Here is a 57671-nt window from a genome sequence, read left to right on the forward strand (position 1 = left end):
ATATTGGGCAAATCAAAGCGCCTCGACCAGAGCGTTCAAAAATCGCCTCGCAAACTCCTCTGATGAGCGAGACTTCCTCAACACCGGTGATCTTGGCTTTTTATACCAGGGCAATATCTATATCACAGGCCGCTCAAAAGATCTGCTGATCTTCAATGGGCGGAATATCTACCCTCAGGATATAGAAGCGTGTAGTGAGCTTGCCCATGCTGCGTTAAAGCCTGGTCGCTGTGCCGCTACATCTCTCTATAAAGATGACAAAGAGCGACTGGTCTTAGTCCATGAGCTCAACCGTTTGCATGCCAGAGAAAGCGACTATAACGAAGTGTTTGAAGCAATTCGGATTGCCGTCTACAAAGAATTTGCGATCCCGGTCCATGCAATTGCGCTGGTATCTCCCTCATCCGTTCCAATGACTTCCAGTGGCAAAATACGCCGCCAAAGCTGTAAATCTCAGTTTATTGAGCAGCAATTGGACCTCGTTGCGAGCTGGACTGAATATTAATAGAAACAACCATATATCAAGTCATTGACTTAACTAAAGGACATACTATGACATTACAACAAATCCGTACACTGATCATCAGTTGGGGTAAAGAGAACGTCAAAGGTGACTTCTCTGAGCAGGATCTTGAAAACGATATCGCGTTACTGGGCTTAGACTCCATTGACGTGGTTGAGTTTTGTGAATATCTGGAAGAGCAGTTAGACATAAGTGTTGAGCTGGACTGGGTGATGGAATTCGAAACCCTGGCAGCACTCGGTGAAGAACTGACAACAACCGAAAGCGCAGTGTAGTCTGCGCACACTGCCACTTAACAATATCGCATACCTAATGATGTAAAGTGGTATAGGGAAAGAATGGACGTCACTACATTCTTTCCCCCCTGCCAACAGCTCAGCTCTCAACACAGGAGCGCAATTTAACTGAGCATTGCTCAGCAGCTAAACAATGATTGCGACGAATTGTATAGAGTTTCCGCTATCTTTTCGGGCGATTCATCCCGAATAGTACAGAGTTGTTCAAACACCTCGACCACCCGTTTTGGCACATTGGGCTGTCCCTGATAACCCGCTAACGGCATCGATGGTGCATCTGTCTCCAACACCAATGCTTGCAACGGAACTTGCGCCAGGGTTGTACGGGTTTTCGCCGCTCGCGGATAACTGATGGTGCCACCCACACCGAGTTTAAACCCGAGCTTCAGATAACTCTGCGCATCTTGCAATGAGCCAGAGAAGGCATGAATAACACCTCCGTTTTGAGGGGGGCACTGTTTAAAAGCCTTGGTCAGCAGGTGATGACTTTTGCGATGATGGACAATCAGCGGCAGACGGAGGTCATTGGCCAGCACTATGTGCTCAATAAACAGGTGCTGCTGCGCAGTAACATCATCGACCATGCCATCAATACCACACTCACCAATCGCCACCAGCTGCGAACGATGCAAATGGGCAAGCGCCGCTAAGTCAGGCATATCCGTGGCGCTGTGTTGTGCCATAAAGTAAGGATGAAGGCCAAAGGCGATGTGCACGCCCGGGTGCAGCTGGGCGAAAGCAGGCAAAGTGCGGCACTGCTTCAACGTTACCCCGGGCACCACCCACTGCCCAACACCCAGTGCCTGCGCCTCTGTCAGATGGTGTGACAAACGGTCTCTGAATTCTTCAAAATCGAGATGGCAATGGGTATCAATGAAGCGCATGGGATATGGCACTAAGGGTTAAGGCGTTCAACCTGCCACTGCCCATTGGCATCTTTACGATACATAAAGCGGTCATGCAAACGATGCTCTCCCCCTTGCCAGAATTCAATCTGATGAGGTTTAACACAGTACCCGCCCCAGAAGTCCGGCAACGGAATATCGCCTTTCGCGAACTTGCTTTTCATGCTGTTGAAGGTCTGCATCAGGGTCTGACGAGAGGAGACCGGACGCGACTGGGCTGAAGCCCAGGCAGCAAGCTGGCTTTCTTTTGGACGGGAGAGGAAGTACTTAGCCACCGCAGCTGTCGGTAGCGGTTCGGCTTCACCATACACTATCACCTGACGCTCCAGATTGTGCCAGGGAAAATGCAATGAAATCTTGTTATTACCTTTGAGCTCTTGTGCCTTACGCGACCCGGTGTTGGTGAAAAAGACAAAACCGTTGTCGTCTACCTGTTTAAGCAACACAATCCGCTGTGACGGCTGACCCTGCTCATCCACCGTGGCCACCACCATGGCGGTCGGGTCGCTGAGGTTTGCATCCACGGCCTGTTGCAGCCAGTGTTCAAACTGCACTATGGGATTGTCATCGAGCTTCTCGCGGGAGAGGCCATCTTTAGTATATTCGCGACGAATATCATCAAGTTTCATGGTGGTCATTCCTTACATAACACAAAAGGCCGCATTAGTGCGGCCTCAGTCTAACATAACGTGATGCATGCATTACATGATCTCACGCAGGACTTACATCTGCTCCATCACCTCGATGCCCAGCAGTTCCAGACCTGTGTGAAGTGTTCTGGCAACCAGATTACACAACAACAGACGGCTTTCACGTACTTCAGCAGACACATCGTCTTTAAGGATTGGACAAGCTTCGTAGAAGGTCATGTACAGACTCGCCAGCTCGTACAGATATCCACATAGTACGTGTGGTGTAGCTTCGCCGATCATCAGATCCAATACTTCTTCAAGCTGCAGGAGTTTCAGCGCAAGCGCCTTTTCCTGTGGCTCTACAATGTTGATGCTGCCACTGAGCGCCGCGCTGTCTACTCCGGCTTTGCGGAAAATACTGCGCACACGGGTATACGCATACTGTAAGTAAGGTGCGGTTGCGCCTTCGAAGCTCAGCATAGTATCCCAGTTGAAGATGTAATCACTGGTACGGTGCTTCGACAGATCGGCATATTTCACCGCGCCAATACCCACTTTGCGGGCGATTTCAGCACGTGCTTCTGCACTCAGCTCAGACGCACGGTCGGCTAGTTTTTCGCTGGCACGGCTAACCGCTTCATCCAACAGTTCAGCCAGCTTGACTGTACCGCCTGTACGGGTCTTGAACGGCTTACCGTCGCTGCCCATCATAGTCCCAAACGGACAGAACTCATAGCTGGTTTCGTCGCGCAGCAGGCCCGCTTTGCGTGCAGTCAGCTCAACCTGGTTAAAGTGCAGGCTCTGGCGGGCATCCACAAAGATCAGGATGCGCTCAGCGCCCAGCTCGTTGGAGCGATAGTCACACGCAGCCAGATCGGTCGTGGCATACAAGAAACCACCACCCGATTTTTGCACGATAAACACCGATGGCTCACCATCTTTGTTGGCCAGCTCATCCAGGAACACCACCTGCGCGCCCTGATCTTCAACCGCAATGTTTTTCTCTTTCAACAGTGCGATGATCCCGGCCAGACGATCGTTATAGGCACTTTCAGCCATAATGTCATCGCGCGTGAGCGTTACATTGAGCTTTTTGTACACTTCTTCAGAGTGCTTCACTGAGGTGTCGATAAACAGCTGCCACAACTTCTGACAGTGCACATCGCCGCCTTGCAGCTTAACCACGTAATCACGTGCTTTGTCTGAAAACCCTTCTTCGTCGTCAAAACGCTTCTTGGCATCACGGTAGAAAGTTTCTAAGTCCGCCAGCGCCACGTTTTCCAGATCAATGCCTTGTGCCAGCATATCTTCCAGGTGTGCGATCAGCATACCAAACTGTGTGCCCCAGTCGCCCACGTGGTTCTGACGCGTGACTTTGTCACCACGGAACTCAAGCGCACGTACCACGGCATCACCAATGATGGTAGAACGCAGGTGACCCACGTGCATTTCTTTGGCCAGGTTAGGCGACGAGAAATCGACGACCACGTTTTGCGCCTGAGCATGCTCAGCCACGCCTAGCTTGGCATCCTGATTGGCCGCTTCCAGGCTCGCAGCCAGAAACTCCGGCTTAAGGTGAATATTGATAAAGCCCGGGCCGGCAATTTCAGTTTTTGCAGCCACATCGCTGACATCCAAATTATCAATGATCTTCTGAGCCAGCTCTCGCGGGTTAGTTTTTAGTGCTTTCGCAGCGCCCATTGCGCCATTAATTTGATAGTCACCAAACTGCGCACGGGTGCTTTGCGTTACCGCCGGATTGGTGCCTTCAGGGATCCCTGCCGCGGCCATCGCAGACAGAGCTTTTTCAATTAGAATACTTTTAATGTTCATTGTGTTTCCTTTGGGTCAGTGCCAGCCTGGGCACTGAGCAAACATCATCGGCGCCTTGGGGCGCCGGAATAAAACGCAGCTTTAAACAGTCAGCGAACAATCGGATCGAATACACTAGCTTATAGGACGCGCCAGAGCCAAATCAACCCGAAGCATGACTTTTGGGACCATCAGGCAAGCCGGATGGCCCACGTTAACTTAGTGTTCGCGCGTCTGATGGAACTGAACGTCCGGATAACGTTCCATCGACAGGTTTAGATTCACCCGGCTTGGCGCGATATACGTCAGGTTATCGCCTCCATCTAGTGCCAGGTTCTGCTCACACTTACGGCGGAATTCGGCCAGTTTTTTCTCGTCTTCACAATTAACCCAACGCGCCGTCTGAACGTTAACGCTTTCGTAGATCGCATCCACGTTGTACTCAGACTTCAGTCGTGCCACGACCACGTCAAACTGCAGCACACCGACCGCGCCTACGATTAGATCGTTGTTGATCAGCGGGCGGAACACCTGTACGGCACCTTCTTCTGATAACTGTACCAGACCTTTGAGCAGCTGCTTTTGCTTGAGTGGATCTTTAAGGCGGATACGGCGGAACAGCTCAGGGGCAAAGTTCGGAATACCACTGAACTTGAGTTTTTCACCCTGAGTGAAAGTATCACCAATCTGGATTGTACCGTGGTTGTGCAAACCGATGATGTCACCGGCAAAGGCTTCCTGTGCGCGTTCACGATCACCTGCCATAAAGGTCACGGCGTCAGAGATGCTCACTTGTTTACCCAAGCGAACATGGTTCATCTTCATGCCCTGAGTGTATTTACCTGACACAATACGCATAAAGGCGATACGGTCACGGTGTTTCGGGTCCATGTTAGCCTGAATTTTAAATACGAATCCGGTGAATTTATCATCATCTGCACACACTTCGCGCTCATCTGTTTGACGCGGCAGCGGTGACGGCGCCCACTCAGTCAGGCCATCGAGCATGTGATCCACACCAAAGTTACCAAGGGCGGTACCAAAATACACCGGCGTCAGTTCGCCACTGAGGAATAGCTCTTTATCGAATTCATGTGAGGCACCAATGACCAGTTCCAGCTCTTCACGCAGCTGCTCTGCCAGGCTTTCACCGATGGCGGCATCCAAGTCGGCGTTATCTAACCCCTTAATGGTGCGCACTTCCTGAATGGTATGGCCCTGACCCGTTTGATACAAAATGGTCTCATCACGGTGAATGTGGTACACCCCTTTGAACTCTTTACCACAGCCAATCGGCCAGGTAACTGGCGCGCACATGATGTTCAGTTCAGTCTCAACTTCGTCCAGCAGCTCCATCGGATCGCGGATATCACGGTCCAGCTTGTTCATGAAGGTCACGATAGGCGTATCGCGTAAACGGGTGACTTCCATTAGCTTACGGGTTCGATCCTCAACACCTTTGGCCGCGTCGATGACCATCAGACAGGAATCCACGGCAGTGAGCGTACGATAAGTATCTTCCGAGAAGTCCTCGTGTCCCGGGGTATCCAGCAGATTAACCAGGCTGTCGTTGAACGGGAACTGCATCACAGACGTGGTTACTGAGATACCACGCTCTTTTTCCATGTCCATCCAGTCTGATTTTGCGTGCTGGTTAGAACCACGGCCTTTTACTGTACCAGCCTGTTGCAGGGCCTTACCGAACAAGAGTACTTTTTCTGTAATGGTGGTCTTACCCGCATCCGGGTGCGAGATGATAGCGAAGGTACGTCGCTTGTTTATTTCATTGAGGAAAGTCTGATCTGCCATTAGTCAATTCTTTAGGTTATACGCGGATCCACACATGCTACGCAAAGTGTGCGCATGACACTTTGCAGGGTCATCCGGCGGGTTCATTTTTAATCATGCACTATTTTCGCCGATCTTGGCGCTTTTAACAATCAGTGAAGGTCAGTTACGTCATGATTTCGTTCAATATCGGGTCAAATTCCCCATGCTTCACTCGATGCCAAAAATGGGATATGAATATTTCTTGAATAAAATGACTTGCTTGGAGGTCGTCTGATAGGATAGTTCCTAATTTCAGATAAAAGATATAACAACATGAACAGCAAGCTTTTTGTAATACCGAAACCAAACCCCAATGCCAAACTCAGACTGTTTTGTTTTCCTTATGCTGGCGGCTCACCCGCCATATATATGCCATGGAACAGTGCGCTTCACCCCGATGTAGAACTGGTGCTATTGCAATTTCCGGGTCGTGGTGCACGCATGGGAGAGTCTGCTCATGTGACCATGCAACAAAAAGTGGATGAGCTATTGGCATATCAGGCCTTTTTGACCGAAAAGCCCTATGTACTCATGGGGCACAGTTTGGGTAGCCGAGTGATTTTTGAAGTCACGAAACATCTGGTTCAACAAAACGCGCCGTTACCACGCCACCTAATCGCATCGGGCAGCCGCGCCCCACACACCAGCACAGACAAGAAGCGCATTTACAACTTGCCCCATGATGAGTTTGTTGAAGAGCTTTATAAACTTAATGGCACACCCAAAGAGCTGCTGGAACACAAAGAGCTGATGGAGTTACTGCTCCCCTTATTGAGAGCTGATTTTCAAATTGCCGAGTGTTATCAGGCCCAACCTGTCAACCTGCCCTGCCCTATCACTGTGTTTCATGGCTATGATGATATCGAAATCAGTGCCGAGCAACTGCACGGCTGGCAGGATTTGAGTGAACACAAAATTGACATTCATTACTTTAATGGTGGCCACTTCTTCATCAATCAATGCAGTGATGAAGTGATCAGTCAGGTCAATCAGGTACTACACAAAATACTGTAATTTGATTTGCCTAAGTGGGTAAGTTGGCCAAAGATAAACACATTCATGTGTATACAGGTAATAAGATGGAAGGCTTACTTCATGCGCTCATGCTGGACGGCCAGGGTGGCGCAACCCCGATATCAGATTTAACGCAGGCACTCAAAGACGAGGTGCCGCTTTGGCTGCACTTTGACTACACAAACAACGCAGTTCAACATTTCTTGAGCCAGCTGGACTTTCTGCAGGAATGGGAGTGGCAAGCTTTGCTTGCAGAGGAAACCCGACCTCGTGTGACCCGTGCAAGTCATGGGTTGCTGTTGTTTTTACGCGGCGTCAACCTTAACCCCAGGCAAAACCCGGAAGACATGGTCTCAGTGCGCTGCTTTATAAATAAAAACGTGCTGATCACTTGTCGTAAGCGCGTGTTGATTTCTATCGAAGAGCTACACAGCGCATTACTGGACGGTCAGGGGGCTCAGTCAATCAGCGACCTGATCTGCGCCCTGATTGATCGCCTGACACACCGTATGCAGGACACATTATGGCAGGTCGAAGAACAGCTGGATGAGTTTGAAGAGCAACTGGATAAAGAGGAATGCCAGCCTGACTACCATCAAATTACCTTGCTACGGCGTCAGGTTATCGCCTTAAAGCGCTATATCAAACCACAGCGTCAAGCTATCTATGATTTGATTGATACTAAGGTGAACTTTCTGAGTCTTGAGCAGCGCCGCTTACTCGGCGAGGCAAATAACACCCTCAGCCGCTATATTGAAGAGCTCGAAGCCAGCATTGAACGGGCACAGGTCCTGCAACAAAGCATTACCAATCAGCTTAATGAGCAGCTGAATCAGCGCATGTACATAATGTCTGTGGTCGCTGCCCTGTTTTTACCGTTGGGCTTTTTAACCGGTCTATTGGGGGTCAACATAGGAGGCATTCCAGGCACAGAGAATCCCTGGGCATTTACAATTTTCATACTTGCATTGGTGATATTAACCATTGCTGTAGGCGTTTTGTTTAAACGTCGGAAATGGATATAAAATGCGGAATTTAGAAGCATAGATGTGGCGTAAAATGGCGCTCTCGCTAGGGATCGAACCTAGAACTTGGCCTCCGGAGGGCCACGTGATATCCATTTCACCACGAGAGCAACATCTTAGTGGTGCCAATAATAATCATATCCAGCCGCAAATACTAGTCATTGTTGTCTATATGCTTAATTTATGGTCTAAAACTCGAAAAAAGACTTCACACAGAGCGAAATTCACGATATTTAACTATGCTTAGAACAATAACAATAATGACGACCTGTTAATACACGGAAAATTGGTCTCCTGTATTAACACGACATCATCCTGAGAGGACCGTATTATGACTCCAATGACCACTGAACAAGTTGCTGAATTTTTAGATGTTAAAGTGGAGCGCGTCAGGCGACTGGCACGCGAAAACCTGTTAGTTGCCAAACAACAGGATGAGCAGGGCGAACCCATTTTTGACAAAGATGACGTAGAAAAATACAAAGAACTGGCAAAACGACTAGGCGGCATTTAAGCGCAACAGAAGCGACGCCGCCTTCCCTATATTGCTTCGTGACCAGACTAATAAAACGCCCGACTGATGCTCGGGCCAAATGGTCTGTGCGAAGCGACTAACGACACCACGCCTTCAACAGGAGCAGTAAGGGGTCAACATACGAGACCAGCCCGCGTCGCTGATACCAGGCAAGACAGAGCAGCAGGTAAATTTCCACATAGCAATGTAGCTTATCCTCTGCATACTCTGGCAACGGGATCTCTGCCAGACTGAAATAGCGCTTCAGCATCTGATTACCTTCACGTACAGACAGCGAAAAAGAGACACATAAGGCCGCCAAATCAAAATATCGGTCGTTGTATTGCGCGTATTCAAAATCGATAAACACGGGTCCCTGTGCTGTTACCAGCATATTGTCTTTGACCAAATCATTGTGGCAAAAGCAGATATCAGGCTCAAACTGCGCCCGCCTTCGACCTAAAGCAGACACATCAAACTTCCCTTCGAGCACCAGAGCGGCCTCACAGAGCGCCGCACTCAGGTCAAGTTGCCCGCTCTGGGGTCGCACAAAACCATGTAACGTGTGCAGGTTTACTAACAAGCTATCGCTCAGGCAGAGCGGCTCATCTTGTTGTGGTAAAAATTCAAACAACGCCAGCCGGGTCTGAACATGGTAACCTGCCAAAGGCTGTGCCACGCCAAGGAGAGCCAGCTGTCCCTGCGCTTCCAGCGCCTGGACAGGCATTGTGCCTGAATAATGCTTAAGCAAATAACCTTGTTGCGCCTGCTCAAGATAGTAATTTTTATTACTTAACCCTTTGTTGAGTGGACGCAGTGCACTGATGCTAAGAGCGGGGAAAGCTTGCCTGATCAGTGCACTCAGCTCAGCATCAAAGCGCGGCAAGCGGTTTGCCCTCTTTTTGTTGATGTACTTCGTACCAACGCACATACCCCCAACAGACCACTATGGTGTAAAAACCAAACAACACCAGGGTGGGGTAATAGCCTTTGAGATAGTAAAGATACATAGACGCCGCATCGATCACTACCCAATACAGCCAGTTTTCCAACACTTTACGGGCAACCAGGTAAGTGGTTACCACAGCAAAGCAAGTCGTCAGGCTATCCAGATAAGCCAGCTCAGCATGAGTATACTTATCCATCACATAACCAATGCCCAACGCCACAAGTAATGTGCCCAAAATAATAACGCTATGTCGAGACAAGGACCAGGAAACGATTTCCAGGGATTTATCCTGTCTGCCACTGCGCCACATCCACCAGCCGACTACCGCCATGAACATATAGTAAAAGTTCAGCAAGGACTCCATCAGCAACGCACCATTCCAGTACATCACGGTATAGATAAAAGTACTGACAAACGCCGCAGGCCAGCACCATGAGTTTTCCCTTATCGCCAGCAACAGGTAAGCGGCTGATAAGATCACGGCCAGATACTCCCACACTGACATGGCAGTGAACCCAGCCAAGGTTTCAGCTAGCCACTGCATCATGATTGGGGCGACAGGTCGCCACTGATGAATTTACAGACAAACACGATTTTGCCAAACTGCTCAAACGAGCGCTTCATTTCTGCAGATAGAGTATCCATCAGCACATCATAGTCACCAAACACCTGAGTAGACATGGTATTAGTGAGTACTTTCAGCTCCGGGTGCTGATTCAGGCGCTCGATAAAGTCTTTGATAAAAGGGATATAGTCAGCATGCAATGGATATTTGCTGATCTCGACAGAGAGTTGCATCACAGTGTCCTCGTCAGAATTATAAAGGAGTTAGTTTGCAGGATAATTTAAATTGCTGCCACCGTCCGTTAACGAGCGAGGCCTGTAATTGATCCAATCCTGCTGATAGGCGATCTTATTGTCCGGGTTAAAGTGTAATACGGTCGTGAAACGCCAGGGGCCCATTTCCCGACCTTCATACTCAAAGCGCACATAGGTGCCACGAATAACGGCACGACGTTGCTGCTCGTCTAAGATCACCTCGCTGAGGGTATATGTCTGTTTCCCATCCAGAATTTTGACATTCCCGGCAGACCAATTAAAAAACTCGGCCAATGCCTGTTTATCCTTGACAGCAAAGCCATAAATCATGTCTTCCAGCTGAACATCGTCGGCATAAAAGGACAAAAATAAAGCAAAATCCTGACGTGCCTGATAGGTCGCTATGTAGTCATTGAGTACTTGTCTGAGCGCACTCGATTCGCGCGCTGACGCTCGGGTATTATCTGTCAGGCCACAGCCAGCAATCAGGAAGGTTACCAGCAACACAAGACATAGGGTGAGCTGTGTGGTGAATGTGCCGCGCAAATCTACCTCCGGGTATGAATATCAGTCTAAAGTGGCCCTCGAGTAAGAGCCCGGTGATTATATCATACCCGAATAGGATGATCTGTGCCGGCACACAACTAAGCGCCAACTATGCCTAATGGCTTGGCACTTTGCCAGGCACCACGGGTAAAATCAGGAATGGTTACAGACTCACAGCGGTTTGCCACAGACAATGCTGACAAAGGCGAAATCACCGACCAGGCAGCACCATCATAGACATCCTGATCTAACGGTTCGCCATTTCTCAGACAGTAAATCATCCGCCAGAACATCAAAAAGTCCATGCCTCCATGACCCCCATTGCGCTCGGCTTCTGCACCCATTTTCAGCCACAGAGGGTGATCATATTTGGCATACCAGGTACTCATATCTTCATCCCAGTTATGAAAAGACCCTGTGCCGCCATGTTCTAGCGCAATGCGATTCGGGAACCCGGCAAACACCCCGTTGGTGCCCTGGATCAAATTATGTCGGGAGTAGGGGCGCGGCGTTGTGGTATCGTGCTGGATCATAATAGAACGCCCTTTGACCGTTTTTACCAAAGTCGTATTCATGTCACCGGCAACATATCGCCATTGATTACGCTGATGATCCGATGCAAATTCGCGCTGAGCATAGGCAGCCCGGCCCAGTGCCGGTGAACTCATGGAAGTCAGAAAATCAAATCGATCACCCCGGTTAATATTCATATACTGAGATACCGGCCCTAAGCCGTGGGTGGGATAGAGGTTGCCATTACGCTTAGTATGCCACTCTGTGCGCCAGGAGCCGGTTTTATGTTCCAGCTCTTTCATCTGCCAGCGCAGCTCATGAATATACGCAGCTTCACCATGTAACAGTTCCCCAAACAGGCCCTGTCGTACCATGTTCAATACCATCAACTCATCACGACCGTAGTTGACGTTTTCCATCATCATACAGTTTTTCTGAGTCCGTTCTGCGGTATCAACCAATTGCCACATTTCTTCCACCGTCAGGGCCAGTGGCACTTCAACAAAGGCGTGTTTGCCGCTCTCCATGGTGTCGACTGCCATCGGCGCATGCCAACGCCAAGGTGTCGAAATAATAACGATGTCAATATCATCCCGGGCAAGCATTTCCCGATAAGCAAACTCTGACCCCTGATACAGGGCTGGGGCCTTCTCTCCCCGCTCTGTCAGATAATTCGCTGAACGCAGCAAAACTTCTTCATGCGTATCACATAAGGCAACGATTTCAGCGCCTTCAATATGGCTCATACGCTTCACATGGCCATAGCCACGTTGACCCACACCAATAAAACCAACACGAACAAGGTCCATCTTTGGTGCAATCAATCCAATGACTGATTTTCCCTGTCGCTCAGGCGTAGCCTGAACCGGATCGACTTTACTTTGTGCGCAGCCTGAAACGACTCCGGCAGCCGCGGCAACTCCCGCCGCCTTAAGAAAATCTCGGCGATTTAAATTTGTCATTATTATTGTCCTCGAAGATACTTCCTGTGCACGCTAACGGATTGTATCCTGGGTTGCAAAAGCGTTGCGATAAACAGAGATTTAATCGGTACAAATTTGTTCTCTGATACAAAAAAAGCGCCAAAAGGCGCTTTAACTTGTGAATCTAAAACGATTACAATTCTGCAATAATGGCATTCAGTTGAGCTTCTTTTGCAACAATGTCCTGATAGAGCGCAAACTGGTTTTGCGCTCGTTGCAAGTTATGCTCTGAATGCTTAATGGCAAAGTAATTGTCACCATCGAGATAATCGGTCAAAAATCGCAAACCTATCATAAATGGCATAACTTTCGCGCCAAGTATAAAGCTGTGCTTTTCGGTGCCTGTTAGACTGTCCGACAGCGGCCCCTTATATCCTTTCACCAACGCCGCAAAGATTTCTTCACGTACACGTACATTTGCCAGGTTAGTGGAATCTTCCGCCTCAGGAGAGCAGAACGTTCTGACCATGTCACCGAAGTCATACAACCAGTAGCCAGGCATACACGTATCCAGATCTATCACAGCACGAGCTTCATTTGACTCCGAGCAAAACAACATATTATTGATCTTGGTATCATTATGGCAGGCTCTCAACGGTAATTGTGCTTCAGCGTCTGCCACTTCCTGAGCAAGTGAAAATTGTGCCCGGCAAAATGCAATTTCTTCCTGGCACGAGGCTGCGCGACCCAGAGGATCCTGTTCGAGTGTTTCTTCAAACTTCTCAATACGCATAGCAAGGTTGTGGAAATTCGGGATCACATGGTGCAGCTGAGTCGCATCGAAATCATCCAGTGCCGCAGCAAACTGACCAAATGCATTGGCCGCAATTTTTGCTTTTGCTTCACTGTCGACCACGTCTTCACTATAACTGCCACCAATGAATTCCAATGCACGCCACACTTCATCTTCAACATGAACGAGATACTCTCCCTCTATCGTCGGTACATGGCGAATAATGGCGAGTTCATAGCCACCGTCATTGGCTTTGCTTGCTAAGTGCTGCTCGATTTTTCTGGCATTGGTGACTAATTGCTCAGGCTCTGGAAAAACACAGGTATTGAGTTTTTGCACAACCAAAGCACGCTGCTTATTTTTCAGCAACATCGTTGTATTAATATGTCCATTACCGATCGGACGTAACGTAACAGATTCTCCCTGCAAGCCAAATTGCTGCGATAAGACCTCTGCAATTGCACGATTTTTCATTGTTACCTCATTGCCGCTCTCAATACGATGGCAGGTGATAGGTTCATCCGTGACGTAATTCATATAATAATCCTGAGACACTCTTTAATTCTTCTTTGTAGGTGATACCAAACCAGCGATCAGATGCACTATGCACCCTGACCTGAAGCAGACCTTGTTGAATACAACTTTGAATACAATCAGGCAAATAATACTCGCTTTTGACATCGCTGTCATAATTTTCTAGAAACAGGGAAAAGCCAATCTCTAGTTGCGTTAAGAGCGTCTGTGTAATGCCCCAACACGTCATTGAGGCCAGCGCGGTTTCTGGTAAAGCAGCACGCTTGCCATCTGGTGCTACCCCGGATAACACCTCATTATTATGTTGAATATCCAGATATTCAACGACTTCGAGCAACCTGCCTTTATGAGTTTGGCATATTCCGCGATTTACGCCACCTTGTTGTGACAAAGTATGCCCAAGCGGATAGCCAACAATAGCCATATCTTCTTGCGCCGGCTCAGCGAAATGACCTACAAGCTGCTTATAAGCATCTGGGCCGTAATAGTCATCCGCAGTAATCACAATCGCATCACCTGGTATCGCGGACTTTGCACACAATAACGCATGCCCGGTTCCCCACGGTTTTTCTCGCAATAACGCATTCCCGGCAAAACGCGGGGGCACGTTATCGACGGCTTGCTCAATTAAGTCGACTTGTAATCCGTCAGGTAACCGCGGCAAGATCTGTTGCTCTATCAAAGGGCGAACCTGATGGTTAATCACCAGCACAACATGACGCACACCGGCTGCATATGCGTCCTGAATGCTCAGCTCCATAATGGTACAATTGAAGTCAGGCAGTATCGCTATCTGCTTGTTACCACCAAACCGGGTACCCAAGCCTGCTGCCAGGACGACCAAAGTCGGGCTTCTCCTTTGGTACATAGATAATGTCCAGCCACTCAAAAATTAAACGGCTAGTGTACATAGCTTCGACATAAATTAAAAGCCGTTGTAAAAAGTGAGATAACAGGTACTTGATGGCTGTGTTGATTTTAGCCAAAAGAGTGGACAATAAGAAATTGATATAAATGAATAAATTTAATTTATTTTACGAATAAAGCTGAAGCTCTATTCGCATCATACTCACATCAGCATGGTAACAGTTCCATATAACGGAACAATTAATCTTAAAATTTCTGGCACAGATATTTACTTTCCAGGAACTCCTGTAAACCGTCTTTGGCCCCCTCTCTTCCCAACCCGGATTGCTTCACGCCTCCGAATGGCGCAACAGGGTTTGAAATCGCCCCTTCGTTGATCCCAACCATGCCATATTCAAGTGCCATAGACACCCGATGGATTTGCGACACATCCTGAGAATAAAAGTAAGCAGCCAGCCCTTCATTGACGCTATTTGCCTGACGCACCACGGTGTGCTCATCCGAGAACGCTATGATACTCACAACCGGTGCAAAAATTTCCTGATGATAAATATCCATCTCCTCAGTGATCCCCTGTAGCACAGTTGGAGCCATAAAATGGCCAACACAAGGTGCCCCCTGATAGATCTGTTTAGCACCTCGAGCGAGCGCATCATCAACCAATTGCTGTGCTTTGTCTTTGGCCTTGCGATTGATCAACGGGCCAATATCGGTGTCCGGCGCTAAGCCGTCACCAACAACCAACTGAGCAACTTCATCAACCAAGGTTGCTGTAAACGCTTCTTGGACATCGCGATGGACGAAAACTCGATTAGCCGCTACGCAGGTTTGCCCGCCGTTTCTGAATTTAGCCACCATCAAGCCCGCAACGGCTTCTCGCACGTCAGCGCTGGGAAAAACAATGAAAGGCGCATTCCCGCCAAGCTCCATTGACGTGCGTTTAACCGTATCCGCACTGAGCGCCAGCAGCTTTTTACCTACCGCAGTCGACCCCGTAAAGGTCAGCTTTCGCACCTCTGGACTTGCCAACAAAGGAGCAACCAACGTCTCTGCATCGTCTGTCACCAGAACCTGAAATGCCGCGCTTTCAAATCCCGCCTCCAACGCCAGCTTTGCCAGAGCAATGGCACTCAACGGGGTTTCTTCAGAAGGTTTTAGAATAAATGGACAACCCGCAGCATAAGCCGGTGCCACCTTACGCGTGATCATAGCCAGGGGAAAGTTCCAGGGTGTGATCCCCAGTACGACACCGATCGGTTGTTTAATGGTTGCAAGTTGGTGATGAGGACTATGTGATGGGATCACCTCACCATAAGCGCGCCGAGCTTCCTCAGCAAACCACTGAACAAACCCTGCGGCATATCTGACTTCTGCGACGGCCTCTTTGAGCGGTTTACCCTGCTCTTTGCTCATCAGCTCTGCAAGCGCAGCTTCATTATCTAAAATAAGCTGATACCAGCGTTCCAGGACCGCTGCGCGCTGTTGTGACGTGCGCTGCTTAAGGGTGTCAAAACAGGCCTGCGCTGCATTCAGCGCTTGCTCGGCCGCTGACTGATCTGCTATTGAAACCGTAGCAATGGGCAATTCATTTGCGGGGTTAACAACCGTTAACTGCCACGGTGATTGCCAGGGACTGCCATTAATCCAGCTATGCGCTTGTTCGGTGTTATGCGTCATACCTGCACTCCTTACATAACTGAACAGGGCCGCATAATGCGGCCCTGTGATAACAACGATTAGTGTTCTTCGTTGACAATATTAAGGTTGTACTTGGGTATTTCCACAACCAGATCTTCGTCGGCAATCACTGCCTGACAGCCCAGTCGGGACTCCGCTTCCAGACCCCAGGCCTTATCCAGCATGTCATCTTCCAGTTCATCACTCTCTTCAAGCGAATCAAACCCTTCACGAATAACCACGTGACAGGTCGTACAGGCACATGATTTCTCACAGGCATGAGGAATACTGATGCCATTTTTCAGCGCCACATCCAGTACCGTTTTGCCAGATTCAGCTTCAATGGCTGCGCCCTCCGGACAAAGCTCTTCGTGTGGTAAAAAGATAATCTGTGGCATATTACACCTCGTCTACCGACTGACCTTGCAGTGCGTGTTTAATTGATACATCCATACGGCGTGATGCAAACTCGCCGCTTGCCTCATCCACCTGTTCGATTGCCGCTTTGATCGCTTGTGGATCGGTGGCAGTTAGTCGTGCTTTATCAAGCTCAGCCATCGCAGCGCGTAATGCGCTCAGCTCTTGCTCATTAAGTAGGTTACTGTCGGTCGCCAACGACGCTTCCAGTGCTTCGAGTACACGCAATGCTTCAACCTGCTGCTCTTTAAGCATACGCGCCTGCATGTCTTCTTTGGCATTACTCATTGAATCTTTCAACATTTGTGCAACCTGATCGTCGCTCAGGCCGAACGACGGCTTTACCTGGATCTCAGCCTGTACTTCTGTTGATTTTTCCATGGCTGAAACGCTCAGCAGGCCATCCGCATCCACTTTAAATGTGACACGAATATGCGCTGCACCCGCTGCCATAGGGGGAATGCCTTTGAGGCTAAATTTAGCCAAAGAGCGACAGTCATCAACCAGCTCACGCTCACCCTGCAACACATGCAAAGACATGGCTGTCTGACCATCCTTAAACGTCGTAAACTCCTGCGCACGGGCAACCGGGATAGTGGTATTACGCGGAATGATCTTCTCAACCAGACCGCCCATGGTCTCAAGGCCTAGCGACAATGGCAAAACATCCAGTAATAGCATATCTGAATCGGGCTTGTTGCCCACCAGAATATCCGCCTGGATTGCCGCACCTAAGGCCACTACCCGATCTGGGTCAATGGAAGTTAAAGGCGGCTTAGTAAAGAAGGTTTCAACGGCATCGCGGATCACCGGCATGCGAGTTGAACCACCAACCATCACCACTTCCAATACTTCTTCTTTTTCAACGCCGGCATCTTTCAAGGCACGACGACATGAACGCAGAGTTTTCTTAACCAGGGCATCTGCCAATTCGGCAAACTGATCACGAGTAATGGTTACGGTGAATTCCTGTTCGCGAACAGGGAGTTTCACATTCACCGTTTCATAGCTGGTCAACGCTTCTTTGCAGGCCTTCGCTTTATTGATAAACAAACGTAGTTCTTTAGCGGAAAGATCCGTTAACCCGGTTTGCTGTTGAAAAACAGCGACCAAAAGCGCATCAAAGTCATCACCACCCAGGCTTGAATCACCACCCGTTGCCAGTACTTCGAAGACCCCTTTGTTCAGACGCAGAATAGAAATATCAAAGGTACCACCACCCAAGTCATAAACCGCAATGATCCCTTCCTGACCTGAGTCCAGACCATACGCCACTGCCGCAGCAGTAGGCTCATTAAGCAAACGCAGTACTTTCAGACCTGCAATTTCAGCGGCATCTTTGGTGCTCTGGCGCTGCGCATCATCGAAGTAGGCAGGCACAGTGATCACTGCACCCATCACGTCTTCTCCAGCGAAACTCTCAACGGCGCGCTGATGAAGTGATTTTAGTATCTCGGCCGATGCCTGCACCGGGCTGATTGGCCCTGCACTAGTTTGAACCGCCAGGCTGCCCTGATGCTCAACAAAGGTGTAAGGCAACTGACCATAACTACTGGTTATGTCTTGCGCCGTTTTACCCAAAAAGCGTTTCACTGAAATCAGGGTGTTTTCCGGGTCCAGTGCAGCTTCCTGCTGTGCCGTCTTGCCGACGCTGATCTGCTCATCATGATAACGAACGACCGATGGCAACATCGCATCGCCATTGAAGTCACTAAGGGTCCTGGCCTCGCCACTTTGAACCGTAGCAACCAAAGAGTTGGTGGTGCCCAGGTCGATCCCGATGGCCAGTTTATGTTCATGAGGTGCCGCGCTCTGCCCCGGCTCAGCAATTTGCAATAATGCCATAATGCTCTTTCACTTTGGTGAAGCTGGTTGTCGCTGTACTATGCAGCAACAACGCATGAATCAGTCGAATAGGCTGTCTTCTATCCGAGATAGCTCGTCTTTCAACTTATAAACAAACTTGAGTTTGCGAATGTGATCCGCCGCGCGCTGCAAAGCCGCTTCGTCTTGACTAACCAACAGCTCACCCAGACCAGCACTGTATTGCCGCTCCAATTGTCTGGCCTGCGCTTCAAAGGATTCGATTTCTGCTTCTGGATCGGTACTGTGTGCTATGTCTTCCAGTGCCTCGCGCAGCTCCATTTGCTGCATCAAAAACGCCGGATCTTGCAAGGTTTGTTGCTCAGCACGTATATCAACACCACGCTCGCTCAACATGTACTCAGCGCGCTTTACTGGGTGTTTCAATACCGCCAGGGCATCATTGATCTCAGCCGTTTTTTGCACCGCCAACAGTTTTTCTCGCTCACCCAGATGGGCAAACTTATCGGGGTGAACGGCGCGTTGCAGATCCAAATAACGCTGGTTTAAAGCTGCCAGGTCAACCTGATAGCTGACCGGTAAATCGAATAAGTCAAAATATCGCATACGCATCCAATACAGCAAAGCCCTACCAAGGCAGGGCTTTAGAGTTGTTAGTCACAAAAGAGATTATACGGTGAAACTTTCGCCGCAGCCACACTCGTCCTTTTGATTCGGGTTAATGAACTTAAACCCTTCGTTCAAACCTTCTTTCGTGTAGTCCAGCTCAGTGCCGTCGATATAAACCAGACTCTTAGCATCGACGATGATTTTGACGCCCCTTTCTTCAAAAACTTCATCGCCTTCGTCCAGTTCATCCACAAACTCAAGTACATAGGCAAGACCTGAACAGCCGGTCGTTTTAATGCCGACTCTCAGCCCGATGCCTTTACCTCGGTTGGCCAAAAAAGTCTGTACTCGGCCTGCTGCCGACTCTGTCAGTGTCACTGCCATAGTTATCTCTTACTTCGCCTGTTTACTCTTGTAGTCTGCAATTGCAGCCTGAATTGCATCTTCTGCCAGAATTGAGCAGTGGATCTTCACTGGCGGCAACTCTAACTCAGCACTGATGTCGGTGTTCTTGATTTCACCTGCTTCATCAAGTGTCTTGCCTTTCACCCACTCAGTAACCAGCGATGATGATGCGATAGCACTACCACAGCCGTAGGTTTTGAACTTTGCATCTTCGATGATGCCTTCACCTGATACTTTGATCTGTAGCTTCATCACGTCGCCACATGCCGGCGCGCCAACCATACCCGTTGCGACACTCGGATCGTTCTTGTCTAATGAACCAACGTTACGTGGGTTTTCCACGTGATCAATTACTTTGTTACTGTACGCCATAATTCTTTCCTCACTACCTGCCTATAGTATTAACTTGCTATACACGGATTTGCTTAATGGTGTGCCCATTCAACTGCATCTAAGTCAACGCCATCTTTGAACATTTCCCACAGCGGTGACATCTCACGCAAACGACCAATCGAGTCTTTGATGAGCTTAACGGTATAATCGATTTCTTCTTCAGTGGTAAAACGGCCGATGCTGAAGCGGATTGAACTGTGTGCCAGTTCATCGTTGCGACCCAGTGCGCGCAACACGTAAGACGGCTCCAGGCTCGCTGATGTACATGCAGAACCCGATGATACGGCAATGTCTTTAACCGCCATCAGCAATGACTCACCTTCAACAAAGTTGAAGCTCAGGTTGACAATACCTGGCACTGATTGGTCAATAGCACCATTGAAATACACTTCTTCCATATCCATCACGCCGTCCAGCAAACGCTTACGCAGCGTACTGATGTGGGCATGATCTTTTTCGAAATCTTCTTTGGCAACACGGAAAGCCGAGCCCATGCCCACGATTTGGTGGGTTGCCAGTGTACCTGAGCGCATACCACGCTCATGACCACCACCGTGCATTTGCGCTTCTAAACGTGCACGCGGTTTACGACGTACATACAGTGCGCCAATCCCTTTAGGGCCATACACTTTGTGGCCAGAGAAAGACATAAAGTCGACTTTCAGCTGTTGCAGGTCGATCTGTACTTTACCGGCACTTTGCGCAGCATCAACATGGAACATAATTTTGCGCTCGCGGCACATCTCACCGATGGTGGCGATATCCTGAATCACACCCAGCTCGTTGTTAACATGCATAATGCTGATCAGAATGGTGTCTTCGCGAATTGCGGCTTCCAGCTTTTTCAGATCCAGTAAACCATTTTCTTCGACTTCCATATACGTGACTTCGAAGCCTTGACGCTCTAATTCACGACAAGTGTCCAGCACTGCTTTGTGCTCGGTTTTCACGGTAATTACGTGCTTACCTTTCTTTTGATAGAAGTTAGCCGCACCTTTGATTGCCAGGTTGTTTGATTCGGTGGCCCCTGAAGTGAAAACAATTTCACGCGGATCAGCGTTGATTAAATCAGCGATATCGTTACGCGCCTGGTCAATCAGCTCTTCTGCCTGCCACCCAAAACGGTGCGAACGTGAGGCTGGATTACCAAAATTACCATCCATAGTCAGGCACTGCATCATCTCGTCTGCAACACGCTGATCAACCGGAGTGGTCGCTGCATAATCTAAATATATCGGTAATTTCATTTCTTTCTCCGCTAGACGCCAGTTTACAGCTGGCAACTCACTTGAATATTCTCTAATTGCTTCATTGCACTGTTAACCCCATTATCCTGACGCGTTGCAACAGACTGCACGTCGGAATTAGCGACTAACTCGGCGAGGGAAATACTGTTTAAAAACTCTTCAATACGCATACTTAAGTCTGACCACAATGTATGAGTAAGACAGCGCATGCCGCTCTGGCAGCCGCCACCTTCTCCATGACATCGAGTCGCATCTACGGATTCATCGACCGCGGCGATCACATCGCCAACAGAAATAGTATGCGCGTCGCGGCCCAGCAAATAGCCGCCACCCGGTCCGCGAACAGAGCTCACTAAGCCATGTTTACGCAAACGGGCAAATAATTGTTCCAGGTATGACAGAGATATTTCCTGACGTTCGGAAATATCCGCCAGAGGCACGGGCCCAATATTTGCGTGTAGTGCGACGTCCAGCATCGCTGTCACTGCATATCTGCCTTTTGAAGTCAGTTTCATGCGTGCCCCCAGAAAAGTTATCAAGGCGCAAATTGTAATTACCTGACTAAGATAGTCAAGTATTAACCAACAACCAATCGCCCTGTGCTATGCGGATAACACGTAGGTAGGTACTTACCTAGTGTGTTCAATCTGCGCTCATCATAATACCCGACTAATTTCCTCAGGTATTATGGACATTGTAATTACCTGAGTATTTTAGTCAAGTATTTACGCATGAGATTATTGCAGCGCTTTGGTATATCTCATACCAAAACGCTAACCCCATCATTTTATTGATTTATTTATTGAGCTTAAAATACCGCGTAGGATGTTGAGCTCCTGATCTTCGGGACGAGCACGGTTAAACAGGCGTTTTAGCTTGGTCATGACCATGCCTGGGTGCTGCTTAATGATAAAACCGGTGTCGTTCAGAGTAGACTCTAGATGCTCATAGAACAGTTCCATTTGCTGAGAAGTGGGATACTGTAGGTCGTCCAGCTCAACAGGCTGCTCCTGGCGATCCAGATAAGTCATGCGGGTTTCATAAGCCAGTGTTTGCACCGCCATAGCCAGATTCAGTGAGCTGTACTCTGGGTTTGCCGGAATACACACGTGGTAATTACACAATTGCAACTCTTCGTTGGTAAGACCGCTGTTTTCACGACCAAACACCAATGCAACCGGGGTTTGCTCAGCACCATCTACCAGCTTTTGAGCACACTCACGCGGGCCAACCATAGGCCAGGATAAAGTACGAGAACGCGCACTGGTGCCTATGGTTAAGGCACAGTCAGCAATGGCGTCTTCGAGTTTCTCTACCTGAACCGCATTGCCCAGCACATCAGTTGCACCGGCCGCCAGCGCGCTGGCATGGCTGTCTACCTCGCACGCAGGATCCACCAAATAGAGTTTCGATAACCCCATGGTTTTCATTGCGCGTGCAACCGAGCCGATATTGCCTGAATGGGAGGTATTTACCAATACAATGCGAATGTCTTCTAATGCCATGTCTTATGCCTCAGGAAAAAATAATGGCGGAGTTTAGCACAAACGCGAATTCGCCAGATAGTAAAATCCGGACCAGACGCACCTGAATAGTAAAGAGCCAGCTCAAGTGAAAACCTCGGCACACCACCTACCTCACATAAACTGGCTGAATTTAAATCACTTTCTCAATTTGATTAAAAAAAGCACATCTTTTTTGACTAAGGGTTATTTACTTTGCAGCAAAAATCGCTAGAATACGCCGGCTCGAAATTTTTAGTTCTTTTACAATTCAAAGGTAATGCTATGCATCCAATGTTAAACATTGCGGTACGCGCTGCGCGTAACGCGGGTAAGGTGATTCTACGTGCTTGTGAAAACATGTCTCAGGTTGAGACTTCACAAAAAGGTTCAAACGACTTCGTAACAAACGTAGATAAAGAAGCGGAACTGGTTATCCGCGACACAATTTTGAAGGCCTACCCGGAGCATGCAATTGTCGGTGAAGAGCTTGGCCACACAGATGGCAAGCAAGCCGATTACCTTTGGGTTATTGACCCGCTTGATGGCACCACTAACTTCATCAAGGGCATTCCACACTTTGCTATTTCTATCGCGCTGAAAGTAAAAGGCCGCGTCGAACAAGCTGTTGTATACGATCCAATCCGTGATGAGCTGTTTACAGCGTCTCGCGGTCAGGGTGCACAATTGAACAGCAAACGTATTCGCGTTACTAAGAGTACTGAACTAGCAGGTTCTGTCCTGGCAACAGGCTTTCCGTTCAAACAAAAGCATCACCTGGACGCTTACACTGAAACCTTTAAAGCGCTGTTTATTCAAACCACTGATATCCGTCGCGCCGGTTCTGCGGCGTTGGACATGGCCTATGTTGCTGCGGGTCGTATCGACGGTTTCTACGAGATCGGTCTTAAGCCTTGGGATACAGCAGCGGGTGAACTACTGATTAAAGAAGCCGGTGGCATGCTGATGGACTTCGCTGGCGGTGCCAACTACAACAACAGCGGTAACATTGTGTGTGGTGCCCCTAAACTGTGCCAGGCAATTGTAAAAGAAATTCGTCCAGTACTGACTGAGTCACTACTTAAGTAAGCTGGACGCAAGAGTTATACCAATTTCACTTAATACCTGTTCAATTTGACGGAGCAAATATGACGCTAACTGTGTTAAAAATTTCTCATTTAGAACAACTAAATAGCAAAATTTTTGCCTAGTTATCGAACATATTTTCTCGCCTCAAAATAGAACACTTAATTAAGCAAATTGGTATTAAAAAACCCAAACATGTGTTTGGGTTTTTTTATATCTGACATTAAACCTGAGTTACTTAATTTCAACGCGGGCTGAGCGCATCACCACTTCATCATTCAGCTCAATGCCGATCCCTGGCGCTTCAGACACCTTAAACACGCCTTTTTCTGGCTGAGGATCCTGAAGACACAACTCACGGTTCCACTTCTTAATCGCATAAGTATGGTGCTCATGGATCAGGAAGTTAGGAATGGCCGTTTCCAGATGCAGTGAGGCAGCCGTTGCAACAGGTCCGCCACACACGTGCGCCTGAATGCGAATATCAAAAATATCGGCGTAATCACAGACCTTTTTGGTCTCGGTAAAGCCACCACATAAACCAATATCCGGCTGTAATACATCAATACTCTGATCTTCAAAATAAGGACGAACATCCCAGCGATTATACAAACGCTCACCACCGGCTATCGGTACCGCGGTTTTGTTGGCGACTTTAGCATGCAGTGAGTGGTTCAGATAATTGACCGGCTCTTCGTAATACATACAGTCAAATTCTTCTGCAATTTCTGCAATTTGAATTGCAGACGTGGCACCTGGCAAACTGTGGCATTCGAAAATGATATCCACTTCATCGCCCACGGCCTCGCGGATCGCCTGCATACGTGCCCGATACAGCTTCATTTCGCCGCGCGAGATCAATTTAGTGCGGTCGTAGTATGTATTGCCGTCTTTGTCGTACATGATAGGGTCGACTTTGACTGCATCATATCCTTCTGCCAGCGCTTTGTGTGCTGCCTCAGCATATTCGTGAGGCTGTACCAACGCTTTGAATTCACTGTCCCAGTCAAACTGCAATTGCGACGCGTAAGTACGCAGCTCATCATTCACTTTACCGCCCAGCAACTGATATACAGGTAGGTTCAATGCCTTACCTTTGATGTCCCACAAGGCAGTATCAATGGCACTCATGGCAGCATATACTACAGGTCCACCACCTAAGCCCCAGAAGCTCTCACGTAACATGCGAGCCCACAACATTTCGGTCTGAAATGGGTCATGGCCAATTAAAAACGCTTCTGCCATTTCTTTGATCATGGCTGCAGCGGCACTGTGTCCCAGGTCGTAGGCCAGGCCCGCTTCACCCACACCTGAAATACCTTCATCGGTGTGGATGCGAACAAAAACCGGGGTCCAGGCAGGTCTGTCCGGACAGTGAATATCAAACACTTCGACACGATTAACTTTCATTTTGACTCCTATTCGGCAAAGCCAGGATCCAGGCGGTATGCCTTTCTCAACATGGCGGGCCAGGCTAATTGGCCACCGGTGCTACCACTGTGCACCACTTTTGCCTGATTATAAATATTGTCCTGAATGGGCTGCGGCACTTCAATCGCCGAACGACCGGTCGCCTGGATCGCAACCTGGATCTCACAGGCACGTTGCAGATCATAGAAACGCATAAAGGCATCGCCGACCGTCGGCCCCACCGTTAAACCCCCATGGTTAACCAAGAGCATGTGGTTGGTAGTACCCAGATCATTCTGTAAGCGCGCTTTTTCAGCCTCATTCACGGCCAGGCCTTCATATTCGTGATAAGACAACGAAGGCAGCGAAAACATGCTGTGCTGACTAAGCGGCAACAGGCCCCCTTCCAGGCTCGCAACGGCAATGGTTTCTTTGGTATGCAGATGGATCACACAATGGGCATCTTCTCGTACTTCATGAATGGCACTGTGAATGGTAAAACCGGCCGGGTTTATTTCAAAAGGCGTGTCGTCCAGAATATTGCCTTGCAGGTCCACTTTCACCAGATTAGAAGCGGTAACCTCATCAAAACTCAGTCCAAATGCATTCACCAGATAGTGATCTGTGCCTGGTAAACGGGCAGACATGTGTGTATAGATCAGGTCGCCCCAACGAAAATGCTCAATAAGACGATAGCACGCCGCCAAATCAACACGCAGTCGCCACTCTTGCTCACTGACTTTGTCTTTAAGATTGAGTTTCGGCAATTCAAACATGGCTGTTCCTTTTGTTATAAAGCCCAATATAATTTGGATGTATAGAAGTCTAAAACACTCACCTCCGGGATGCAATGATTCAATCCGGGAGAAAGCATAATCGTCGATGTGGATCAAAAAACCACCGGCAAGCGGTGGTTTTTTTTAATGTTGCCAGCCTACTATAGTTTAGACAGGTAATCGGCAATGGCTTCCAGCTCTGCGTCAGACACGTTTGCAGTCATGGCTTTCATGGCTGCTGACATGCCATTGCTGCGCGCACCAGATTTGATGTCTTTCATCTGAGCCAGCAAATATTCTTTATTCTGGCCAGCCAGTTTAGGATATAAAGGCATGATAGGTGCTTTACCTTCTGCGCCATGACACGTCTGACACATCTTCGCCGTGTATAAAGCCTTACCATCGGCAGCACTGGCTGTACCGGCAGAAAGGGCAGCAACGGCCAGACCACTGGCTAACATTAATTGTTTCATCTTGCTCATATCTTTTCTCTTCTAATATAACGGATCAATTCAAGTGTAGTCTATGCCGCACTGTTATCCATACGCCAATGACGGTGAGCATATGGATGCAGCCAGGATACCTACCAAATCAGATCATCAGGCACTTCGAAGTCTGCATAAGGATCGTCTTCGTCCTTATCACTCTGATCATCTTCCACGTGGAAGACAATGTACTTTTCATCGACTTCCGCAATCTTACGAGCAGGTTCATCCTGTAACACGTAGAACTGGCCTTCAAGTACGCAAATTGCCAGTCGACCTTTCGCCAAGGCTTGCTGCGTCTGGGCATTCACGTCCAGCTCTTTCACTTTGCTGTCATAAGTAAAGTTGAAAGTCACATTGCCGCGAATCTCTTCCTGGTTATGGTGTTCCAGAATTTGCTTAACCCGGGCTACCTGTTCACGCTCTTTTAGCTCAGCCTGTTTAGCCTTATTCAGCTCTTCGGCTTTTTGCTGTTGTGCCTGTTTGGTTTGCTCAATGTGTTTTTGCAGATCACTGACGTCGCTGGTTGCACCTTTCTTTTTCTTTTTCTTCTGAGATTTGCGCTTTTCACTCTTCGCAATTTTCGCTTTGTGCTCGGTGGTCAGGCCCGCTTTCAAAAGTTGATCTTGTAGAGATCCCATAATGCCACTCCATAAATCTAGACTGACGCTATTTTAACGCAGTAGACGAATTTGACCACTGCTGCTGGCCGATACGGAAGAAAAATTTTATTAGCCAAAAATCTAGCAGAGTCTGAACTAAAAAATATGATTTACCGCAAGTTTTCTCTAATTGGCTTCGCAATTCCATTGTCTGACAGGCATAATTTGAGCGCTATTTGGTCATTGTGGATGCGTTATGTCTCTGCCGCACTTATTGTTGTGCTCCATCGCCATTTTTTGCGTTTTATACGCACCCCAGCCGTTGTTGTCGGTGTTTGCACACCAGTATCAGATAACACCAGCAAAATCTGGCATGCTCATGTCAGTAACTATGCTGCCACTGGCGATTGCCCCCATCTGCTACGGATTATTATTTACGAAACGTAATCCACTGAAGATCATTAAAGTGGTGATGCTACTGCTGGCACTGTGCTGCCTCGGGTTTGCGCTCAGCGGGCACTTTCAGTGGATGCTTGCAATACGCTTTGCTGAAGGGTTACTACTCCCGGCTGCGCTGACCGCCATGACGGGATACCTGGGACGCACCTACCAACACAGCCAGCTCAAACGCACGATGAGCTGGTACATTGGCAGCACCATAGTTGGCGGCTATCTGGGTCGTACACTGGCTGCCAACTTTGCCGTATGGTTCAATTGGCAAAGTTTTTATCTGCTTAATGCTGTGACGCTTGTGTTGTTGGCATGGTGGATCAAACCGGCGCGTGCTCAGGCGGTGAATAGTCAGGCAAATCATCCACTGGCTTATCTCAAGCCCTTAAAGCAGGAAAATCTGTTGAGCCTCTATGGCGCGGTATTTTGCATGTTTTTTTGCTTTGCGGCGCTGCTCAACTACCTGCCTTTCATTCTCAGCAATGACTATCAGGTAAGCGACCCTCGCCTGATTGGGTGGGTTTATACGGGATATCTGATCGGCGCGTGTTTGTCTCTGTCGACCCCACTACTGAGTAAGTTATCGACCTGTATGTGGCAGATCCTCAGTGGCCTGTTTGCTTTATACTGCCTGACCATTTTGGGCATGCTCTGGCATCACTTTTGGCTATTTCTAGTGCTGTTTACTGTGTTTTGCGCCTGCATGTTTATGATCCATGCCAATGCAGCCCCCCTGGCCAATCAACTCAGTAAAGCCGAAGCCACTGTAACCAATGGCGCCTACGTGTCTTTTTACTATTGTGGCGGCGCGCTGGGCTCTTATCTGCCAGGCATCATTTATCAGCGCTGGGGGCTGGTTTATTTCCTGCTAACGCTGCTGTTTGTGTGTAGCGGTGGTTTGCTGCTGGTGTGGCGGAATTATAGCCGAACACAGCCGAATAAAGCGGGCCTGGCACACAAATCGTCGTAGCCAGGGTCACACTGTCACGACCCGTTCTGGTACAGTCAGCCACACAGGTTGATGACCAGTATGCTGCCAGAAACGCGTTAGATCAGCTAAAGACAGCACCCAGGTCTTGTCATTTTCGAAAGGGTGGCATTGCCACAGTACCGCGTCACTCAGTGCCTCATCCAGCCATAACTGGACGTGTTGCTCTGGGTCATTGGCAACCGCCAGCGCAGAGACACAGCCTGGTTTTATCCCTAAATACTGCTGAAGCCGACTATCAGAAGCAAACCCAAGCCGGGATAAATCTTGTTGTTTGGACAAAGCCTTGAGGTCAATTTGTTTATCTGCTGTGGTGATCAACAAAATATGTTGTCGGCCATAATTGTCGCGTAAAAAGAGGTTTTTCAAGCGTGTGCCGGTGCGTTCAAGTGCCAACTTGTCAGCATCCTGACAGGTTGCCAAAGGGGGATGCCGATAAGCCTGATAAATGATGTCCAACTTATGAAGCAACGCCGCCAATTGAGAGACTGTCAGCGTACTCATTGACAAATACCACGTAACTGCACGCTGCGGTCGCGCCAAAACACCTGCTCTATCTTGTAGCCGGACTCACAGTAATGGGCATCACTGAGTGCTTTTTTAAGCCTGACAACGGCTTCGTCTTCCAATTTGAGTTTCATCTCAGACGAGTCTTCGACCCTTTGCTGATCCGCAAAGCGTTTTAAGTCGCGCCGGGATACCGGCTTACTGGTATCCAAATTCATTTGTGGAGTGGCTTTAACCGTGACGACAAACGCAAACTCGTCCTGCCCTTTCGCATTAACGCGTTGATGTAGTTGTTGACTTTCGACTTCCAGAAGTGGCACCTCCGGTTTACTGCTACAAGCACTGAGCAGCAATACGGCACCAAGCAGTAGACTCGCACGTATCATAAATTTCTCTGTATTTTTTGCCCAGTGTATCAAAGCAACGCAGTTATTTGGCAAGTTTTTTATGACCAAGACTTGACGCTGAGTAGCGAAATGTTTTAAATTCTCACCGTCAAATCGACACCGGAAGTGGGGCTATAGCTCAGCTGGGAGAGCGCCTGCCTTGCACGCAGGAGGTCAGCAGTTCGATCCTGCTTAGCTCCACCACTTTCCGCCTTTCTTTTATACCTCTTTATCCATAATCTGGTTGTTATCAGCGCATTAAACTATGTAGTGGGTCATCCTTGCCCCCATAAAAAATCAACTTCTGATCTGGCCGTCGCCATTCACCAGGTATTTTTCAGTCGTCAAAGATTCCAGCCCCATCGGACCGTAAGCATGCAACTTGGTTGTTGCGATACCAATTTCTGCGCCCAACCCAAGCTGACCACCATCACTGAACCGTGATGAAGCATTCACCATGACTACCGAAGCATCAACGCTGCGCTGAAACAAGTCCGCAGTCTGCATATCCTGCGTACAGATCACTTCGGTGTGATGACTGCCAAAACGATCAATGTGTGCCACAGCCGCCTTGAAATCAGCCACTTGTTTAATGGCAATCTCCAGGCTCAGGTACTCTTCACCAAACTCATCATCCGCTAACACTGTAGCATTGTCGAAGTAGCCGGCACTCGCCTGATCGGCATTGATCTTAACACCGCGCTGCTGCAAAGCCTCTGCGGCTTGTGGTAAAAACTGCTCAGCAATGTCCTGATGGACAATCAGCCCTTCAAGTGCGTTACATACGCCTGTGCGTTGGGTTTTACCGTTAAGTAGCAACTGCAGCGCCTTATCAAGATCCGCATCCTTATCGACATACAGATGACATACCCCTTTAAAATGCTGGATCACCGGCACGGTACTATTTTGGGTCACAAACTGGATCAGGCCTTCACCACCGCGCGGGATGATCAGATCAATGTAGTCTTTTTGCTGCATTAGCTCCATCATCAGGCTACGGTCCGGATCGGGGATCACGCTAATCAAAGCCTTAGGCAGATCATGGGCTTCCAGCACGGTATGTAGCACAGAGGCAATTTCAAGCGAGCTTTGCAGTGCCTCTTTACCGCCGCGCAGGATCACCCCATTACCCGATTTAAAGCATAACGCACCAGCATCTGCTGTCACATTTGGGCGAGCTTCATAAATCATACAGACGACCCCCAGAGGCACCCGCATTTTTCGGATCTCAATGCCATTGGGTCGTGAGCCTAGATCACGCACTGTACCAACCGGATCGGGTAATTCGATAATGGTTTCAATTCCCTGTGCCATATCTTCAATGCGCTCTGGCGTGAGTGTCAGGCGATCAACCATCGCAGCGGGCAACTGATTATCACGTGCCGCTGCCAGATCCCGTTGGTTAGCATCAATGATTGCATCCATATTGGCTCTGAGCGCGCCTGCCATACCACGCAATACCGCGTCTTTTTGGGTGCTGGATAAAAGCGCCAGAGTTTTTGCCGCCTGTGCGGCATTATGTGCAATGTCTGTAATTAAGCTCATGAATTTCTTTCCTCAAATACGGCAATATCATTTTGTGAGATAACAGGCCCGATACTATTTTGAACCTGTTCGGTCACTATATCTTTATCCTGCTGGGCAATAAAATTAAGCAAACAGCTACTATAATTACAGCTTGCTTTTGCCAACTTCTGTCCATCTTCGCTCCTGACCAGTACGGTTTCACCTGCTGAAAAATCACCATTGACGGCAACGATGTCATCACAGCTCAATGCGTCAAACTGGCCAGCTTCAACAATCAACTCCCCCTGCTCTGACGCGGTGTGTGTCATCCAGTGCAGCGCTTCATGCATAGGTGTGTCATAAGGCAGAAAACGTGTTCCTGGGTTAGCACCATTAAGCAATTCAGTGAAGGTATCTTCGTTAAACCCGTTCACGATATAAGTCACAATACCATGAGAGGTGGCTTTTTCCGCCGCTTGTAACTTAGTTTTCATGCCTCCGGTGCCAACACTGCTGGTCGGGCCGCCCGTCATTGCATAAATCTCTGGGGTGAGTTCACCCACCGTATCTAACAACCTGGCATCCGCGTTTTTATTCGGGTCTTTGTCATACAAGCCATTCACATCTGAACAGATGATCAGGCAATCTGCGTCCGCTGCTGCCGCAACCATCGCTGACAAGTTGTCGTTATCACCAACCTTTAGCGCATCCGTTGTCACCGCATCATTCTCGTTGATAATAGGCAGGATCCCTTGCTCCAGTAAAGTGAACAATGTTTCACGAATACTGTTGTATCGATCGCGGTCTCGTAAATCACCATGGGTTAGCAATAACTGAGCTGAAGGAAAGTCAAAAAAACGCTCCCAAGTCGAGATCATTTCGGTCTGCCCTGCCGCTGCCATGGCCTTTTTTACCGCTACCGAACTTTTATCTTTGTTCTTAAACAAGTGCGACCCTGCGGCCACGGCGCCGGATGACACCAGTAGCACCTCTTTGCCTTTGGCACGGCACTGTACAATGAACTGAGCAATGTTCAGCAGGTAGCGAGAACGACAGCCATCCTGCTCTGGCGCAATTAACGCACTGCCGATTTTTATCACGATGCGTTGAGATGTTTCGATTGACATGTTTTTTCCGTTTTACCTTTTATCCTCATGCGCGCAGCACCTTGATTGATACTACAACACGCCTTAGTCAGCTTACGCGACCACAAAAGATAAGATAACAACGGCTTCGAAATACCCGCTCACACGAATACAACACGTATTTCGAAACGACATACAACCAGACCCCTAACAAGCATGCACTGAATAATTCAGAACTGGCAAGCAACTGTGGCTGCGAAAACTAAGAAAGATTGATTGTGACCAAAGAGCCTTGCTCCGCTGGTCGAGCCGTTTTTTGCAGGCTCACCATGGTTTGGTGTGGCAAAAAAGGCCTGATCGCAATGAATAATTGCGCACATGAGTAGATTGATGATGGGCGCGTAGCCCGCTCGAATAAACGCTTATTACCTTAACGCAGATGACAGGGGCATTGCAACCCTTGCAGATATAGGTGCTTTATGGTCGCCATAAGTGTAATTGATAGTCTATAAATATCACCATATTATGACCAAAAATCAGCGTCACTTATTGGATGGACACACTGTAAAAAAAGTCATGCTTGTTGCTATTTCGAGCAGAACTAACACTTTATTTGTTGTTTGACTGTGCTATAACCAAGCAAACACTATAATTACATTTACCCCAACTTGTGGGAGCAGCTATGTCAGCTATTTATATTGCCGGGATTGCATTATTTTCTGTTTTAGCCCAATGGCTTGCCTGGATTTGCCGGGTACCGGCTATTTTGTTTTTACTGCTTACGGGTCTGTTGCTTGGCCCTATTTCTGGTCAGCTACAACCGGATCAACTGCTTGGCGATCTGCTGTTTCCTGTCGTCTCCCTGTCTGTTGCCATTATCTTATTTGAGGGGGCGTTGACGTTACACTTTCATGAGCTTAAAGGGATAGGGAAAGTCGTCAGAAACTTATGCTCCATAGGTATGCTCACCACATTTACTATTCTCACCGCCAGCGCTATTTGGCTGTTAGAACTGGACTGGCGAGTGGCAGCGGTATTGGGCGCAGTACTGGTGGTTACAGGCCCCACTGTGATAGCCCCCATGCTCAATGCCATGCGGCCACAAAAAGACATTGATCGGATCCTGCGCTGGGAAGGGATTGTCATTGACCCCATAGGTGCACTCTTTGCCGTCTTGGTATTTGAAGCCGTCAATCAGGTGGGTGAGGCCGCCGTATTTAGTCATACCATGCTGGCATTGTTTTCAACGCTGGGTGTAGGCACCTCAGTGGGCATTGTCGCAGGCTGGCTCACGACGACTATCATTCGGCGCGAGTGGCTCCCCTATGAGCTGCATAAGTTTGGTATCCTGGCATTGGTGCTGTTCAGCTTTACTCTGGCGAACCATCTGAGCCACGAATCTGGCCTGCTAGCCGTAACCATTTTTGGCATCTGGCTTGCCAATCAGGACGACCTGGAAATTGATTCGGTACTTGAGTTCAAAGAAGATTTATCTATGATCCTGATCTCCAGTCTGTTCATTCTGCTCGCTGCACGACTGCAACTGGAAGACCTCATGCTACTGGATAGCGACGTGTTCATCTTTCTGGCCATTGTGTTGTTTGTGGCCCGGCCCCTGAGTATCGCAGTATCCACTTTTGGTAGTGATCTACCACTGCGCTCCCGGCTGATACTTGCCTGGATCGCGCCGCGCGGCATAGTGGCAGCGGCAGTCGGCTCCGTATTCGCATTGAGTATGATGCAATCAGGTTATCCCGACGCCAACAAAATGGTGCCGCTGATCTTTATGGTGATCATCGTCACCGTCATCTTACAAAGCCTGACAGCAACCCCCCTGGCACGCCTGCTCAAAGTTCGCCAGCCCGCGCCCAACACCTTATTACTCATAGGGGCGAACCATGTATCACGCGCCATCGCCAAAGGACTCACAGAACAAAATGTCGATGTTTACCTGTCTGATCCAGCGTGGGAAAACTGTAAAATGGCACGGATGGACGGACTGCCCTGTTACTATGGTAACCCGCAATCCGAGCACGCGGAGCGTTACCTGCCCCTGACCAGCCTGAAATCAGTCATGGCACTGTCTCCCAACCGTCATCATAATGCGCTTGGTGTGCAGTATTTTTCGCATCTGCTGGGCGAACAGAATGTCTTTTCTCTCAAATCCTCAACCAACCATGCCAAAGCAAATAAAGACAGTGCCACTTTCTTATCTCGTCAGTTGCTGTTTGGCGATGAAGGTAACTATGCCAAACTAAGCAGCATGATGGCCAAGGGTGGCAAAGTTAGCGCAACCAGGCTGTCAGAGGAGTTCACCTGGTCGCAATATCAGGAAGTAAATAAAGAAGCCATTCCACTGTTTATCATTGGAGAAGCCGGTAAAAACGATGATGGTTTGCCCGTGCGCCCATTTACGCCGGATATGAAAAATGCGCCAAGCAGCGGGGAGCGCGTACTGGCACTGCAACCTCCCAAGCTGTCGGTACTCAGAGATCCGGCGCAAAAAGAAGCGCCTATAGGAGAAAAGCTCGGCGACTAAAGCGCTTTAGCTTTACATAGGTAGCCGGGCACGCTTTACGACGCTGTCCGGCATTTTCTGCGCCAGCAATGCGAGCGCGGTTTCGATGCGCTTATGCAACTTTTTATCAGCAACGGCCGCATGGAATAGCCAGCGATAGGCATCCTCATAATCCCGGGGGCTGCCATAGCCTTTATTAAACAGGTCGACCAGACGTAATTGAGCTTTTAAATTACCCAACACGGAAGCCTCACGCAAATAAGTGATCGCCATACGCTTATCCATCTGCACCAGTTTACCCAGGTCATAATAGCGACCAAGTTGTTCCAGCGCCGGCGCTAACCCCTGCTCAGCAGCCTTACGCATATAATATAAGCCAAGTTCCACATTGCGCTCTACACATACCGCGTAGGCCAGCATATCGCCATACAGAAACTGATAGGAGGGCAGCGCCATTATTTCGGCGCGGGCTTCAATATCCTGAACCAGCTGACATTCGTCGTCTTTCACGCGCTTCAGATGCGCATTACGGCTGATCAATTCCAGTAACTCTGCCTGACTGTATAAGGGGACAGCCTCTATCGCCTCTTCACTTTGAGAGTAAGGGCTAAAAAGTAAGCAAGTGCTTACAATTAGCGCAGATATCATACTTAGATGCTTGTTCATATTCGATACGTACCAATGACACACTGAGATTAATTATACAATAAATGTGCCACAGCGCAGGCTTGGAAGATATGACGCGGTGTTGCAGACATAAAAAAAGCTGCCGTAGCAGCTTTTTTTATTTTCAATGCTTATTCGCCGAATGGGTTGCGAACAATCATAGTTTCAACGCGGTCCGGGCCGGTTGAAATGATGTCGATTGGCACACCAGTCAGTTCTTCAAGACGCTTGATGTAGTTAACAGCGGCTTCTGGCAGCGCTTCAACCGTCGTTGCACCAAAGGTGTTTTCTGACCAGCCAGGCATCTCTTCGTAGACTGGCGTGACTTTCTCGTAGCCTTCAGCAGCCAGAGGTGTCACGTTCGTTACCGTGCCATCTTCCAACTGGTAACCAGTACAGATCTTGATAGTCTCAAGACCATCCAGTACATCCAGTTTAGTCAGACAGAAACCTGAAATGCTGTTGATTTGGATTGCACGACGCATTGCCACGGCATCAAACCAACCAGTACGACGCAAACGACCTGTGGTAGCACCAAACTCGTGGCCTTTCTCACCAAGGTGTTTACCAACTGGATCTTGCTTGTCCTGACCGTCGTAAAGCTCTGTCGGGAACGGGCCTGAACCAACACGCGTGGTGTAAGCTTTTACGATACCCAGTACATAGTCCAGGTGCAAAGGACCAAAACCAGCACCAGTCGCAACACCACCGGCTGTGGTATTAGACGAGGTGACATAAGGGTATGTACCATGGTCGATATCAAGCAGGGTGCCTTGAGCGCCTTCAAACAGGATATTGTCGCCCTTCAGACGCGTTTGATCCAACAGCTCGGTTACGTCGACAACCATAGACTTCAGGATTTGAGCAATTTCCATTGCTTCATCATAGGTCTTCTGGAAGTCAACTGGATCTACTTTGTAGTAGTTAACCAGGCTGAAGTTATGGTACTCAAGCACTTCTTTGAGCTTAGCTGCAAACTGTTCAGGGTTGAACAAATCGCCAACACGCAGGCCACGACGCGCTACTTTGTCTTCATAAGCAGGGCCGATACCACGTCCAGTTGTACCGATTGCTTTGTTACCACGTGCCAATTCACGCGCCTGATCCAAAGCAACATGGTAAGGCAAGATCAACGGACAAGCTTCACTGATCAACAAACGTTCACGAACTGGTACGCCACGCTCTTCCAGCATGCGTACTTCTTTCATTAGCGCGTCTGGTGCCAATACCACACCGTTACCGATAATACATTTTACGTTATCACGCAAAATGCCTGACGGGATAAGGTGCAGAACGGTTTTTTCACCGTTGATCACCAGTGTGTGGCCCGCATTATGTCCGCCCTGATAGCGAACAACCAAAGAAGCCTTATCTGTCAGCAGGTCTACAACCTTACCTTTACCTTCGTCACCCCACTGGGTGCCCAATACAACGACGTTTTTACCCATTGCAAAATCACTTAGAAAAAATTAGGCGCAGATTTTATCAGAAAAGCCCGTTCAAAACACCCCATTACGGCTATTTTTTCCGCACTCGCCGGGATCCTGATGAATTTAGACGGTTTTCTTTATCTCATCTGATCAGAGTGATGTCACCAACAACGGGAAATAGAAATCACTAAAATGTAAAAAACCCCGCTACTGCGAGGTTTTTTATACCACCTGACACCAGGTCAGTGATGTCAACCGAAGATGGGCTTATTCACCTTTTTTGTTCTTCATGTAATCAAAGAACTCACTGTCTGGTGACAATACCATGACATCACCTTTGCTGGTGAAGGTATTTTTATATGCTTCCAGCGAGCGAACAAATCCGAAGAACTCCGGATCTTTGTTGTAGGCGTCAGCATAAATTTTCGCAGCCTGCGCATCACCCTGACCACGTACGGCACGTGCATTACGTTCCGCATCTGCCAGCATAACCGTTACTCGGCGGTCAACTTCAGCACGAATGATTTCAGCCTTTTCCTGACCTTCTGAGCGGTGCTCTTTGGCAACAGCTGTACGTTCAGCACGCATCCGCTGGAAAATAGAGTTACTAACTTCATTCGGCAGGTTAATTTGCTTCACGCGCACGTCCAGTACTTCAATACCCAGTTCCTGGGCACTTTCAGATGCCTGTACCAGTGCTTCTTCCATCAGCTCACTACGCTCACCCGAAACGATTTCCTTAATGGTACGCGAACCGAAGTTGGTTCTCAGACCATTGTTCACTTTCTGCTTCAACAGAGTTTCAGCGTACTGTTTATCACCTCTGGCACGCAGATAGTAAGCGGAGAAATCGTTCACACGCCACTTTACGAATGAATCAACGATCAGGTCTTTTTTCTCGCTGGTCACGAACCGGTCTGGCGCACCATCGAGCGTCTGAATACGTGCATCAATACGACGTACCTGACTGAAGAATGGCACCTTCAGGTGCAGACCCGGCTCATAAACCACAGCGTTATCCTGGCTGTCTTTTTGTACTTTACTGAACAGTAAAACAATGGCGCGCTGCCCTTCTGTGACAACAAACACCGATGAGAAAGCCAAAAATGCGGCAATGATCAATCCTACGACAGTCATGTTTTTCATATCAGTTACCTCCCACCATTGTTAAAACGGTCACGTGAAAAACGATCATCACTGCTGTTAACTGTGCTGTTGCGTGACTGACCTAGTGATTGACGTAGCTGATTGATGTCATTCTGGCTCGGTAAGGTGACCTGAGAGCCCGGCTTACCTTGCTGCATAATTTTATCTAACGGCAGATACATCATGTTATTACCGCCTTTTACATCAACCAGTACTTTAGAGCTGTTACCCAGCACTTGTTCCATGGTTTCGATGTACAGACGCTCACGCGTAACCTGCTTGGCAGCCTGATACTCCGGCAGCAGTTTTTCAAAGCGCTCAACCTCACCCTGTGCTTCCAGTGTGATACGCTCTTTGTAACCTTCAGCCTCCTGAGTCATACGCGTTACCTGACCACGAGCACGAGGCTCAATTTCTCTTGCATAGGCTTCTGCTTCACGAATGAAACGTTCTTCATCTTCCTGTGCTGCGATAGCGTCATCGAACGCATCTTTAACTTCTGCAGGTGGACGTGAGTCTTTAAAGTTCACATCGGTAACGATAATGCCCAGATTATAAGGTTCGATGATTTTGGTTAGCTCATCCCAGGTGCGCTGACGCACTAACTCACGACCTGTGGTTAAGACCTGGTCCATGCGAGAGTGACCGACAACATAACGCAATGCACTATCAAGTGCTTGCTGCAAGCTGTGATCAGCATCGGTTACGCTGAAGCGATACAAAGTCGGATCAACCACTCGATACTGTACTTCAAACTCGACACTTACCACGTTTTCGTCTTCGGTCAGCATAAAGCCGGATGCTGACAGTGAGCGAACCGCTTCAATATCAATGGGGATAACACGCTCAATGAAAGTCATTTTCCAGCGCAGGCCCGGCTCGGCGATACGGTTAAATTCACCGAATTGCAGCACGATGCCACGTTCGGCTTCTTTCACTGTGTAAATACCGCTCAGTGCCCAAACAACAAAAGCAATCAGCAGCACAAATACCGTACCGGCACCGCCGATACCACCGCCTTTGCCTGGCTTACCGCCAAACATACCGCCAAACTTGTTGTTGAATTTGCGGAATACCTCGTCTAAGTCAGGTGGCCCCTGATCACGACCGCCGCGGTTCTTCCACGGGTCGTTATCATTGCCATTATTACCCGGTTCGTTCCAGGCCATAGCTATACTCCATTGTTATAAAATGAATTAATCTAAATCTAACAAAAAACACAGAGATCTAATAGAGAAATGCGTGCGATATGCGGCTTTTTCAATCCCCAACCACAAATTGCTCTATTTCTTGCCCCTGCTCTTTCTTTAACCTTTCCCAGTCAGCCTGCGGCAGTCTGATATCCAACAGCCAATTTCCGGCCTCATCATAAGACTCGCCATTGACCGCATTGAGGTTGAACAAAGCGCCACGTAACTTGCCAAATGCCGGCGGTACAATGAGCTTATGAGCAAAAATCTTCTTCGCCAACAACTCTGAAATTGCCTGTTCAAGCAACTCACTGCCTTCACCAGTGTGGGCCGATAACCAAACGCGCACCGGAACACCTTGCTCATCTCTGTCTATTTTAGGGTTGATCTCGTCAACCAGATCAATTTTGTTGTAAACCAACAGTTGAGGAATTTCATCGGCGTCAATTTCTTTGAGGACCGATTGTACCTCTTCTATATTTTCTTTTCTTCTCTGATCTGCCACATCCACAACATGCAGCTGCAAATCTGCTTCTCGTGTTTCTGTCAGAGTAGCTTTAAATGCGGCAACCAGGTCGTGAGGTAAATGACGTATAAATCCAACTGTATCGGCAAAGATCACCGGCCCAACATCCGCTATCTCTAGCTTTCTTAGTGTTGGATCCAAAGTCGCAAAGAGCTGATCAGCCGCATACACATCTGCATGTGTCACATGGTTAAATAAGGTCGACTTTCCCGCGTTGGTATAGCCAACCAGCGACACCGTCGGAATTTCATTACGACTGCGGGCACGACGCCCTTGCTCGCGCACTGTTGCTACCTTTTCGAGTCGTTTACGGATACTTTTAATCCGCTCTCTGAGTAACCGTCGGTCAGTTTCCAGCTGAGTTTCACCCGGCCCACGCAAGCCTATCCCGCCTTTTTGTCTTTCAAGGTGAGTCCAGCCGCGGATCAGGCGAGTTGAAATATGCCGTAGCTGCGCCAATTCAACCTGCAATTTACCTTCGTGGGTACGTGCACGTTGAGCAAAAATATCTAAAATTAAGGTCGTTCTATCTAATACACGACAACGGCAGACACGCTCTAAGTTGCGCTCTTGAGAGGGACTGAGTTGATGATTAAAGATGATGACATCTGCATTGTGAGTTCTGACAATCTCAGCGATTTCTTCTGCTTTCCCCGTCCCGACAAATAATTTCGGGTGAGGCGCCTGACGGCTGCCTTGCACAACCGTCAAACAACTAACACCAGCAGAAGACACTAGCATTTCCAGCTCGCGAAGATCTTCTCGATCTCCTTCATTCGGAAACTCTATATGTACTAAGACTGCCTGTTCGCCGGCTTCATAACGGTCAAACAAGCATTACGCTCCTACTATCGACTAAAAACGATTAAAAGTTACCATCTTCGCCATGATCTGCACTGTCATTACCTTGAGTGTTCTGGAAATTTACAGCACGAGCAGGCACCACAGTGGAAATGGCATGTTTGTAAACCATTTGATTTACAGTGTTTTCAAGCAAGATGACGAACTGATCAAAGGACTGGATCTTGCCTTGTAATTTGATACCGTTAACTAAAAAGATGGAAACGGGAATGCGCTCACGACGTAAGACATTCAAAAATGGGTCTTGTAACGATTGGCCTTTTGCCATGTTCTTATCCTTCGTTCTAGGTGTTATTATGTTGAGATAGTTGAAGTAATCTGAATAAAAAGATTGCCCCAACCTCTATTAGCTTAGCGAACTTAATACACGTTGCAAGTTTTCTTGCCCGTCGGTTTCAAGCCAGGTGACATCTGGCCAACTACGTAACCAGGTTAATTGGCGCTTCGCTAACTGCCTGGTTGCTGCGATCCCTTTGAAGAGCATTTCTTCATAATCGCACTCACCAGCCAAATGCTCCCACATCTGCCGATACCCCACACAACGAATGGAAGGCAAATCTGGATGCAAATCATCTCGCTGATATAAGGCCAAAACTTCGTTTTTAAAGCCCTGATCCAGCATTATTTTAAATCTTTTTTCTATCCTTTCGTGCAGTATCTTACGATCCTTCGGAGCAATTGCAAACTGGTGAAACTGATAAGGCAAAGGCGCTTGTTTGGCTTTTTGCAATTCCGTCATCGTTTTGCCTGTCAGACGATAGACTTCCAGCGCTCTATTAATCCGCTGTGAGTCGTTTTCACTGATTTTGCTCGCCGCTTGTGGGTCTATCTCCGTCAGCTGCGCGTGTAAAGCAGGCCAGCCCTGTGCGTTTGCCTCTTTTTCCAGTGTTTCGCGCACTTTTGGACAGGCTTCCGGTAAGGGTGACAACCCCTCGATCAGCCCTTTAAAGTACATCATAGTACCACCAACCAACACAGGCACTTTACCTTGCTGGTGCAAACGATCGATACAGGCAATGGCATCACGTCGAAAATCTGCAACAGAATAACTCTCAGCCGGATCCAGTATATCAATCAGGTGATGCGGCGCCATGGCCTGCTCAGCAGCATCAGGCTTCGCAGTACCTATGTCCATACCTTTATAGACCAGTGCAGAGTCCACACTGATAATCTCACTGTTTAATTGTTGACAGAGCTCAATGGCCAACGCGGTTTTACCGGCGGCGGTTGGCCCCATCAAGGTAATAACGGGTTTTGCTTGCACGCTGTTTCTCTACTGCTGTTGGTGCTGCAACCGTTCAGCGGTTGCAGACAGGACAAGAACTCACCGTTCTTGTTGGGACAAGCTTGATAACTTGCTTTGATCTATTGTAACCGCTTTTGCCTCAATTTGAGCACAGCTTCTGCCATTTTTTATGATTTTTTCTGCCACTGCCGCAAAGTGTTGCGAATAAAAATATCCTGCGGGGGTGGTTACTTGTAGCCAGTTTAACCAGGCATCCAGTGTCTGCTCCTTCATTGCGCAAACACTCAGTACCTTTTCAAGGCACTGTGGCACGTCCAGGCTGTATAAACTTAGCGGCAGCTTTTTAATCATCACATAACGCTCATGTGCCTGAATAGCAAAGCCCAATAATGTCAGCCAGGATTCCTGCGCTACCACGCTCGTAATTTCCTCCGCACTGAGGTTAACGCGCACCGGCAACAACAAGGCTTTGCCCTGTAAGGTACCATCTTGCTCAATTTGCGCCTGCCAGGCCTCAATCAGACCATCTCGACAGTGCCCCAGCCTGAGCTCACCTTCCTGAGTAAAAAGCACGGCTCCTTCAGCCAAGACAAGAAAACGGGTTACTTCTGTGCGCTGTGGTTTTATCTGCTCGTCTACCACAGGTGCCAGCTGCGGCATATCAGCAACCGTAGCCATCCCCTGATATAGCTCGTTTACATTAACTTGCCGGGACTTAGCAGAGCCTGAACTGTTGCTGCTTTTCGCACCACTACGATAACCTGGGTTGGCCGTAAACGCTGCGGAGCCAGCTCCTGAAACAGGAGCCCGAGCGCTATCTTGCACCGATCCATAGTCACTCTGTAACGGCGAGCGATATGCCTGGTGTTGACGTGTATCCTGTAAAGTAAACTGTTCAGACACCGACGGGCTGAGGGGTTCTTGAGCGTCATTTATAACATTGGTCGCCAGCTGAGGCTCGGCCACCGGTAAAGGTAATTCCGGGGACTCACTGAGCACCACCTGTTTCACAGCCTGTACGATAAAGTCATGGATCAGCCGGGCCTGATGAAAGCGCACTTCATGCTTAGCCGGATGTACATTGACATCAACCTGAGTGGGATCCAACTCCAGATAAATCACAAACCCGGGTGTATCAACGGCCCCAGCGGTTTCTTCAAACGCTTGTCGAATAGCATGCAAAATGAGCTTATCTCGCATCATGCGGCCATTCACGTAAGTGTACTGAGTTTGATTACTGCTGCCCACTGGCAGGACCCAGCCATACAACTTCAGGCCATCATGGCCAGACTCAACAAAACTTGCTTGTTGTGCAAAGATTTTACCGGCAACCTGAGCAACTCGCTCTACGCTGTATGGATCAGGCCGGGCACGAAACTGTCTGATCACTTTCTGGTTATGAGTGAGCGTCAAAGCCAGGTCAAAGCGACTCAATGCAATGCGTTTGATCAGCTCATCAATATGGCTGAATTCAGTTTTTTCAGTACGCAAAAACTTACGCCTCGCCGGCGTATTAAAGAACAGATCCTTCACTTCAATAGTGGTGCCATTGGGGTGTGCTGTTGGTTGGATCTGAACCGTCATATCACGACCCTCGGCAAATGCCTGCCAAGCCGTTTCCTGCTCTGCTGGCTTGGAGCTCAGAGTTAGCCGCGATACCGAGCTGATTGAAGCGAGGGCTTCACCACGAAACCCCAGTGAAGCAATACACTCCAGGTCGTCCAGAGTTTTCAGCTTACTGGTTGCGTGACGGGACAACGCCAAAGTCAATTCATCTTTGACGATTCCAGCACCATTATCCCGGATCCGGATCAGTTTATGGCCGCCACGCTCTATGTCTATCTGAATGCGTGTCGCACCGGCATCAATGCTGTTTTCAACCAGCTCTTTGACCACTGACGCGGGACGCTCAACCACCTCACCCGCAGCTATCTGGTTGGCCAGCCTGGCTGGTAAAATTTCAATGCTCACAGTTTACGCCTTCGGAATGGTCAGTACCTGACCTATATACAAGGTATTCTTAGTCAAGCGATTTGCCTTTTTAAGCGCTGACACCGTTGTGCCATAACGCGCGGCCAGCACACTCAGTGATTCTCCCCGTTGTACCTTATGGCGCAGCGGCTTATTGTTTTTCAGGCTCGCAAACAAGGTGTTGTCCGGCGGATTTTGCTGATAGTAACGCTTAATTGACTTAAATATCGCGTTTGCAAGGCGTTGCTGGTGATAGCTGGTTTTGAGCTGCTTTTCTTCCTGTGGGTTGGAAATAAATCCGGTTTCGACCAAAATTGAGGGTATATCCGGTGACTTCAGCACCCCAAAATTTGCCGCCTGAGGGCGTTTTTTATGTAACTTAGTAACCTTCTTCAGCTCACCAACGACCTCTTCGGCCACCTTAAAACCGGTTTTCATCGAATGATCCATCGACATATCTAGCAGTGCTTTCGCCAGGTACTTTTCGTTGGCAGTGTCTTTAATCACATCCGCAGCTCCCCCTAACAACTGAGAGTGCTTTTCTTTGTCTTCCAGCCATTTACCCACTTCAGAATTGGCGCGGCGTAACGATAGGATCCATACCGACGCACCTCTCGGCTCTGGACGCGAAAACGCATCGGCGTGAATAGACACAAAAAAGTCTGCCTGACGCTCTCTGGCCCGTGCAGTACGTGTGTTCAGCTTAATATAATAATCACCCGTGCGGGTCAGACGCGCCTGCATGCCCGGCTCCTTATCGATCAGGCGAGCAAGTCGTTTGGCAATTGGCAATGTAACGTTTTTTTCATAGGTGCCAGCAGGTCCAATGGAACCGGGGTCTTCCCCACCATGCCCGGCATCAATGGCTATAATGATATCTCTGTCTTTCGCCAGCTCGCGCTTCTTACTTTGCGTGGATTTACTGGCATAAAGGCTCTTTTGCTGACCATACAGGTCCACCACCAGACGATCTTTATACGGTCCGGTAGGCGCAAGCGCAAAAATGACGGGTTTGGCAGCCCGGCTTAACTCCATCACCACTCGGGTACTGTTGCGACTCTTTGCCTGACTGTAGCGAAGTTTTTGAACAATCTTGTGTTCTTTAGGCAAGGTAGGCAGTTGCTTGAGCTTACTGGTATTTTCCAGATCGATCACCAGTCGTAGCGGGTTTTTCAGCATAAAGTAGCTGTATTCTGGTTTTTCAGACAAATCAAACACAACGCGCGTGCTTTCGGGTGAAGGCCAGACACGCACACCGTTGATTTTGTTTTTTGCCTGCGCAGCACTGGCGAGTAATAACACGCTCAGCGCAAACAGGGTAAAGCTAATTCTTATTATCGCACTACGCATATCGACTTATAGCTTCAGCAAGCTGCTTTCCTCGTTCTGTATGTGGCCTTAATACCGCACGGCGCCCTGCACCATGATAGGCCAAATCAATGTCCATATCTGCTGTTGGGATCACGCCTGCGCCTTTTTCAGGCCACTCGACAATGCACACAGCGTGCGGTGCAAAATAATCCCGGATCCCCATAAACTCAAGCTCTTCAGGGTCCCCCAAACGATACAAGTCAAAGTGATAAATACTGATCTCACCCAACTCATACGGTTCAACTAAGGTATAGGTCGGGCTTTTTACATTCCCCTGATGGCCCAGCCCCTGCACAATACCACGTGTCAGTGTTGTTTTGCCGGCGCCCAAATCACCATGCAAATAGAATACCGCCCCCGAATCAATCAATGTGGCCAGCTGGCTTCCCAGGGCAATGGTTGCGGCTTCATCAGCCAGATCAATTTCTAATGTCATATCGACACTCATCCGATAATACCTCTAATATGGACAAATAAATCGCTTGCCAGCAACCCATGCGCGCCGTCATGTGCCGCTTTTTCAGCCGCAAGACCATGAATATACACCGCTAACATAGCCGCATCAAATTTACTCAGGCCCTGCGCTAACAAAGCCGCAATTATACCAGATAATACATCGCCCATCCCAGCACTGGCCATGGCAGCACATCCCGAGCGATTGATATTTATTCGCTTTGCCTGCTGAACCAAAGTCCCAGGCCCCTTGAGTACCACACAGGCCAGATAATGCTGAACAAGTGCATTACTCATATCGAAGCGACTAAGGGTTTTAGCGTCTGTTGTAACGGCAGTGCTGAGTCTCATTGCCTCTCCCCAATGCGGGGTCAAAATCGCATTTTGCCACTGCATAGGCTGGCTCGCCAGTAAATTCAGCCCATCGGCGTCGACAACAACATGTTGCTCACACGAGCGTACAGCCTCGAATAGCGCCTGTGCCCATTCTGACTGACCTAACCCTGGGCCAATCACCAGCGTATCGGCCTTGTCCAGCAAAGGCGTCAACTCTTGGGCGTTTGCAACACCATGCACCATAAGTTCATAACGGCCTTGCAGGACCATGGCCTGATTGTCCGGGTGTGTTGCCACACTCACCAGGCCTGCGCCAGCGCGTAAACAGGCTTCGGCAGCCAAACGTATCGCGCCAGCCATCCCCGGACCGCCGCCAATCAATAAAACGTGACCACAGCGGTTTTTATACGTATCAATGGACCGCACAGGGCGCTTTGCCAGTAACGTTTCTGCACTAAAGTAATGGCTTGAGGGACATACCAATTGAGCAAACTCTTGACCTACCCCTAACGGTGCCAGATACACACTGCCGGTATGGCGCTTGGCTGAACCACTTAATAGCCCTTGCTTTAACGCAATGAAAGTCATCGTGGCATCAGCAATAAAGGCATCACAGGCAACTTCGCTGGTTGAGCCATTGACACCGCTGGGGATATCAACGGCAAGCCGGTGTGCCGAGCTCTGAGCAAAGCGTCGAAATACCGCAGCAACGTTCTCGGGCAACTGACCACGAAAGCCACTGCCAAAGACAGCATCGACGATTAAACCCGGCGCACTGCCTGGCTGCATGCTATCCAGCACAACACCGCCACTGCTCAGATAATCCCGGTACGCCTCGTACGCATCACCCTGAAGTTGCTGCGGATCGAACAAGGCCAGCACTTCAGCCCTCATACCTGCCTGATGACACAAACGCGCAAGAACATAACCATCGCCCCCGTTATTGCCCTTGCCCGTGAGAATTAATATTGGGCCACTCGGTGCCAGGCTACTGACGTAATCAAATAAGGCAGCCCCCGCGCGCTGCATCAAGGCACTTAATGTGGTGCCCGCAAGACGCGCGGCTTCGGCTTCATTCGTTTGTACCGCTTGGGCCGTATAGGCAACTTGTGGTAAATTAGTCAGGTATTTTGCTTGTGATATAGACATTCCGTGACAACCACTACTCATTCTTCTGTTGATATTAACTATACTGAACTTGCGCAAAAAATTAAGCTTTGGGGCAAAGAACTTGGCTTTGCTGAAGTCGGCATTACCGACATAGACCTCAGCGAGCATGAAGCGCAGCTACAGCGTTGGCTTGATAATGGCTATCATGGCGAGATGGAATACATGGCAGCACATGGTATGAAGCGTGCCCGCCCTGCAGAGCTTGTGCCAGGCACTCAAAGAGTGGTCTCGGTGAAAATGAACTACCTGCCACCCGATGCCAGTTTCGCCCGCGCGCTCAACAATAAACAAACCGCCTACATCAGTCGTTATGCACTGGGCCGGGACTATCACAAAGTGATCCGCAACCGATTAAAGAAACTCGGCCAGCGCATTGAACAGGACGTCGGTCAGTTTGGCTTTCGTCCCTTTGTCGATTCAGCGCCAGTGCTGGAGCGACAGTTGGCAGAAAAAGCCGGACTCGGCTGGCGTGGCAAAAACAGCTTGCTGATCCACAAACAAGCCGGCTCGTGGTTTTTTCTTGGTGAGCTGTTCGTGGATTTGCCCCTGCCAGTTGATAACAATCCTCAGGAAGAAGGCTGTGGCAAGTGCAACGCCTGTATCACACTTTGCCCGACCGGAGCCATTGTAGAACCTTATGTAGTAGATGCCCGCAAATGTATTTCTTACCTGACAATAGAATTACAGGGTCCGATCCCCGAACAATACCGCCCACTGTTGGGCAACCGGGTATACGGCTGTGACGACTGTCAGCTGGTGTGTCCGTGGAACCGCTACGGCCAGCTTACCGATGAGCAGGATTTTCATCCCCGTCAGCAACTCAAAGATCAGGAGCTGCTGACACTTTTTCAGTGGGACGAAGCAACTTTTCTAAAAAACACTGAAGGCAGCCCCATTCGCCGTATTGGCCATGAACGCTGGCTACGGAACTTAGCCGTTGGATTAGGCAATGCAGAGCCTGACGAACAGATAATCCAGGTACTTGAAGCACGCCTGGAGTCGGCCTCAGATCTTGTCAAAGAGCATATAACTTGGGCCCTGGCACAACAGCGCACCAAACGCACCGAGCAACAGCGTAAAAACGCCCGGCTGATCCGGATCATCGAAAAAGGCCTGCCTCGGGACGCTTAATCATGTGAATCAACATTGGCCTCCTGCTGTGTTTTTAACCGCAATTACACCTCAAAGATTGCGGTGACAACACGTATCCAGCTATTCAGCTATTCAGCTATTCAGCATGCTTTCCTGCAGAGCTGAGTAATGACAAATCGCTTTCAATTTCAGTAAACGCTTCGCGCACCTGCATAATCGCTTCTTCCCTGGCAATTGAACCCTGAATGGCTTCGTCGACATGCTGATAAATGAATACTTCCTGATCCTCATCCAACCCCATGGTTGGGATCCGCTGCTCAAACACCTCCTGAAGACGGCGAAAGATGGATTCATTCTGAGAGCGGTTGTTGTTGAGCAAAGCCAACAATCCGGTGAACTTACTGTGGATCATAGAAATAGCATCATTGAGCTCAGCTTGCTGAGACAGCAACTGCTTACGGGTCAGAATCGCCAGCAATTGCTGCTCAGTCACACTGGCGATAAAACAAATATGATCTCTGAGCCGACCGTGTTTGTCCGCGTCTTCTGAGGGCATGTTCAGGATCAGCACACTCACCAGATTGTAGTTCACCAGGATCCGGCTGGTAAACTCATGCAAACGGCCCTTCGAACGCAATATTTCAAACAACTCCAGCACAATTGGGGAACACAGTCCCGCAGTGGCAAAATGATGACGCTGCTCATCGACCCGAAACTCAATATTGCAGCTTAACCCTAAATTACTGAGGCACTGGATCAGAGCCTTTGCTAACGCCTGAATGTCATCAATGACACCGATCTGTTCAATGTAACTGACGATAAATCCCATTTCACTGCTGGTCGCCATGGCATTGAACGCCGTGGAAGTTGCGTCTTCGACCTGCTGCTCCAGGATATCACGCTCCAGCAACATCTGCCCTAAATTAAGCAACTTGGCTTTTAATTCACTGTGGCCAAACGGCTTAACGATGTAATCCTCCGCACCAACTGCGTAGCCTTCCATGCGCTCTTCAACCGATCCTCGTGCCGACACAAACATCACAATGATGTTCTGCGTTTCCAGATTAGCTTTGATCTTCTTACATACCTCATACCCATTCATCTGCGGCATGCTGACATCCAGCAATACGACCTGAGGCGCGAAATCCTCAATAACATCCAGGCATTCCTGCCCACTGGTTACAGTCAGTAATTCAAAGTCGAGGTCTTCAAGTATTTCTTCGATGATTTCGAGGTTGAAAGGTTCGTCATCCACCGCCAGGATTCGTTGCAATGCCATTTCTCAGTTCCTTTTCCGTTGCCAAAGCACCATCATCTGCAAACACACCTTCAAACGTGAGAAATGTCCCGCAATGACAGCTTTAATTTAGTTATAGACAGTGATCACCCATGGCGCTAGTGATCCCTCTAAATTGGCAGCTCAATATGAATACAAGCGCCCTGTTCCGGGTTGTTTTCAGCATAAATACAGCCTTTATGCAGCAATACAAATTCTTTGCAAATGGCCAATCCCAATCCGGTTCCGCCAGCCCCACTGTTAGTTTTACTGCTTTGGGCAAACTTATCGAATATATGCTCCAGTTCATCTTCAGGTATGCCAACGCCCTTGTCCCGCACCAAAATATGGACATATCCCGCGTTAAGCGTAACCGTGACGGTCACTTCGCTATGCTCAGGGCTGAACTTCAGCGCGTTACCCAACAAGTTTCTCATCACCTGGGTCAGCTGCTCAGCATCACAACACAGCACAATGTTATCCTCTTGTACTTGAAGCTCGATGTGAATATGCCGCGCCATCGCCAGACCCGACACATCTTCTTTTGCGGTGTGTATTAAAGTGAGCAGATTGTGCGGTGCAGGGTTAAAGGGAAAACGACCAGCATCCAATTTAGACAAGTCGAGCAGATTGTTCAGCAGTAACAACAGGCGTTCGCCACTGGTCTCGATCCGTGACAGGTATTTCTCCAACTTGTTCACCGGTACCTCACCACATGCCAACTTATCAATCCCAAAGCGCGCGAAACTCAAAATGGAGTGCATGGGGGTCCGGAGTTCGTGGGACATATTGGCAAGAAACTCAGATTTGCTGATATTCGCCGCTTCCGCGGCTTCTTTAGCCGCCTGGAGTTGTGCCGTGCGCGCCTGAACCTCTACCTCCAGTACTTCTTTAGCCTCCTCAAGTAGTTGCTGTTTGCGTTTCAATTGGGCAACGTTCTTAAAAATCGCAGCCAAGGCAATTTCACCGTGATGGTCAATCTCAATAAATGTCCCCATCAAGGGAATGCTTGGCCCATCTTTTTGCGGTAACACCAGCTCACAATTAAAATGCCGCAATACACCACCATTATTGATGGCTTCTTTTAATGCGGTGACAGAGGCAGGTTCAAACAGGTCAAAAATGGAATGTTGTTGAAGCTGATCTCCCGGTAGTCGCAGTAAAGAAGTGCAACCATCATTGGCCTCAATCACAAAACCATCGAGATTAAACAACATGATGGGATCGGGTGTGTGCTTATAAATCACCCGTAATAAACTATCTCGCTCAATGAGGGCGTCGACCGTATCCTGCAACCGTTCAACCAACTCTTGGTTATGGCGACGTAACAACTCGCTTTGCCAGAGTTTGTGCAGCGACTGCAACAACGCTCCCTCATCAATGGGTTTAGTTAATACATCTTCAACGCCCTGACGGATGGCTTCCATCATATCCACCTGATTTTGCCGCGAGGTCATCAACAGGCAGCGTGCATCACGGTGGATCTGTCGTACCTTCTTGAAGACATCCAGACCACTCCCCTGCGCCAGGTTGAAATCACAAATCAATAAGTCAATATCATGGGTGGTTGCCTGTTGCATTGCCTCAGTAATGCAGTGTGCAGTTACGACTGTCAGTTGCGCGCCACGCAGGCTGGCCGTCAAACGCCTCAGACGGTCTTCTCGATGATCCACCAGTAGGATTTTCGGTAGTTCAAGTCGGTCATGATCACCCGTTTCAAGCACCCGTTCAAGCAAACCCGTGATTTCTTTATTGCCAAAAAATGGGTAGATCACGATGGCATTGCACAGCATTCGATTTAAGCGGCTGAATGCATCAACATGCTCAGAGTTTTCTGGCTTGGGCGCGAGCAAGATTAGACGGTCGTGATCTTTTAACGCAGACAAGGCATCAAAGGTGCTATCCGGCAGTCCATGGGCAATGGCGACAACATGATACGCAAAGAAATCCTGAACCTTGTGCAACATCTGAAAATGTAAATGCACCACCTCACAGCCCAATAATTCAAATAATACCTTCAGTCTCATAGCCAGCACACTGCTGCTATCGATAATTAATACCTTGTTGTTTTCCATAACTAAATCCTGCTGTGGTAAACCAATTTACGGCGTTACTTGTTGTAACCGCTAGCATTCAGTTTAGTCAAAAATCGCTAATCCGAAATGCACGCAGGTTGAATCGCAACGCGCAGCGGTTACACTGTGAACTGACCACGTTCGTGCCACGTATACTCAGGCATTGAGTTTAAAACCGTTTCAGGGAGCCCCCGATGATAAAACCACTATTGATATCCATGGCACTGCTTGCCAGCAACGGCGCGTATGCCAGCGAGACACCAAATTTCACCAAAAGTAAGGCCTGTGATGATTTTACCGGCTATGAATTCAGAAAACTCAGATCAAAAGACACCGTCGACTTATGCGCTTTTGAGGGGAAACCATTATTAGTCGTCAATACCGCCAGTAACTGTGGGTTTACAGGTCAGTTCGATGGCCTGGAAAAACTGCACAAAGCTTATGCCGACAAAGGTCTGGTGGTACTAGGGTTTCCGTCTGACGACTTCTTTCAGGAAGAAAACGACGAAAAAGATACGGCTGAGGTCTGCTTTATCAACTACGGCGTCACCTTTACTATGATGGCAACAGGTGCCGTGCGCGGCGACGATGCCAACCCGGTGTTTCAACACTTAGGCGAACAAAGCGGTGCGCCCATGTGGAATTTCTACAAATATCTAATCTCGGCTGATCGCAAAACAATCCAGCAGTTCAATAGCCGCACCAAACCGATGTCAGAGCCTATGATAGCGGCCATCGAAAAAGAACTTGATCTTAAATAATGCGCTTTAAATCTAAGTATATTAGAATAATGTATGAGCAATAATTAACCCATCCATGGAGAGATAATGACACTAGCCAGCGCAAGACACATATTAGTCGATAACGAAGCTCAATGCCTTGAACTTAAGCAACGTATTGCAGCAGGTGAAGACTTTGCCGAGATCGCAAAACAATATTCCAGTTGCCCGTCTGGACAGGATGGGGGTGAGCTGGGTGAGTTCGGACCTGGCATGATGGTACCTGAGTTCGACAAAGTGGTATTTTCAGCACCACTCAATGAGGTGCAGGGACCGGTTCAGACGCAGTTTGGTTATCACCTGCTTGAAGTCACCAGCCGGGTCGATTAAACCACGTTTGCTACTGGCAGTATGTCTCTGTCGGTAGCTTTGCCTATGACCTCTCGGATCTATCCAGCCCCGTTCCTACCTATTTTTAATACCAATCCACATCATTCTTGAGACGAGTAAATCTCGGCGATAACGAGGTAAAAATTTCGCTATTTAATTGTTCTAAATGAGGAATATTTAACACTGTTATCAGCAGATTTAATACCAATTTGCTTAATTAAGTGATCTATTTTGAGGCGAGAAAATAGGGTCGATAACAAGGCAAAAATTTTGCTATTTAGTTGTTCTAAATGAGAAATTTTTAACGCTGTTAGCGTCCTATTTGCTCCTTCAATTAGACCAGGTATTAAGTGAAATTGGTATAATCTCTCCAAGTGGTTATGTATTAATGTGGATTGCTTTAAGTAATGCTATAGTCATTGCGCATCTAACCACAACATAAGGATTGAGTGATGATCTTATATGGCTCGGATACATCTCCGTATGTCAGGCGCATCCGCATTTATTGTCTTCGCCACGACATTACCCTGGACTATCGCAAACTGGACATCTTTAGTGAGGAAGGCAGGGCTATCCTTCACCAGCACAATCCGGCACGTAAACTGCCGTTTCTGCTTGCTGACGATCAGGCGGTCCTGGATTCCAACGTCATTGCCCGTTACCTGCAACAAAAGTTTTCTTTGCCTCATCTCAATTGGGCACAGGAAAACCTGCTCACTATCATCAATGCCTGCAACGATTCACTGGTAGAGCTATTGCTTTGCCAGCGTTCAGAATTTGATACTCAGGATGACAAGCTGTTTTTTAACCTGCAGCGTGGGCGCATCGCTGAAACCTTGCGCGTACTGGATCAAAGCTGTCATGAAACTGTATTTTTAAACTGCGAGTATCTTCAGATCAGTTTATACTGCCTGCTGGATTGGATCCGCTTCAGAAACTTGTTCGACTTAACGCCGTACACCGCTCTGGAGCAGTTTTATGACCAATGGCAGCCTCAAGATGAGGCACGTCTTACAGATCCCAGAGCATAATACCAATTTGCTTAATTAAGGGTTCTATTTTGAGGCGAGAAAATAGGGTCGATAACAAGGCAAAAATTTGCGAACTCGTACCTTAGGTCAAGGTTCTAAATGAGAAATTTTTAACGCCGTTAGCGTCGTATTTGCTCCTTTAAATTGAACAGATATTAAGTGAAATTGGTATAAGCTCGATAACTATGGAAATACACCATGAGTGACATCGAATTAGAATCGGAAGTAGTCAATTTTGTCGTGACAGCGAAAGAGCAAGAGCAAGTTTGGGCACTAGGCTCAGATGACGGCGGCCTGGTTGTGGTTGACTCAAATCAGTTTGAAGAGTCGGACGTATTGCTACTATGGGATAATGAAGAGAACGCTCAGGCACAGTGCCGTGACGAGTGGGCAGACTTTAAACCCATTGCCATCGCGCTGGATGAATTGCTTGACGAATGGATTGAAGATTTACGCGACGATAACGCCCTGCTGGGTCTTAACTGGAATGATGACAACGTGTGTACAGAGATCGAGCCGGTTGGTCTGGCCCGTGCTCTGTCAGAATAAGCACTTTATTCTACGCTGATCAGCGCCACTAAGGTGCCTTCAATTGAGCGCACATACGCCTGTGTGTGCTCCCCCTTTAAAGTCGGCGGCGACAACGGCTCTGCGCCCGCTGCCACGGCTTTATCATAGCTCTTTGCGACATTCTCACACCCCAAAGTTAACTCAAAGCCCAGCGCTGGCTGCTTAGGTTGGCTGCGAATGTAGCTTTGTTTAAATTGCGCCTGTGCAACCGGGTGCGTAGCAAAAGCGAGTAACACCTGTCCGGTGTCCAGTTCTCCATAGTCTCCGTCCTCGCTGAGACCACAGGCACTGAGCCCAAAGGCCTGATAGTAAAAATCCAGTACCTCTTCAACACTGTCGACGTAGATCACGGTTTTCAGAAACTGCATGGCTAAATTTCAAGCTAAATAAATATAAATAAAGCATATTTTTCGTTCAGCGTAAACCGATTTAGGATCCGGGCAGAGTTGAGACGAGCAATAAAAAAGGCGCCGTAGGCGCCCTCTTATCAAGCAATTACTGCTTATTCTTTTGTTCTTTCGTAAATGCCCTGAGTTTTCGCTTCTGCGACAGGGTCATTTTGTTGGTACGGCCAGAGTACGGGTTATCCCCTTCACGGAACTCGATCTTAATCGGCGTTCCCATGATATTTAGCGCCTTACGATAGTAATTCATCAGATAGCGCTTATAACTGTCAGGTAAGTCATGCACCTGGTTACCATGGATCACAATACGCGGCGGATTATAACCACCGGCATGGGCATATTTCAGCTTAACCCTGCGACCACGTACCAAAGGAGGCTGGTGATCGGCCTGCGCCATATCCATGATACGTCTTAGCATAGCTGTACTAACACGCTTGGTTGCCGATTCATAGGCTTCTTCAACAGATTCAAACAGGTGGCCAACCCCGGTGCCATGCAGCGCCGAAATGAAGTGCAGACGGGCAAAATCAATAAAGCCAAGGCGACGATCCAGTTCAGACTTAATACGCTCTTTCACGTAGTCATCCAGACCATCCCATTTATTCACTGCGATCACCAAAGAACGACCCGCATTCAGGGCAAAGCCTAGCAGACTGAGGTCCTGATCTGAGATACCATCTCGTGCATCGATCACTAACAGAATGACATTGGCATCTTCAATGGCTTTTAGCGTTTTAATCACTGAAAACTTTTCGACCACATCGCTCACTTTCTTGCGCTTACGGACACCTGCGGTATCTATCAGCACATAGTCACGCTCATTGCGGGTCATCGGGATATAGATTGAGTCACGCGTCGTGCCCGGCATATCGTACACAATTACACGTTCCTCACCGAGGATACGATTAGTTAGTGTTGACTTACCCACATTGGGGCGGCCGATGATCGCCAGTTTTATGGGTTTGTCTTCAAAACCCGTTTTACCCTCTTCCGGCGCTTCTTCCCCTTCCAGGTAAAGCTCAGTCAGCAGCTCATCGTCCTGCTCAATTTCATCTTCCTCTGAGGCCAGCTCTGCAATCACCGGACCCAAAGTCGCTTCGAGTAGCTGTGTAACACCACGGCCGTGTGCAGCAGCAATGTGATACACCTCACCCAGCGCTAACTGGTAAAACTCAGCACAGTTAGAGTCTGCGTCGATGCCGTCTGTTTTATTGGCCACGACAAAGCTTTTTTTCTGTTGCTTACGCAAATGTTGTGCAATGGCCTGGTCCGCAGCAGTCATACCTGCACGGGCGTCGACCAGAAACAGCACCACATCAGCCTCTTCAATAGCCAGCAAAGACTGCTCTGCCATTTCCGTTTCGATGCCTTCTTCACTGCCATCAATACCGCCGGTATCGACCACGATAAACTCATAGCCATCATAATTTGCCTGGCCATATTTACGGTCACGTGTCAGGCCCGGAAAGTCCGCCACTAACGCATCACGCGTGCGAGTCAGACGGTTAAATAAAGTGGATTTCCCCACATTGGGTCGCCCGACGAGAGCGATCACAGGAAGCATAGACTACCTCTTTTAAAAACAACAAAAGGCTTCGCACCGCGAAGCCTTACTTCTATTCATTCAGCATATGGTGGTTACGGAATTTTTACCGCACTGACTTCACCATCGCGGGTGTACAAGATCAAGGTATCATCTACCACAATAGGCTCGACAAAAAAACCTGAACTATCAAACTCTTCACGAGAAACCAGTTGACCTGTTTGTTTATCCAGCCAATGCAGATTACCTTCCTGATCACCCACCACCAGATAATTCCCAGCCACTGCTGGCGTCGTCAGATACCAACCACGTAACGCTGATTGGCTCCAACGCTCAATGCCCGACTCTCTATCTAGAGCATAGAGTACGCCTTCGCTATCTACCAAATAAATGGTATTCAGCTCAATACTGAGGTCACGGTAACTGCTGTACTCACGATCCCAAAGCACATTGCCGTTACGCACGTCCAATGCGGCCAGTTTACCATTGTAGGCGATGGTATACACGGTACTACCAACGACTACAGGCTTAGTGTCCACGTCAACCAAGCGCTCAAACTCAGAAGCACCTTTTGCCAGAGCAATGTCCGTACTCCAGGCCATGAAGCCATTCTCAGCAATCAGCACCGATAACTTGCCGCTTTCTTCACCAACCAACACGCCACCATTTGCTGACGTAGGTGAACTCAGACCACGTAATGTCAGAGCCGGCACTTCTTGTTCAAACTGCCAGCGCTCCTCGCCAGTATCCGGGTGTAACGCCAGAAGTTTTCCTGAGCCAAGGTTAACGTAAACCAAACCATCTCCGGCAGCTGGGGTAGAAAGCGCCTCTCCCGGCACCGCCTTACGCCAAACGACTTCACCGGTTTCACGGTCTAAAGCAATCACTTCACCATGCTCAGAGCCAATATACAGCTTACCGTAGGCCTGCAAAATACCACCTGAAAGCTTAGCTGTGTCATCGTCTTCCCACGGCCAAAAAGCCGGGTTTTCACGCGTATCAACTTCCCACAGCGTATCGCCGCTGCTGCTATCTAGCGCTGCAACCAGACCATTTCGTTCTGCTACGTAAACCGTACTTTGATAAAAGGTGGGTGTCAGACGCGAGAAATAATGCTCAACGCCATCGCCAATAGATTCCTGCCAGACAACGTCGGTTTCAAACTGGTTTACAATTTCAGGTAACACCAGTTCCTCTTCATCATCACTTGAGGAGCATCCCAGCAATGACGCCATACATAGCGCCAATGAGGCCATAGTCAACTTCTTCATGGCGACTCCTTACAGTGCTGCTGTGCTAGCCAGATCGTCCAGTTTGATTTGTAGCAGTGGGTTATTGTCACTGCCACCGGCAGTCACTGCTTTTTGATACTCATCACGCGCAGCCTCTTTCTTGCCTTGCGCTAGCAGTACATCACCTTTCACCTCGGCTACCTGAGCAGCAAAGCTCTCTGGCATCGGGTTGCCAAGCGTTGCCAGCGCCGCACTATAATCTTCACGAGCAGCCTGTACTCGAGCCAGACGCAGATAAGCGGTCGCTTTTAATTCTGGTGATTTAACTGTGTTTGCAGCGAAGCTCAGCTTCTCTTGTGCAACCTCCAGTTTGCCTTGTTCAACGGCTTCTTTTGCCGCCACAAACGCAGCCAGTACCGCATAGCTCGACTCACCATTCGTTGCTAAAAAGTCATCGCTTTTGGTCAGAACGTCACCACTATCAACCAACTGGTTATAGGCTTCAGAACCTGCTTCTGCGGTGTCAATTTGATGCTGGTTATATGCTTTCCAACCATACAGACCACCCAGGCCCAGCACTGCGCCAATGATCAAAGATGTTCCAT

58 protein-coding genes and 2 tRNA genes (2 of these 60 only partly in view) are annotated in these 57671 nt (G+C 48.6%); 14 read left to right on the forward strand and 46 right to left on the reverse strand.

Going from position 1 to position 57671, the window contains the following annotated elements; genetic code table 11:
* Nucleotides 1-505, forward strand: the end of a protein-coding gene (locus CWC22_RS16000; RefSeq protein WP_125560710.1) for a fatty acyl-AMP ligase. Its footprint begins 1268 nt before the window's first position; only the last 505 of its 1773 coding nucleotides appear in the window; the start codon falls outside the window, past its left edge; it ends in the stop codon at nucleotides 503-505.
* 47 nt (nucleotides 506-552) lie between these two features.
* A complete protein-coding gene (locus CWC22_RS16005) occupies nucleotides 553-798 on the forward strand; it encodes an acyl carrier protein (RefSeq protein WP_138538745.1) in 246 nt (81 codons plus the stop codon).
* Between the two features lie 140 nt (nucleotides 799-938).
* Here CWC22_RS16005 and CWC22_RS16010 read toward each other — a convergent pair whose 3' ends face one another.
* From CWC22_RS16010 to prfC, 4 genes are all read right to left on the reverse strand, one after another.
* On the reverse strand, nucleotides 939-1703 hold the full coding sequence (locus CWC22_RS16010; RefSeq protein ID WP_138538744.1) for a TatD family hydrolase: 765 nt from the start codon (nucleotides 1701-1703) through the stop codon (nucleotides 939-941).
* Nucleotides 1704-1714: 11 nt separating this feature from the next.
* Nucleotides 1715-2353 carry a pyridoxamine 5'-phosphate oxidase gene (gene pdxH / locus CWC22_RS16015; RefSeq protein ID WP_138538743.1) on the reverse strand — a complete coding sequence of 213 codons (639 nt, stop codon included), beginning with the start codon at nucleotides 2351-2353 and terminating at the stop codon, nucleotides 1715-1717.
* A 93-nt stretch (nucleotides 2354-2446) separates the two neighbouring features.
* Complete coding sequence (gene argS / locus CWC22_RS16020; protein ID WP_138538742.1) at nucleotides 2447-4189, reverse strand: arginine--tRNA ligase; 1743 nt, start codon at nucleotides 4187-4189, stop codon at nucleotides 2447-2449.
* 198 nt (nucleotides 4190-4387) lie between these two features.
* Nucleotides 4388-5977, reverse strand: a complete 1590-nt coding sequence (gene prfC / locus CWC22_RS16025; protein WP_058796282.1) for a peptide chain release factor 3 — start codon at nucleotides 5975-5977, stop codon at nucleotides 4388-4390.
* A 294-nt stretch (nucleotides 5978-6271) separates the two neighbouring features.
* Here prfC and CWC22_RS16030 point away from each other — a divergent pair, with 294 nt between their 5' ends.
* Nucleotides 6272-7012 (forward strand): thioesterase II family protein, encoded by a 741-nt coding sequence (locus CWC22_RS16030; protein WP_138538741.1) that lies wholly within the window; start codon nucleotides 6272-6274, stop codon nucleotides 7010-7012.
* 65 nt (nucleotides 7013-7077) lie between these two features.
* Nucleotides 7078-8037, forward strand: coding sequence for a zinc transporter ZntB (locus CWC22_RS16035; RefSeq protein ID WP_138538740.1), 960 nt, complete (start codon nucleotides 7078-7080; stop codon nucleotides 8035-8037).
* A gap of 35 nt (nucleotides 8038-8072) precedes the next feature.
* On the opposite strand, the gene CWC22_RS16040 is transcribed toward CWC22_RS16035, so the two are convergent.
* Nucleotides 8073-8147: transfer RNA gene (locus CWC22_RS16040), tRNA-Arg, on the reverse strand.
* Between the two features lie 221 nt (nucleotides 8148-8368).
* On the opposite strand from CWC22_RS16040, the gene CWC22_RS16045 reads away from it, so the two are divergent.
* Entirely contained in the window at nucleotides 8369-8551 is a 183-nt protein-coding gene (locus tag CWC22_RS16045; RefSeq protein WP_010384046.1) for a helix-turn-helix domain-containing protein, read from the forward strand.
* 97 nt (nucleotides 8552-8648) lie between these two features.
* Here CWC22_RS16045 and CWC22_RS16050 read toward each other — a convergent pair whose 3' ends face one another.
* From CWC22_RS16050 to trmJ, 16 genes are all read right to left on the reverse strand, one after another.
* The gene (locus CWC22_RS16050) at nucleotides 8649-9437 is read right to left on the reverse strand and encodes a phosphotransferase (protein WP_171045090.1); all 789 of its coding nucleotides are present in this window, start codon (nucleotides 9435-9437) and stop codon (nucleotides 8649-8651) included.
* Complete coding sequence (gene pnuC, locus CWC22_RS16055; protein ID WP_138538769.1) at nucleotides 9424-10044, reverse strand: nicotinamide riboside transporter PnuC; 621 nt, start codon at nucleotides 10042-10044, stop codon at nucleotides 9424-9426. The genes CWC22_RS16050 and pnuC overlap by 14 nt, the downstream gene beginning before the upstream one ends.
* Complete coding sequence (locus CWC22_RS16060) at nucleotides 10044-10298, reverse strand: hypothetical protein (protein ID WP_125560726.1); 255 nt, start codon at nucleotides 10296-10298, stop codon at nucleotides 10044-10046. The genes pnuC and CWC22_RS16060 overlap by 1 nt, the downstream gene beginning before the upstream one ends.
* Nucleotides 10299-10328: 30 nt before the next feature.
* The gene (locus CWC22_RS16065) at nucleotides 10329-10865 is read right to left on the reverse strand and encodes a nuclear transport factor 2 family protein (protein ID WP_230090584.1); all 537 of its coding nucleotides are present in this window, start codon (nucleotides 10863-10865) and stop codon (nucleotides 10329-10331) included.
* Nucleotides 10866-10963: 98 nt separating this feature from the next.
* Nucleotides 10964-12340 carry a Gfo/Idh/MocA family protein gene (locus CWC22_RS16070; RefSeq protein WP_138538738.1) on the reverse strand — a complete coding sequence of 459 codons (1377 nt, stop codon included), beginning with the start codon at nucleotides 12338-12340 and terminating at the stop codon, nucleotides 10964-10966.
* A 154-nt stretch (nucleotides 12341-12494) separates the two neighbouring features.
* Nucleotides 12495-13568 carry a phosphotransferase enzyme family protein gene (locus tag CWC22_RS16075; RefSeq protein ID WP_138538768.1) on the reverse strand — a complete coding sequence of 358 codons (1074 nt, stop codon included), beginning with the start codon at nucleotides 13566-13568 and terminating at the stop codon, nucleotides 12495-12497.
* 43 nt (nucleotides 13569-13611) lie between these two features.
* Nucleotides 13612-14496 (reverse strand): NTP transferase domain-containing protein, encoded by an 885-nt coding sequence (locus CWC22_RS16080; RefSeq protein ID WP_138538737.1) that lies wholly within the window; start codon nucleotides 14494-14496, stop codon nucleotides 13612-13614.
* 245 nt (nucleotides 14497-14741) lie between these two features.
* Nucleotides 14742-16172 (reverse strand): NAD-dependent succinate-semialdehyde dehydrogenase, encoded by a 1431-nt coding sequence (locus CWC22_RS16085; RefSeq protein ID WP_138538736.1) that lies wholly within the window; start codon nucleotides 16170-16172, stop codon nucleotides 14742-14744.
* A gap of 59 nt (nucleotides 16173-16231) precedes the next feature.
* Nucleotides 16232-16570 carry an ISC system 2Fe-2S type ferredoxin gene (gene fdx, locus CWC22_RS16090; protein ID WP_010384025.1) on the reverse strand — a complete coding sequence of 113 codons (339 nt, stop codon included), beginning with the start codon at nucleotides 16568-16570 and terminating at the stop codon, nucleotides 16232-16234.
* A gap of 1 nt (nucleotide 16571) precedes the next feature.
* Nucleotides 16572-18434 carry a Fe-S protein assembly chaperone HscA gene (hscA, locus tag CWC22_RS16095; protein ID WP_138538735.1) on the reverse strand — a complete coding sequence of 621 codons (1863 nt, stop codon included), beginning with the start codon at nucleotides 18432-18434 and terminating at the stop codon, nucleotides 16572-16574.
* A 60-nt stretch (nucleotides 18435-18494) separates the two neighbouring features.
* A complete protein-coding gene (hscB, locus tag CWC22_RS16100) occupies nucleotides 18495-19019 on the reverse strand; it encodes a co-chaperone HscB (RefSeq protein ID WP_138538734.1) in 525 nt (174 codons plus the stop codon).
* 63 nt (nucleotides 19020-19082) lie between these two features.
* A complete protein-coding gene (gene iscA / locus CWC22_RS16105; protein ID WP_010384020.1) occupies nucleotides 19083-19406 on the reverse strand; it encodes an iron-sulfur cluster assembly protein IscA in 324 nt (107 codons plus the stop codon).
* A gap of 9 nt (nucleotides 19407-19415) precedes the next feature.
* On the reverse strand, nucleotides 19416-19799 hold the full coding sequence (iscU, locus tag CWC22_RS16110) for a Fe-S cluster assembly scaffold IscU (RefSeq protein ID WP_010384017.1): 384 nt from the start codon (nucleotides 19797-19799) through the stop codon (nucleotides 19416-19418).
* A 53-nt stretch (nucleotides 19800-19852) separates the two neighbouring features.
* Nucleotides 19853-21067, reverse strand: coding sequence for an IscS subfamily cysteine desulfurase (locus tag CWC22_RS16115; RefSeq protein ID WP_010384016.1), 1215 nt, complete (start codon nucleotides 21065-21067; stop codon nucleotides 19853-19855).
* Nucleotides 21068-21090: 23 nt separating this feature from the next.
* The gene (iscR, locus tag CWC22_RS16120) at nucleotides 21091-21582 is read right to left on the reverse strand and encodes a Fe-S cluster assembly transcriptional regulator IscR (protein WP_010384014.1); all 492 of its coding nucleotides are present in this window, start codon (nucleotides 21580-21582) and stop codon (nucleotides 21091-21093) included.
* A 267-nt stretch (nucleotides 21583-21849) separates the two neighbouring features.
* The gene (gene trmJ, locus CWC22_RS16125; RefSeq protein ID WP_138538733.1) at nucleotides 21850-22572 is read right to left on the reverse strand and encodes a tRNA (cytosine(32)/uridine(32)-2'-O)-methyltransferase TrmJ; all 723 of its coding nucleotides are present in this window, start codon (nucleotides 22570-22572) and stop codon (nucleotides 21850-21852) included.
* A 282-nt stretch (nucleotides 22573-22854) separates the two neighbouring features.
* On the opposite strand from trmJ, the gene suhB reads away from it, so the two are divergent.
* A complete protein-coding gene (suhB, locus tag CWC22_RS16130) occupies nucleotides 22855-23658 on the forward strand; it encodes an inositol-1-monophosphatase (protein WP_125560737.1) in 804 nt (267 codons plus the stop codon).
* 231 nt (nucleotides 23659-23889) lie between these two features.
* On the opposite strand, the gene CWC22_RS16135 is transcribed toward suhB, so the two are convergent.
* The 4 genes from CWC22_RS16135 to CWC22_RS16150 all read right to left on the reverse strand — a co-directional run bounded on the left by CWC22_RS16135 (nucleotide 23890) and on the right by CWC22_RS16150 (nucleotide 26967).
* Nucleotides 23890-25065: a mandelate racemase/muconate lactonizing enzyme family protein gene (locus CWC22_RS16135; protein WP_010384009.1), complete on the reverse strand. Its 1176-nt coding sequence runs from the start codon at nucleotides 25063-25065 to the stop codon at nucleotides 23890-23892.
* A gap of 8 nt (nucleotides 25066-25073) precedes the next feature.
* Nucleotides 25074-25841 (reverse strand): class II aldolase/adducin family protein, encoded by a 768-nt coding sequence (locus tag CWC22_RS16140; protein ID WP_138538732.1) that lies wholly within the window; start codon nucleotides 25839-25841, stop codon nucleotides 25074-25076.
* Nucleotides 25842-26002: 161 nt separating this feature from the next.
* Nucleotides 26003-26323 (reverse strand): c-type cytochrome, encoded by a 321-nt coding sequence (locus CWC22_RS16145; protein WP_010384005.1) that lies wholly within the window; start codon nucleotides 26321-26323, stop codon nucleotides 26003-26005.
* Between the two features lie 101 nt (nucleotides 26324-26424).
* The gene (locus CWC22_RS16150) at nucleotides 26425-26967 is read right to left on the reverse strand and encodes a DUF2058 domain-containing protein (RefSeq protein ID WP_138538731.1); all 543 of its coding nucleotides are present in this window, start codon (nucleotides 26965-26967) and stop codon (nucleotides 26425-26427) included.
* Between the two features lie 217 nt (nucleotides 26968-27184).
* On the opposite strand from CWC22_RS16150, the gene CWC22_RS16155 reads away from it, so the two are divergent.
* Entirely contained in the window at nucleotides 27185-28348 is a 1164-nt protein-coding gene (locus CWC22_RS16155) for an MFS transporter (protein ID WP_138538730.1), read from the forward strand.
* Between the two features lie 6 nt (nucleotides 28349-28354).
* On the opposite strand, the gene CWC22_RS16160 is transcribed toward CWC22_RS16155, so the two are convergent.
* Nucleotides 28355-28870: a prolyl-tRNA synthetase associated domain-containing protein gene (locus CWC22_RS16160; RefSeq protein ID WP_171045089.1), complete on the reverse strand. Its 516-nt coding sequence runs from the start codon at nucleotides 28868-28870 to the stop codon at nucleotides 28355-28357.
* Entirely contained in the window at nucleotides 28867-29259 is a 393-nt protein-coding gene (locus CWC22_RS16165; RefSeq protein WP_125560747.1) for a hypothetical protein, read from the reverse strand. The genes CWC22_RS16160 and CWC22_RS16165 overlap by 4 nt, the downstream gene beginning before the upstream one ends.
* Nucleotides 29260-29387: 128 nt before the next feature.
* Between CWC22_RS16165 and CWC22_RS16170 the strand changes: the two genes are divergently transcribed.
* Nucleotides 29388-29463: transfer RNA gene (locus CWC22_RS16170), tRNA-Ala, on the forward strand.
* A 93-nt stretch (nucleotides 29464-29556) separates the two neighbouring features.
* Here the strand turns inward: CWC22_RS16170 and CWC22_RS16175 are convergent.
* Nucleotides 29557-30804: a glutamate-5-semialdehyde dehydrogenase gene (locus CWC22_RS16175; RefSeq protein WP_138538729.1), complete on the reverse strand. Its 1248-nt coding sequence runs from the start codon at nucleotides 30802-30804 to the stop codon at nucleotides 29557-29559.
* Nucleotides 30801-31892: a glutamate 5-kinase gene (gene proB, locus CWC22_RS16180; RefSeq protein WP_138538728.1), complete on the reverse strand. Its 1092-nt coding sequence runs from the start codon at nucleotides 31890-31892 to the stop codon at nucleotides 30801-30803. Before proB ends, CWC22_RS16175 begins: the two co-directional genes overlap by 4 nt.
* A 640-nt stretch (nucleotides 31893-32532) precedes the next feature.
* On the opposite strand from proB, the gene CWC22_RS16185 reads away from it, so the two are divergent.
* Entirely contained in the window at nucleotides 32533-34389 is a 1857-nt protein-coding gene (locus tag CWC22_RS16185; RefSeq protein ID WP_138538727.1) for a cation:proton antiporter, read from the forward strand.
* 12 nt (nucleotides 34390-34401) lie between these two features.
* Here CWC22_RS16185 and CWC22_RS16190 read toward each other — a convergent pair whose 3' ends face one another.
* The 11 genes from CWC22_RS16190 to CWC22_RS16240 all read right to left on the reverse strand — a co-directional run bounded on the left by CWC22_RS16190 (nucleotide 34402) and on the right by CWC22_RS16240 (nucleotide 46713).
* Complete coding sequence (locus CWC22_RS16190; RefSeq protein ID WP_125560755.1) at nucleotides 34402-35016, reverse strand: tetratricopeptide repeat protein; 615 nt, start codon at nucleotides 35014-35016, stop codon at nucleotides 34402-34404.
* 149 nt (nucleotides 35017-35165) lie between these two features.
* Nucleotides 35166-36482, reverse strand: coding sequence for an adenylosuccinate synthase (locus CWC22_RS16195; RefSeq protein WP_010383986.1), 1317 nt, complete (start codon nucleotides 36480-36482; stop codon nucleotides 35166-35168).
* Nucleotides 36483-36731: 249 nt separating this feature from the next.
* Nucleotides 36732-37610 carry a protease modulator HflC gene (gene hflC / locus CWC22_RS16200; protein WP_010383983.1) on the reverse strand — a complete coding sequence of 293 codons (879 nt, stop codon included), beginning with the start codon at nucleotides 37608-37610 and terminating at the stop codon, nucleotides 36732-36734.
* Between the two features lie 5 nt (nucleotides 37611-37615).
* Complete coding sequence (hflK, locus tag CWC22_RS16205; RefSeq protein ID WP_010383980.1) at nucleotides 37616-38779, reverse strand: FtsH protease activity modulator HflK; 1164 nt, start codon at nucleotides 38777-38779, stop codon at nucleotides 37616-37618.
* A 91-nt stretch (nucleotides 38780-38870) separates the two neighbouring features.
* Complete coding sequence (gene hflX, locus CWC22_RS16210; RefSeq protein WP_125560759.1) at nucleotides 38871-40160, reverse strand: ribosome rescue GTPase HflX; 1290 nt, start codon at nucleotides 40158-40160, stop codon at nucleotides 38871-38873.
* Between the two features lie 31 nt (nucleotides 40161-40191).
* Nucleotides 40192-40455: an RNA chaperone Hfq gene (gene hfq, locus CWC22_RS16215; RefSeq protein WP_125560761.1), complete on the reverse strand. Its 264-nt coding sequence runs from the start codon at nucleotides 40453-40455 to the stop codon at nucleotides 40192-40194.
* A 78-nt stretch (nucleotides 40456-40533) separates the two neighbouring features.
* The gene (miaA, locus tag CWC22_RS16220; protein ID WP_138538726.1) at nucleotides 40534-41451 is read right to left on the reverse strand and encodes a tRNA (adenosine(37)-N6)-dimethylallyltransferase MiaA; all 918 of its coding nucleotides are present in this window, start codon (nucleotides 41449-41451) and stop codon (nucleotides 40534-40536) included.
* A 60-nt stretch (nucleotides 41452-41511) separates the two neighbouring features.
* The gene (mutL, locus tag CWC22_RS16225; RefSeq protein ID WP_138538725.1) at nucleotides 41512-43404 is read right to left on the reverse strand and encodes a DNA mismatch repair endonuclease MutL; all 1893 of its coding nucleotides are present in this window, start codon (nucleotides 43402-43404) and stop codon (nucleotides 41512-41514) included.
* 3 nt (nucleotides 43405-43407) lie between these two features.
* Nucleotides 43408-44754, reverse strand: a complete 1347-nt coding sequence (locus CWC22_RS16230) for an N-acetylmuramoyl-L-alanine amidase (protein ID WP_125560767.1) — start codon at nucleotides 44752-44754, stop codon at nucleotides 43408-43410.
* A complete protein-coding gene (gene tsaE, locus CWC22_RS16235; protein WP_125560769.1) occupies nucleotides 44747-45211 on the reverse strand; it encodes a tRNA (adenosine(37)-N6)-threonylcarbamoyltransferase complex ATPase subunit type 1 TsaE in 465 nt (154 codons plus the stop codon). The genes CWC22_RS16230 and tsaE overlap by 8 nt, the downstream gene beginning before the upstream one ends.
* Nucleotides 45212-45219: 8 nt before the next feature.
* A complete protein-coding gene (locus tag CWC22_RS16240) occupies nucleotides 45220-46713 on the reverse strand; it encodes an NAD(P)H-hydrate dehydratase (RefSeq protein ID WP_138538724.1) in 1494 nt (497 codons plus the stop codon).
* 3 nt (nucleotides 46714-46716) lie between these two features.
* On the opposite strand from CWC22_RS16240, the gene queG reads away from it, so the two are divergent.
* Nucleotides 46717-47865 carry a tRNA epoxyqueuosine(34) reductase QueG gene (queG, locus tag CWC22_RS16245; protein ID WP_138538723.1) on the forward strand — a complete coding sequence of 383 codons (1149 nt, stop codon included), beginning with the start codon at nucleotides 46717-46719 and terminating at the stop codon, nucleotides 47863-47865.
* Between the two features lie 97 nt (nucleotides 47866-47962).
* On the opposite strand, the gene CWC22_RS16250 is transcribed toward queG, so the two are convergent.
* Both CWC22_RS16250 and CWC22_RS16255 read right to left on the reverse strand, forming a co-directional pair.
* Nucleotides 47963-49105 carry a response regulator gene (locus CWC22_RS16250; RefSeq protein ID WP_125560775.1) on the reverse strand — a complete coding sequence of 381 codons (1143 nt, stop codon included), beginning with the start codon at nucleotides 49103-49105 and terminating at the stop codon, nucleotides 47963-47965.
* A gap of 128 nt (nucleotides 49106-49233) precedes the next feature.
* Nucleotides 49234-51177, reverse strand: coding sequence for an ATP-binding protein (locus tag CWC22_RS16255; RefSeq protein WP_138538722.1), 1944 nt, complete (start codon nucleotides 51175-51177; stop codon nucleotides 49234-49236).
* Between the two features lie 194 nt (nucleotides 51178-51371).
* Between CWC22_RS16255 and CWC22_RS16260 the strand changes: the two genes are divergently transcribed.
* The 4 genes from CWC22_RS16260 to CWC22_RS16275 all read left to right on the forward strand — a co-directional run bounded on the left by CWC22_RS16260 (nucleotide 51372) and on the right by CWC22_RS16275 (nucleotide 53866).
* Entirely contained in the window at nucleotides 51372-51938 is a 567-nt protein-coding gene (locus CWC22_RS16260; RefSeq protein ID WP_138538721.1) for a glutathione peroxidase, read from the forward strand.
* Nucleotides 51939-52004: 66 nt separating this feature from the next.
* On the forward strand, nucleotides 52005-52286 hold the full coding sequence (locus CWC22_RS16265) for a peptidylprolyl isomerase (protein ID WP_125560779.1): 282 nt from the start codon (nucleotides 52005-52007) through the stop codon (nucleotides 52284-52286).
* Between the two features lie 452 nt (nucleotides 52287-52738).
* Nucleotides 52739-53317, forward strand: coding sequence for a glutathione S-transferase family protein (locus tag CWC22_RS16270; protein WP_125560781.1), 579 nt, complete (start codon nucleotides 52739-52741; stop codon nucleotides 53315-53317).
* Between the two features lie 198 nt (nucleotides 53318-53515).
* Nucleotides 53516-53866 carry a DUF2750 domain-containing protein gene (locus CWC22_RS16275; protein WP_010383956.1) on the forward strand — a complete coding sequence of 117 codons (351 nt, stop codon included), beginning with the start codon at nucleotides 53516-53518 and terminating at the stop codon, nucleotides 53864-53866.
* 5 nt (nucleotides 53867-53871) lie between these two features.
* Here the strand turns inward: CWC22_RS16275 and CWC22_RS16280 are convergent, their stop codons facing one another.
* The 4 genes from CWC22_RS16280 to CWC22_RS16295 all read right to left on the reverse strand — a co-directional run.
* Complete coding sequence (locus CWC22_RS16280) at nucleotides 53872-54255, reverse strand: VOC family protein (protein WP_010383955.1); 384 nt, start codon at nucleotides 54253-54255, stop codon at nucleotides 53872-53874.
* Nucleotides 54256-54382: 127 nt separating this feature from the next.
* On the reverse strand, nucleotides 54383-55855 hold the full coding sequence (gene der / locus CWC22_RS16285; RefSeq protein WP_010383954.1) for a ribosome biogenesis GTPase Der: 1473 nt from the start codon (nucleotides 55853-55855) through the stop codon (nucleotides 54383-54385).
* A 74-nt stretch (nucleotides 55856-55929) separates the two neighbouring features.
* The gene (gene bamB, locus CWC22_RS16290) at nucleotides 55930-57105 is read right to left on the reverse strand and encodes an outer membrane protein assembly factor BamB (protein WP_125560788.1); all 1176 of its coding nucleotides are present in this window, start codon (nucleotides 57103-57105) and stop codon (nucleotides 55930-55932) included.
* A gap of 9 nt (nucleotides 57106-57114) precedes the next feature.
* Nucleotides 57115-57671: the 3' portion of a YfgM family protein gene (locus tag CWC22_RS16295; RefSeq protein ID WP_125560790.1), read on the reverse strand. Its footprint extends 61 nt past the window's final position; only the last 557 of its 618 coding nucleotides appear in the window; its start codon lies off the right edge, out of view — the gene reads right to left on this strand; its stop codon occupies nucleotides 57115-57117.

Source organism: Pseudoalteromonas rubra (assembly GCF_005886805.2).
Taxonomy (GTDB): Bacteria; Pseudomonadota; Gammaproteobacteria; order Enterobacterales; family Alteromonadaceae; genus Pseudoalteromonas; species Pseudoalteromonas rubra_D.

Coding starts and splice junctions, on each gene's coding strand:
- trmJ (WP_138538733.1), bottom strand. CDS start 22,572: ATGGCATTAGAAGACATTCGCATTGTATTGGTAAATACCTCCCATTCA.
- bamB (WP_125560788.1), bottom strand. CDS start 57,105: ATGAAGAAGTTGACTATGGCCTCATTGGCGCTATGTATGGCGTCATTG.
- CWC22_RS16160 (WP_171045089.1), bottom strand. CDS start 28,870: ATGAGTACGCTGACAGTCTCTCAATTGGCGGCGTTGCTTCATAAGTTG.
- CWC22_RS16135 (WP_010384009.1), bottom strand. CDS start 25,065: ATGAAAGTTAATCGTGTCGAAGTGTTTGATATTCACTGTCCGGACAGA.
- CWC22_RS16185 (WP_138538727.1), top strand. CDS start 32,533: ATGTCAGCTATTTATATTGCCGGGATTGCATTATTTTCTGTTTTAGCC.
- CWC22_RS16085 (WP_138538736.1), bottom strand. CDS start 16,172: ATGACGCATAACACCGAACAAGCGCATAGCTGGATTAATGGCAGTCCC.
- proB (WP_138538728.1), bottom strand. CDS start 31,892: ATGTCAATCGAAACATCTCAACGCATCGTGATAAAAATCGGCAGTGCG.
- suhB (WP_125560737.1), top strand. CDS start 22,855: ATGCATCCAATGTTAAACATTGCGGTACGCGCTGCGCGTAACGCGGGT.
- iscA (WP_010384020.1), bottom strand. CDS start 19,406: ATGGCAGTGACACTGACAGAGTCGGCAGCAGGCCGAGTACAGACTTTT.
- CWC22_RS16035 (WP_138538740.1), top strand. CDS start 7,078: ATGGAAGGCTTACTTCATGCGCTCATGCTGGACGGCCAGGGTGGCGCA.
- der (WP_010383954.1), bottom strand. CDS start 55,855: ATGCTTCCTGTGATCGCTCTCGTCGGGCGACCCAATGTGGGGAAATCC.
- CWC22_RS16010 (WP_138538744.1), bottom strand. CDS start 1,703: ATGCGCTTCATTGATACCCATTGCCATCTCGATTTTGAAGAATTCAGA.
- iscR (WP_010384014.1), bottom strand. CDS start 21,582: ATGAAACTGACTTCAAAAGGCAGATATGCAGTGACAGCGATGCTGGAC.
- CWC22_RS16005 (WP_138538745.1), top strand. CDS start 553: ATGACATTACAACAAATCCGTACACTGATCATCAGTTGGGGTAAAGAG.
- iscU (WP_010384017.1), bottom strand. CDS start 19,799: ATGGCGTACAGTAACAAAGTAATTGATCACGTGGAAAACCCACGTAAC.
- CWC22_RS16255 (WP_138538722.1), bottom strand. CDS start 51,177: ATGGAAAACAACAAGGTATTAATTATCGATAGCAGCAGTGTGCTGGCT.
- CWC22_RS16190 (WP_125560755.1), bottom strand. CDS start 35,016: ATGATATCTGCGCTAATTGTAAGCACTTGCTTACTTTTTAGCCCTTAC.
- CWC22_RS16280 (WP_010383955.1), bottom strand. CDS start 54,255: ATGCAGTTTCTGAAAACCGTGATCTACGTCGACAGTGTTGAAGAGGTA.
- CWC22_RS16080 (WP_138538737.1), bottom strand. CDS start 14,496: ATGTACCAAAGGAGAAGCCCGACTTTGGTCGTCCTGGCAGCAGGCTTG.
- CWC22_RS16195 (WP_010383986.1), bottom strand. CDS start 36,482: ATGGGTAAAAACGTCGTTGTATTGGGCACCCAGTGGGGTGACGAAGGT.
- tsaE (WP_125560769.1), bottom strand. CDS start 45,211: ATGACATTAGAAATTGATCTGGCTGATGAAGCCGCAACCATTGCCCTG.
- hflK (WP_010383980.1), bottom strand. CDS start 38,779: ATGGCCTGGAACGAACCGGGTAATAATGGCAATGATAACGACCCGTGG.
- CWC22_RS16075 (WP_138538768.1), bottom strand. CDS start 13,568: ATGAAAAATCGTGCAATTGCAGAGGTCTTATCGCAGCAATTTGGCTTG.
- prfC (WP_058796282.1), bottom strand. CDS start 5,977: ATGGCAGATCAGACTTTCCTCAATGAAATAAACAAGCGACGTACCTTC.
- hfq (WP_125560761.1), bottom strand. CDS start 40,455: ATGGCAAAAGGCCAATCGTTACAAGACCCATTTTTGAATGTCTTACGT.
- CWC22_RS16115 (WP_010384016.1), bottom strand. CDS start 21,067: ATGAAATTACCGATATATTTAGATTATGCAGCGACCACTCCGGTTGAT.
- pnuC (WP_138538769.1), bottom strand. CDS start 10,044: ATGCAGTGGCTAGCTGAAACCTTGGCTGGGTTCACTGCCATGTCAGTG.
- CWC22_RS16270 (WP_125560781.1), top strand. CDS start 52,739: ATGATCTTATATGGCTCGGATACATCTCCGTATGTCAGGCGCATCCGC.
- CWC22_RS16250 (WP_125560775.1), bottom strand. CDS start 49,105: ATGGCATTGCAACGAATCCTGGCGGTGGATGACGAACCTTTCAACCTC.
- CWC22_RS16275 (WP_010383956.1), top strand. CDS start 53,516: ATGAGTGACATCGAATTAGAATCGGAAGTAGTCAATTTTGTCGTGACA.
- hscB (WP_138538734.1), bottom strand. CDS start 19,019: ATGCGATATTTTGACTTATTCGATTTACCGGTCAGCTATCAGGTTGAC.
- argS (WP_138538742.1), bottom strand. CDS start 4,189: ATGAACATTAAAAGTATTCTAATTGAAAAAGCTCTGTCTGCGATGGCC.
- CWC22_RS16260 (WP_138538721.1), top strand. CDS start 51,372: ATGATAAAACCACTATTGATATCCATGGCACTGCTTGCCAGCAACGGC.
- pdxH (WP_138538743.1), bottom strand. CDS start 2,353: ATGAAACTTGATGATATTCGTCGCGAATATACTAAAGATGGCCTCTCC.
- CWC22_RS16140 (WP_138538732.1), bottom strand. CDS start 25,841: ATGTTTGAATTGCCGAAACTCAATCTTAAAGACAAAGTCAGTGAGCAA.
- CWC22_RS16060 (WP_125560726.1), bottom strand. CDS start 10,298: ATGCAACTCTCTGTCGAGATCAGCAAATATCCATTGCATGCTGACTAT.
- hscA (WP_138538735.1), bottom strand. CDS start 18,434: ATGGCATTATTGCAAATTGCTGAGCCGGGGCAGAGCGCGGCACCTCAT.
- CWC22_RS16230 (WP_125560767.1), bottom strand. CDS start 44,754: ATGCGTAGTGCGATAATAAGAATTAGCTTTACCCTGTTTGCGCTGAGC.
- CWC22_RS16165 (WP_125560747.1), bottom strand. CDS start 29,259: ATGATACGTGCGAGTCTACTGCTTGGTGCCGTATTGCTGCTCAGTGCT.
- CWC22_RS16155 (WP_138538730.1), top strand. CDS start 27,185: ATGTCTCTGCCGCACTTATTGTTGTGCTCCATCGCCATTTTTTGCGTT.
- fdx (WP_010384025.1), bottom strand. CDS start 16,570: ATGCCACAGATTATCTTTTTACCACACGAAGAGCTTTGTCCGGAGGGC.
- CWC22_RS16145 (WP_010384005.1), bottom strand. CDS start 26,323: ATGAGCAAGATGAAACAATTAATGTTAGCCAGTGGTCTGGCCGTTGCT.
- CWC22_RS16175 (WP_138538729.1), bottom strand. CDS start 30,804: ATGAGCTTAATTACAGACATTGCACATAATGCCGCACAGGCGGCAAAA.
- CWC22_RS16150 (WP_138538731.1), bottom strand. CDS start 26,967: ATGGGATCTCTACAAGATCAACTTTTGAAAGCGGGCCTGACCACCGAG.
- CWC22_RS16030 (WP_138538741.1), top strand. CDS start 6,272: ATGAACAGCAAGCTTTTTGTAATACCGAAACCAAACCCCAATGCCAAA.
- hflC (WP_010383983.1), bottom strand. CDS start 37,610: ATGAAAAACATGACTGTCGTAGGATTGATCATTGCCGCATTTTTGGCT.
- CWC22_RS16070 (WP_138538738.1), bottom strand. CDS start 12,340: ATGACAAATTTAAATCGCCGAGATTTTCTTAAGGCGGCGGGAGTTGCC.
- CWC22_RS16240 (WP_138538724.1), bottom strand. CDS start 46,713: ATGTCTATATCACAAGCAAAATACCTGACTAATTTACCACAAGTTGCC.
- CWC22_RS16045 (WP_010384046.1), top strand. CDS start 8,369: ATGACTCCAATGACCACTGAACAAGTTGCTGAATTTTTAGATGTTAAA.
- CWC22_RS16265 (WP_125560779.1), top strand. CDS start 52,005: ATGACACTAGCCAGCGCAAGACACATATTAGTCGATAACGAAGCTCAA.